The organism is Wolbachia endosymbiont (group B) of Villa cingulata (genome assembly GCF_964028285.1).
Classification (GTDB): domain Bacteria; phylum Pseudomonadota; class Alphaproteobacteria; order Rickettsiales; family Anaplasmataceae; genus Wolbachia.
The window spans coordinates 173,015-230,685 of sequence record NZ_OZ034766.1; the positions used below are offsets into that span (position 1 = coordinate 173,015).

The window sequence follows — 57,671 nt, forward strand, 5'->3', positions numbered from 1 at the left end:
CTCACTAGTGCAGACAATTTCAAGTCTTTCTGCTTTGATGATTCAAATGTGCTTCTCTAGCTTGCTTGCCGAAGGTGCAGATTGGAAAAATCTTATTGTATGCGTAATATTATTTGGCGTATCGATATTTGTACTTATGTTTTTTTATCCGAAAGGACTTTCAAAAAAAAATTTGGGGGAATACACAATAAAGAGCTCTATAAAAACAGTAATATGTTCTGTACTAACAGTGCTAAAATTAAGAGATATCTGGATAACCTCAATAGTGGGTGCTATTACTTTTGGAACATTTTTAGCGCTTAATATGCTGTGGGCACCAAGGTTACTAAGCAACTTAGAACTCAATACAATGGAGTTAGGTGTGGCAACTGCAATATTGTGGCTTGGTCTTGCAGTTGGTGCTCCAATTGCAGATCTAATCTCAAATCTATTTAAAAATAGAAGGCACGTAATCTCTGCTTTTGCCACATTGCAAAGTATTTCAGCTATTATTTTACTATGCGGCAATTTAACAGTTCATATTATATACTTTTGTATGTTAATGTTTGGTTTTTTTGCAGGAGGACATATGCTTAATTTTACTGTTGGTAGTGAGATTGTTGAGCAGAAGTATATTAGCACATCATCATCCATTATCAATGGATTTATGTTTGTTATGAGTGGAATTTTAGTGTCAATTTTAGCACTTTTTTCAGATCATCAAATGGCGCTTTTCACAATATTTGCAATGTTAACATTTGCTAGTATTTTTAATTATGCTACAAAAGAAACATACTATAAAAATAAAGTAGCTGAATCTTGAGTCGATTGTTATATTATATTAACATACTGTAATAAATTATGACAACAAAAGACACAACAGTAACTAAGGCAACAATAGCTGAATGTATAAACCAGGAAATTGGATTATCGAAAGAAGACTCTATTGCAATAATAGATGATATATTGGATGAGATAAAAACGAGCTTAGCAAAGGATGGAATAGTAAAAATATCTTCATTTGGAACATTTTTGGTTAAAAACAAGAAAGAAAGACCAGGAAATATACCAAAGACATCGGAAAGGGTAGTAATTCAAGCGAGAAAATCAATTTCTTTTAGACCTTCAAAAATGATGAAGAAATTAATAAACAACCGATGAATAAGGAAAAATTATTTTACACAATTGGAGAAGTAGCTGAAGAACTACATTTGGAGCAGCATGTTTTAAGATTCTGGGAAAGTCAATTCCATCAAATTAAACCCATAAAACGGAAGGGAAGAAGACTATATGATCATAAGTGTATAGAGGCAATAAAGAAAATAAAATATATGCTATATGACAAAGGATATACAATAAAAGGAGTACAAAAGGAATTTGGTAACGATGTAAGAATTGATCATTATTCAAGAAATTTGTTGCAAGAACTTACCGATTTAAGAGACTATTTGACTGATAAAATAAATGAAGAAAGTAATAAATAGACGAAAAACACTATAAAGTTTTGTGAAAGTTGATATATCTAGAGATAAGTGTATGTGTCGTATAGCATTGTTCTTTATATTATCAGCAATACTGATAAGCTGTGGCCTGCAAAAACCTGCACCTGTACTACTTAAAGGCGAAGAATTTTATGGGAAAAGAGACCTAGAGTACACAAGGGAGTATCATTTGATTAAAGAAAATGTTGATTCTTCGCTGCGAAAAGAAAGTAGAAAAGCCTTTGTAGATAAGGTATATAACAATAATGCACAAAGCATGTGTAAATTTGTAATACCGGTTAAAGGTGCAGTTACCTCTTCTGATAAAATATGTCAAGATGGCATAAAAATTACTGCTCAAAGTGGAACAAAGGTTATTGCTTCTGCACCTGGCAAAGTAATATACGTAGGCAAAGGCCTGAGGTGGTACGGAAATTTAATTATAGTGGAACATAAAGATAATTACATGACTATGTACTCCTATTTAAAAAACATACAAGTTGAAATTGGTGATAAAGTAAAACAAGGTCAAGTAATTGGATCTGCAGGTAAATCAAGCACACAAGATAAAGATCCGCAGATGTGTTTCACAATAAGGCATAATGGTCAAGCAGTCGATCCTTTAGTACATATAAACTGTGATTGAATTTATGAAATATGATTTTAAAAACGTTGAAAAATTCTACCAAAATAAGTGGGATTTTTCTGTAAGTAAAGATAGTAAAAAGAAGAAATGTTACGTGTTGGAAATGTTTCCATATCCATCTGGTAAGATTCATATGGGGCACCTGCGTAACTATGCAATAGGAGATGCTATAGCACGTTACAAGAGAGCTCGTGGATTTGAGATTTTGCACCCAATTGGCTGGGATGCGTTTGGATTACCAGCTGAAAATGCAGCAAGGGACAATAACATTAACCCTGCAGCATGGACAAAAGATAATATAGATAATATGCGCGCGCAGCTAAAATCTATAGGTCTTTCATACAATTGGGATCGTGAGCTCTCCACATGTGAGCCTGATTATTACAAACACGAACAGAAATTTTTTCTGGATTTTTTAAAGCATGGTCTTGCCTATCGAAAAGAGTCGTGGGTTAATTGGGATCCAGTGGACCAAACAGTGCTTGCAAATGAGCAAGTGGTTGATGGAAAAGGATGGCGATCAGGTGCAGTTGTTGAAAAACGTAAGTTATCTCAGTGGTTTTTAAAGATTACTGATTTTGCTGAAGATTTGCTTCATTGTTTGCAAAGTTTAAAAAATTGGCCAGAGAACGTGAAAACAATGCAAGAGCGTTGGATAGGAAAATCTGGAGGGGTAACTATAGAGTTTGAAATAGTTGGCTTGAATAAGAAATTAAAGGTTTTTACAGTTTGTCCTCATGCTTTATTTGGAGCTTCTTTTCTTGCAATAGCAGCAGAGCATCCTATTGTGCGAGATCTTAAGAACGAAGACATACAAGGCTTTATCGACAGTGTGAAGGCAAAGGGGGAGAATGATGAAAAAATCGGGATTTACACAAGATTAAATGTCAAACATCCATTTCTTGATAAAGAGTTGCCACTGTACATAGCGAATTTTGTGTTGATGGAGTATGGAGAAGGTGCGATTTTTGGTTGCCCTGCACATGATCAGCGTGATTTTGAATTTGCACAAAAGTATGGTTTACCGATTATTCCTGTAGTTTGTGAAGAGAGCACAGAGACCACAGAGATCTTAAAAGAACCGTACTTCGGTGATGGAGTGATGTTCAATTCTGAATTCTTAAACGGACTAATGATTAATGAGGCAAAGGAAGTAATCATTAAAAAGCTTGAAGAAAAAGGAATAAGCAAAAAAACAGTAAACTACCGTTTGCATGATTGGGGAATTTCAAGGCAACGTTATTGGGGATGTCCTATACCTGTTATATATTGTAAAGATTGTGGAATTGTTCCAGTTCCAGAAAAAGACCTCCCTGTTGTTCTACCAACGGATGTAGAATTTACAAGTGGTGGTAATCCCCTGGATAAGCACCCAACCTGGAAATTTGTTGATTGTCCAAAGTGCGGAAAGCAAGCAGAACGTGAAACTGATACATTTGACACTTTTTTTGAATCTTCTTGGTATTTTGCTGCATTTTGCAGTGAAAATAAATCGATTAATAAAGATACTTGTAATCGTTTTATGCCTGTTGATTATTACATAGGTGGAATAGAACATGCAATTCTACATTTGCTTTACTCAAGGTTTTTCTGCCGTGCTTTAACTAAATGTGGCTATTTTGACGTTAAAGAGCCTTTCTCTACTTTAATCACTCAAGGAATGGTCTGCCATATAACTTATAAAGATGAGAATGGCAAATGGCTCTTTCCCGAAGAAGCAAAAGAGTTGATTGCGAAGGGTGCTAAGATCCAAGTTGGAAAAGTCGAAAAGATGAGTAAGTCAAAGAAGAATACAGTTGACCCAAACTTTATCATAGAAAAATATGGTGCTGATACTGCTCGTTTGTTTGTATTATCCGATACCCCCCCAGAAAAAGATATGGAATGGTCTGATGATGGCGTGGAAGGTTGTTTTCGCTACATAAATAAATTGTGGCGTATGGTAGTGCAACTTAGGCCCGTAAACATACACTATGATAATGAAAACATTGTAGGTAAACTCCTAGAGTACAGAAAAAAAATCCATAAACTATTGCAAGGGCTTACAGATGACTTGGAAAACTGCAGATTAAACTGTGTGGTGGCAAAGTTTCGTGAAATGACAAATTTAATAGCTGAAATAGACGTAAAAACTGGAAAATCTCTTATTGATGAAGGTATATGCATACTAATCAGAGTAATTGAGCCATTCATGCCACACCTGGCTGAAAATTTATGGCAAAAAATAGGAGGCGAAGGCATGCTATATATGCAACCTTGGCCAAAAGCTGATGAATCACTACTAATTGATAATATGGTGACTGTAGCAGTGCAGATCAATGGAAAGTTACGTGCAACCATTGAAGTGGCAACTGATTTACCTCAAGAAAAATTGAAGAAAATAGCAACAGATTCTGTATCTAACAAAATCGATCAAAGCAAAATTCGCACTATATATGCTGTACCAAATAAGGTAGTAAACATAGTTATATAAAAATTTTGAGTAGCATGTCCCTAATTTCGTAGGTATACTTTTTTTGGTATGAGGTTATATCTTTTTTAATATAAAGGATATATACTTATGCATTATATATTTTTTTGTATGGGTAGTTATATGAAAATAAAAGGATTGTGTGTTTTAGCTGTGTTGCTCACTTCATCTCTAGCAGGTGCAGCTAGTAATAGTGCAAAAGAGCAGTACTACGCAGGTTTAAACTTTGGTGGTGGATGGGGTACTGGATTAAAAATAAAACCTGGCTTAGTTTTTGGTTATAATTATGATAAAAGCTCTAAGTTTGAACTTGAGATTCTCACCGACGTAAGTGATATGTTTGGTGCAGCAGACAAGAAAATGGGAGCTAGTTTATTAGCAAATTACCGTTATTATCCTGACGTTGACATTGATCCTGTGAAACTATATGTCAGTGGAGGTTTAGGAGGATATCTACAAGTAATGCCTTTTTCTCTTGGGTAAGGTCAGCTTTAAACCACCGATGAAAAAACCAGATGCAATCATAGAAGTAGGTATACGTTATAATTTTTAAGCTATGAAACTGACCTTACCCAGAAAAAGTAGACAGAAAGTTAAGACGTTTTTGAAGTAAAATAAAACGTTTTTTCAAAGAGGTGTGGTATGACAAAAAGAAAAGAATATACAGCAGAATTCAAAATTGAAGCTATAAGACTAGTAAAAGAAACAGGTCAATCATCAGCAAAAATAGCAAGAGATTTGGGTATTAGCGGTGATTCATTAAGCAGATGGGTAAAAACATACAATGATAGAATGTCTGGAGTAGATGCGTTTCCAGGAAAAGGGAAAGTAGCTCATTGTGACAAAGAAAAGTTTGATTTAAAGAAAGAGCTGGCAAGAGTAACGAGGGAAAGAGACATTTTAAAAAAAGCCCTGGGATATTTTGCAAACCAAAAAGAGTAAAATATTCTTTTATAAAAGAACATAAAAAATGCTATAAAATACGGGAATCATGCAGATTTTTGAACGTATCTGCTTGTGGTTATTATAAATGGATTACTAAGGAAAAAAACAACAAAAAATCAATAAGAGAAGAGCTCATACAAGATATTCAGAAGGTATATCGAGCATCACAATGCAGATACGGAGCTCCTAAAATTCACGCTGAATTAAAGGCTTTAGGTAAAAATTATAACATCAAAACAGTGCAAAATGTTATGCAGAAAAATGGCATTCAAGCTAAGCTTAGACGAAAGTTTAAAAGTAAAAAACCACAAATAGACAATAGAGTTATAACTCCTAACATATTAAATCAGAATTTCATCGCTGATCAACCTAACAAGATATGGGTAACTGATATTACGTACATAAAAACTAATGAAGGATGGTTATATTTGGCAGCAATAATAGATTTATATTCACGCATGGTGATTGGCTGGTCAATGAGTAATGCAGTAAATAGGCAATTAGTTATAGATGCGTTATTCATGGCTATTGGTAGGCGCAAATCTGCTAAAAATCTACTATTTCATAGCGATCAAGGATCGCAATACACCTCTAAAAATTATCAATTTTTACTAAGTACAAAAAATATTACTTCTAGTATGAGTCACAAAGGTTGTTGTTATGATAATGCTGTTTCAGAGAGCTTTTTTAGTTCACTTAAGAGAGAGTTACTCATTGATACTTCACAACACTCTGCACAACAAGCTAAAACCGCAATATTTGAATATATAGAAATTTTTTATAATAAACAGCGTAGACATTCTACTATTAACTATTGCATTCCTGAGCTTTTTGATTCATCATTCTCATAGTAAAAACGTCTTAACTTTCTGTCTACTTTTTCTGGGTAAGGTCACACACTTTGAATCCTTATACACAGTTGTATGCTCGGTGCTATATATGTGCTATTTGCAAAGGTATTCTGTTTATGCTAACATTAAGCTAAACCTTAAGCAATAAAATCAGAAGGATCAACTTCCCGCTGTAAGCAAGCAGCAACTACAGTGTTTATCATAAGAAATGCTATTGTCATCGGGCCAACTCCACCAGGCACTGGAGTAATAGCTTTGACTTTTTCTTTTACTCCCTCAAAGTCAACATCACCCACAAGCTTACTTTGATTTCCTATGTTAATGCTATTTATGCCAACATCAATCACTATTGCACCTTTTTTTATCCAATCTGGTTGAACAAAATTTGGTTTTCCAACTGCTGCAACTACTATATCCGCTTTAGAACAATAATCGTCTAAATTCCTACTTTGTGAATGCAAGATGGTAACGGTACAATTTTCCTGCAACAATAAGTGAAACATCGGCTTGCCCACAATATTTGATCTGCCAATGATTACTGCGTTTTTACCGGACAGATTATTTTCAACTGACTTAATTAAGTGCAAAGAACCTTTGGGAGTACAAGGTATCAGACAATTTTTTTCACCCTTAACTAATCTGCCAACATTCTCATCATGAAAGCCATCTACATCTTTTTTAACACTCACTGTATTAATTACTCTGCTTGCACTGATGTGCTTTGGTAAAGGTAACTGAACTAAAATTCCATGCACAGATGAATCTTCATTTAATGTATTAACTTTTTCAATCAATTCATCTTCTGAGATACTATCAGGCAAAACAATAGTTTCAGAACTTATGCCTATTGATTCTGCTTTTCTTTGTTTATTACGAACGTAGACCTGACTTGCTGGATTGCTACCCACAAGAATTACTTTAAGACAAGGAAAAACATTATACTCTTTCTTTAAAATATCAATTTTTTTTGATAGCTCCTCACAGAGATCATTTGCTATTTTTTTACCGTTAATAATAATTGACATTTCCTTGCCACTCCTTGAAGTCAGGTAATGCAATATCAAATAAATTCAATACTTTACCAACAGCATGATTTACAATATCATCCAAAGATTTTGGTTTAATATAAAAAGCAGGCATCGGCGGAGCAATAATTGCTCCCATCTCCGTTAGTTTTAACATATTTCGGAGATGTCCAAGATGTAGTGGAGATTCTCGCACCATAAGAACTAATTTTCTTCTTTCTTTTAGAGTTACATCTGCAGCCCTTGTTAATAGATTGGAAGTCACCCCCGATGCTATTTCAGACATTGTTTTCATAGAACATGGAGCAATAACCATACCTGAGGTTTTAAACGAGCCGCTTGCTATTTTTTCTCCTATTTTTTCCTCAGAATAGTAAAAATCTGCAAGCGATATAATATCTTCAAGTTTTTCTTTAATCTCATGAGCTATAGTTATTTTTCCAGCACTGCTGATCACTAAATGAGTTTCATGATTGGTATTTTTTAGTGCCTCTAGAATCCGTACACCGTAAATAGAACCAGATGCTCCACTTATTCCAATTACAATCCTACTATTCACCTTCGTAATTCATTCCCAATGCACGTTTGTAGGTATCAAGTAATATTTCCTGTTCCTCCCTGTCATCATCATCCATCTTTCTTAGCCTAATAATCTGTTTCATCACTTTTATATCCCAACCTTCATCTGCAGCTTTTGCATATACATCACGAATGTGATCTTGCACATCCCTCTTTTCTTGTTCAAGTTTTTCGATTCTCTCTATATAGCGCTTCAAATCTTCAGCCGTTATTTTTACTGTATCTTCCATAGAACCCAACTAATTAATTGCTACTACAGTATTAGTAGTTTTTACTTGTACTTCAATCATAGTAATAATATTTTTATCTTTTTTTAAAATCTTAAAGTAAAAACCGTACATGGAAAACTCTTCATTTTCTTCAGGAATGCGCTCTATCTCGTTTACAATCATACCTGCTAGAGTTGTAGCTTCTTCATCAGGAAGATCCCAATGTAACTGTCTATTAATATCCCTAATAGTAGATTTTCCTTCTATGTGATACATATTATCGGATATCTTTTTTATAAAATTCTCTGTGATCAAATCATGTTCATCTGAAATTTCTCCAACTATTTCTTCCAGTATATCCTCAAGAGTTACGATTCCCTGTAGTGCTCCATACTCATCAATAACAAATGCAAGGTGTTTCCTGTTTTTACGGAAGTTGTGAAGTTGTACACTGAGTGGCGTACTTTCTGGTATAAACCAAGGCTTTGACATAACTTTGGCAATCTCTATTTTATTATCCTTTTCACGCAAGGCATTTATTAGATTTTTCACGTGAACCACTCCAACAATATTATCTGGTTCTTTTTGCCATAAAGGTACTCTGCTATGGCTACTGGTTAAAATCTCTCTTATTAACTCTTCTTTGTTTCGATCTATATCAAGAGAAAATAAGTTTCTCCTGTGGGTCATAATTTGTGATATTTCTGTCTCAGCCAAATCAAGTATACTATTTAGCATATCTAAATCCTGTTGTAACATAGTGCCCTCACTGCGGTGAAGAGTAATCATATTACGCATTGCATCTGCTGCAGATATTACCTCCCTATTCTTATGAAGCCCACATAACTTCAGAATGATATTGACAATAAACTGAATGCCTAATGTCAATGGAGAAAGAACCTTGACAAAAAACAGCATAAAATAAGCAGAAAGTAATGTAAATTTTTCAGGATTTTGCATGGCGTAAGTTTTTGGTAAAACTTCACAAAATAGCAAAATACAAAACGTCATCATGAATGTTGAAAGAAATATGCCCTCACTCCCAAAAGAATTTATAAATATTACTGTAAATAAAGCAGAGCAAGTAATGTTAATAATTGTATTACAGAGTAATATTGTTCCTATTGTTAATTCTTTTTTACCTAACAAAAGCTCTATTATCTTGGCTTTTTTGTTACCTTCTAGCTTTAGTTTATTCACTCGGGATCGGCTAATTGAGGTTAACCCTATTTCTGCTCCTGAGAACAAAAACGATAAAATCAATAAGAAAAAAATTGCTGACAGTACTGAAATCAATAACCAATCCATTAAAGTATGATGTTATTGCGATATAGAAACAGAGTTGATTTTATATGTTGTAAGAAGCATTTGCAAGTCTATATATCTTTAATATAAAAAAATAAATCATGAAATATATCACACACTGCATTCACATGCATATTCTCAACAACAAGTGGAGGAGTTATTCTTATTACCCTATTATTTAAAATTTTAGTCATTATTAAGCCTTTGTCAAGAGATTGTTTAACAATTTTATCAGCCAAAGGTACTCTAAGCTCTATCCCTATCAATAAACCCTCCCCACGAACTTCTGAAACGATCTTCGGAAATTCTTCAGTCAAAGGCAACAACTTTTCTTTTAGGTATTTACTGACCTTCTTAACATGGTCAAAAAAGCCTTCCTTTAGCATTACATCGAGTACTGCATTACCAACAGTCATAGCAAGTGGATTACCTCCATAAGTTGACCCATGAGTTCCTGGAGTGATTGCTTCTGCTATATAATCTTTTACTAAACATGCAGCCAGAGGAAATCCATTACCCATAGCCTTCGCACAAGTGAGCATATCAGGTTCAACTCCTATATTTTGATAGTAAAATAGAGAGCCAATCCGTCCATATCCGCATTGCACTTCATCAAAGCATAAAATTATTCCTTGAGCTTTTGTTATCTCTCTTACTTTTTTAAGATACTCTACGTCCAATGGATGTACTCCGCCTTCACTTTGTATGGGCTCTAAAAATATGGCAGCTGTTTCGCTATTGATCTTCTTTTCTAATGCTTCAATGTTATTTCTTGGAACTTTATCAAAACCAGAAAGGAGTGGAGCAAAACCTTCGCGTGATTTTTCATTTCCCCCAGCTGAAATTGCAGCAATACTGCGGCCATGAAAACCTCCTTCAATTGTAATGATGTGACTGCGCTTTTCTTGTCCATTTAAGTAGAAATAGCGGCGAATAAATTTAATTGCAGCTTCTGTTGCTTCAAGTCCACTTGAGCAGAAAAAAACTTTATCGGCAAAGGTAAGTTCTGTTAAACGCTGAGCAAGCCTTTCCTGCTGAGGAATAGTAAAAATATTAGAGCAGTGCCATAATGAATCCAGTTGCTCCTTCAGTTTATCTGTAATGTATGGATGACAATGCCCTAGAGAGGTTGTAGAAATTCCTGCAGCAAAGTCTAAATATTTTTTACCATCCTTATCGAAGAGATATACTCCTTCTCCTCTAACTATAGAAGCTTCAGATCTATTATAAGCGTTAACAACATGATCCATTTTAAATATTATCTATACTGTGCATGAAAAAGCTTTCCCTTAATATTGCTTAAACTAAAAATTGGGCTAATATTATACAGTTCAACATAAAATTCAGAAATTTAATATGTAAAAAAGTAAAACTACACCAATTCACATTCAGCAAAAAAGAAAGCTATTTCTCTATGAGCATTCTCTAGACTATCAGAACCATGCACTCTATTTTCACTAATATCATTAGCAAAATCACCCCTAATTGTACCTTTATCTGCCTGTTTTGGATCTGTAGCACCCATGATTTGTCTGTATTTACTGACTGCATTTTCACCGATTAAAACTTGAACTATCACAGACCCAGAAGTCATAAATTCCACCAACTCTTCAAAAAAAGGCCTATCCTTATGAATTTCATAAAACAGCTCTGCTTGTTTTTTTGTCAGCAGCATCTTTCTCTGTGCTATAATTTTTAGTCCAGATTTTTCAATGTAAGAATTTATACTGCCTGTAATATTATTTTTTACTGCATCAGGTTTTAATATCGAAAGTGTTCTCTCAATTGCCATATCATTCCCTTATATTAAGATCGTATATTTACTTTATTGTGAATTTTTGTTCCATCAAAGAGATTTTTTATTTATAGTCAAGAATAAAACATCAAGGGGTAGTTTATGGTTTACTGTCGTAAGAAACTAGTGAATAATCTTAAATCATCAATTTTCTGCGGAACAAAAGGTTTTTTAACCTTTAATTTGGCATTTTTAAGTTATTTAGAGTATAGCTTACACAATAATACAAAATTAAAAGAAGGTGCCGCTTTTGCGATGAAAAGGAACGTTGTTCCATTTGGTGAAATGATTGCCATACCGCTGTTTTTTTGCTTTGTATTACCAGCTATGGTAGGCAACATAAGCCTTATCGAGTGCGCACTTATATGTGCTGCACTGATGGTTGCAACATGTTTTGTTGTAAGAACCTTTCACTTGCGTGAAAAGTTATTGAAAAAAATGACTAATAATGAAAATTATACCAAGAAACAAATAGAGCAGGAATTTAAGAAAGACATTATAAAATTTCCTATCTTTGATAAAAACAGACAGCATATTGAGTATAATTCTCCTAATCAAGGACAACTAATGAATGAAAGTCCTCCCTCTCTCTTTGTTAGGGTTTTACTTTTTCCCCTTACGATTTTTCTGAAGGCTCTACAAAGCTGCATAATGATATCTTTGGCTGCTGTTGAACTTTTTGAAGCAGTGCCAAGTTTTTGTGTTGATGTGGTTTTTGATAGAAACTTTGTATCTACACAGAGTAACGTGAAGAGATCTGGTCATCTATTGTATGCTAGTGTGAGAAATTTAGTGCCTGTAACTAAACTTGATGAGTGTGTAGCTGATTTTATAGGCAAACCTGAAGAAAGGTGCTGTCAGTGAAGAAGGCAGTAATCTTATTTAACCTTGGTGGACCTGATTCACTAAGTGCAGTACGTCCTTTCTTGTTTAATCTATTTTATGATAGAAGAATAGTCAATCTACCCAATCCTTTCCGCTTTCTTTTAGCAAAGTTTATCTCCAAAAGGCGAGAAAGTACTGCACAAGAAATATACGAGCACATTGGAGGTAAATCGCCAATCTTGGAGAATACGAAAGCACAAGCTGATGCTTTAGAACTAAAATTAAATGAAAATGGAAACCATGTATATAAGATATTCATCTGCATGCGTTATTGGCATCCATTTGCTGATGAAGTTGTTAAAAGCGTAAAGCAATTCGACCCTGACGAAGTCATTCTACTACCACTATATCCGCAATATTCAACCACCACAACTCTATCATCCATCGAGAATTGGCAAAAAAATGCCAAACTGGAATGTAACACAAAAACAATTCACCATTATTATGACAATGAAGACTTTATTGAAGCTCATGTTAATCTGACGTCTAAATATTATAAATTAGCTAGCAAAATCGGTAAGCCAAGAGTCCTATTCTCGGCTCATAGCTTACCTCTTAGTATCATTAAAAAAGGCGACCCTTACGCTTCACAGATAGAAAAAACAGTAAAATTAATAGTAAAAAAATTGAATATTGAAGATCTTGATTGGGAAATATGTTATCAGAGTAAGGTTGGCCCTGTAAAATGGTTGGAGCCTAGCACTGAAAGTGAGCTATCACGCGCAAAAGACGATAATATACCTGTAGTTTTATCACCTATATCTTTTGTTTCTGAGCATTCTGAAACACTGGTTGAACTTGATATAGAGTATAAAGCAATTATCAAAGACGGATATTACTTTCGCGTACCAACTCTCAGTACTGATCTCTTATTTATCAAGTGCTTGGCCGATTTATGTTTAGATCACTCTCAAAGTACTGATTTATAGCACTTTTCTTTTTAGATTTTTATAGTATAATATTAAAAAGTTATTATTTTATTATCTACTTATGCCAAAAGGTAAGCCAAATACATTTATAGAAAGTATACATGATGCTCACAATCATGATATTAGAAAGATGTATTGTATTGCAGTAGGTTTAACAGGCATATTGTGTAAAATTTCATTGCAATTCTGTTGCGAGTTTATTGATAACAACAGATCCAATATTTGTACTATATTAGATATTTCTAAGTTCATAAAACTACCAACATCAATAATATTTGCTCTTCATTTTGGTCTCAATTTAGCTGGATATAAATCTAAAAAACTTCAGAATGGTAAAGGGGGAAATGAACCTGAAAAACCAATACAGGTTGTGGGTAGCTTAGCCTTCTTGGCAAACTGTGTCATAGGAATATTGATGCAGACAAAAATCATTCATTTCTTAGCTAGAAACAACAAGGATGTAATAAGTTATATTAGCTTAACATCAGCAGTTCTATTTCTATTTTCAGAATGCATAAACTGTTATTATACATGGAAGAAGTATCTAGATAATAAGGATTCTGAAAAGTCTGCTAAATATGGCAAAGAAGTTATTTTTAGCACATTCGCTTTGTCATTGGGCTTGTTAAGCTTCATATTAAAAAGAATGGAACTTCCAACCATACCAATAGACTTGGGTGGTGGCATAATCTATAATTTCAACTTAACTGTTACGGTCAGTTTGATACTAAGCATAGCATATCTAGTATCAAACATCGATAAGTTTGTCAATCAACCTAATAATGGTACTGATCCTTCTACTGGACTTGATGACGCTCACCATATTCAGCATAATGGCAGCATTGTAGAAATTAATTATTAGAGATGAAAAGACTTAATTTCTACTGCCAATGCTAGCACTGCTAATTTGCTAACAATATTCCAAAGTGGCAAAGTTTTATTTTCTTGGCTGATGTCATAAAATTCACAGTCAGTGGAATTCAAGCTAGAATATACATCTTTCCTGCTATTACATCGGTATAAGTAACATGTTGGAGTATCTCCTATATAGTATATTAGCGGTTCTGCAGAACTACTTTTAAATATGTCAATAGTTGGTACACCTTCTTGTATAATAACACTATTGATTGCTATTCCTTCTTTTATCTTTTTCATTTTATGACGCTTTTTTTTATTGAGATTTAATATTTCCTTTCCACTTGTTGCTGTTATAATGCCCATTCCATATGTGCCATTGCTTGCTTTGATAAAAACGTAAGGTTGTGTTTTTATTTCATATTCCTCATATTTTTTTTGCACTAGAGATAATATTTGGTCAACTTTAGTCGCTACTGCTCCTAGTGATGAATCATCATTAAAGTCAACTCCATTACAGCTTTCTGTAAGCACAGAAATAAGCCATGGGTCCATTTTAAATTCGCCACAAAATTCAGACACTAATTTTTGATAGATTTCAAAATATTGAAATTTCTGCCTACTGTGCCAGCCATATAATGGACTTGGCACTATCTCTTGTTTTACGTTTTCTAGCGTGTCTGGAATGTGGCTCGTCATATCACGGTTCAGTATAATAACATCAGGCACAAATCCTGAAGTTGTCTTCAGCAAAGAGTTTTCTTTCACAACAGTTTCATACTGTTCTATTAAATTGTACGTTTCATTATGAAAGAGGCCAATTCTAGTTTCAAAACCTGCGAGTTGCAGTACCTTTTCTATGGCAAATACATTTTCTATATACATTTTATTTCGTGTGTAATTCTCCGGTATTATAAGGGCCTTTTTATATTGTTTTGTTTCGAAGTAGCTTTTTATCAATTTTGCTGCTATCGCTTTTGATACTTCACTTAGGTTATTAAACCCTGCAGGAAATAAATTGGCGTCTACTGGAGCAATTTTGTAGCCTGAATTCCTAAGATCTATGGAGCTATAAAATGGTAATGTAAAACCATTAAATTTTGTTTTGAACCAATTATTTATATCTTTTTCCAGATTTGGATGAATTATGTTTTGCATCTACACTTTAAATGTTATAAGAAAAGTACTATATTATAAGTTATAATCTTAATATAATATAACGAATTAAAATAACAAAAAAATGATTCATCATGACAGCAGTAAAATGTATGGTACTACTATACTGTCAATTAGAAGAGACAAAAATGTAGTAGTAATAGGTGATGGGCAAGTCTCGCTAGGCCATACCGTTATAAAATCTGGAGCAAAAAAAGTTAGGCGTCTTTCTGGTGATTCCGTAATTGCCGGTTTTGCTGGAGCAACAGCTGATGCATTTACTCTCTTCGAAAGGCTAGAATCTAAACTTGATAAGCACCCAGGACAGTTAATGAGGGCATGTGTTGAACTTGCAAAAGACTGGAGAATGGATAAATATCTAAGAAAATTAGAAGCTATGATGATCGTGGCAGACAAGTCCATTTCATTGGTCATTACAGGAACGGGTGATGTTCTTGAACCTGAAGATGGCATTGCAGCCATTGGCTCTGGAGGAAATTTTGCTTTATCTGCAGCAAAAGCTTTGATTGACGTTGAAGGAATATCAATAGAGGAGATTGCAAAAAAGGCTATGAAGATAGCTGCCGATATATGTGTTTATACAAACCATAATCTAATTATCGAAAAAATAGAGGAGTAATATGTCAAGAACTTTGTGTGCTAATTTTTCTAGTCAATCTGTAGTAGGTCAATTTGATAATAATGATGACTGTAATGAGAAAAATAGCCTCTATGAAAATGAAGGTACAGGAAGTAGCAGCATTCAAAGCTCACAAGCTTTATTAGATGATCTACCACCACAGAAGATAGTTAAAGAATTAGACAGATTTATAATCGGGCAGAATGATGCAAAGCGCGCTGTTGCTATTGCACTCAGAAATCGTTGGCGTCGAAATAAAGTCCCACTTCCACTACGTGAAGAGATTATACCTAAGAATATACTCATGATAGGCCATACGGGAGTTGGTAAAACTGAAATAGCTCGCCGTTTAGCAAAGCTTGCTGGTGCACCTTTTATAAAAGTTGAAGCAACGAAATTTACTGAAATAGGATATGTTGGACGTGATGTTGACTCGATAATACGTGATTTAGTTGACGCAGCAATAGTTTTAGTTAAGGAAAAAGCACGTAAAGCCTTAACTAAAAAAGCTTTAGGTTTGGCTGAAAAGATAATAGTCAACTCCATGGTTGGTGAAGATGCAACCGAGGAAAGCAAAAAAGTTTTCAGAGAAAGACTGAGAAATAAGGAATTTGAAGATGGAGAAGTTTCTATTAACGTCAGGGAGAGCAAGGGTATGTTACCCACTTTTGATATACCTGGCATGCCAGGTGGGCAAATTGGTGTGATGAACGTAACAGAAATCGTGGGCAAGATGTTTAATGGGAGCAAAAAAACAAAAACTATTACAGTTAAAGTGAAAGAAGCACGTGAAATATTGATTAATGAAGAAAGCGAAAGGTTAATGGATGAAGACAAGATAATCAAAGAAGCGATTGATCTTGTTAGCAATGAAGGCATAGTGTTTTTAGATGAAATAGATAAAATTGCAGCACGTACAGAAATAAAAGGTGAAGTCAACAGAGAAGGAGTGCAGCGCGATCTGTTACCATTACTTGAGGGAACAACTGTTTCAACTAAGTATGGCCCCGTAAAAACAGACTATATATTATTTATTGCATCTGGTGCTTTTCATTTATCTAAGCCATCTGGTCTTTTACCAGAATTACAGGGTAGATTGCCAATTAGAGTGGAACTTAAGGCGCTTACTCAAGAGGATCTAATAAAAATATTAAAGGAACCAGAATCTAGTTTGTTAAAACAGTATATAGCGTTAATGAAAACGGAAAATGTAATACTTGAGTTTACTGATGATGGTATAGAGACTATAGCTGAAATAGCATTTACAGTTAATAGAGAAGTGGAAAATATAGGTGCAAGAAGACTTCATACTGTCATGGAGAAGCTTTTGGATGAAATAAGTTTTATCGCTTCTGAAAAAAATAGTGAAAAATTTGTTATAGATAGCAAATATGTAAGAGATAAACTAGAGTCAATTTCAAAGCAGCTTGATTTATCTAAATTTATACTTTAGAGGAAGCCTACTTTAAGTAATATAGAGCATTCAAGAGGTTTTATTTTTTCTTACTTCGTAATTCTTTAAGCTATTTTTCAATAGTAGAATTCAAGCTTAAATCAATTATTGCAATATCAAAATCTATGCCTTTTGTTAACACATCAGTTAAAAGATCAGGTGGAGAAAGAACTGTTCTTTTATTACCAGCTCTCATTCCCACAACTCCAAGTTCTATAGCAAGTGGTATTTTTTTGTCACCAACCTTAAACTGCACTATTTGATCTTTGATTATATACTCACCATTATGTCTCTTTATGCTATATTGAACTGATATCTCATCGCCACATTTTACTCGTTTTCCAGTTTTGTTAATTAAGTCATTAAAAATCATCAGGTTATTTACTGAATCGGGATATTTATCTTTTACTTCAATCAATTTGATGTAATAAGAGTTAAAACTCATTTTGTTGTCATCAGCAGCAATAGTAACTACACGCTCTCCGCCTTCTTGCATACCTATTACCCCTAAACTCACTTCTTTTAAGTAATCCTGACCTATTTTCAAATTGACATCAGTCGGAAGTAGCGTTGCTAGGTTGTTGGAGACTTTGTACATTTGTAGCAGAACTTCTTGGCCACAGAAAACTTTACTGCCACTGCCTTCAGTAATTTCATAAAAGTTTATCATCTCTTCTTCTTTTTGCTGTGTTATTTCTTCTAAATATTCTGCTAACCCATGCTTTTCAATATAACGATCAAGAGCTGATTCAAGTATCGGCCTGACCAAATAACTTGCTATCATCTGTGTCAAACCACCATGTGTAGCATTTATTTCGTAAAGCTTTTCCCTTTTCTCTGGTTTATCTTTGTTTATATAAACAATCGTAATTATAAAAGCAGAAGCTAAAGCGAGAATCATTACTACAGAGATAAACATTTGTAATATAATTTTTCTAACCATCTTTTTTTACTTGATTCAATAAATCATATAAGTCATTAGTATTCCCTGAAAGCGTACTTAAATTATCTGAGGCCTGTTTAAAGAGACTATCTATATAGTTTTCCATTTCATTTTTGCCAAGCACGGACATTAAATTGTTTGTTTTATCTTGCTCATAATCTTCGATATCATCCTTGGATTGAAAAATAAGCCCTAGATTTATTCCATAGTTATATAATGCTTCCCGCTCCTTGTCTGTAGCGCCTCCTATTATAGCCCCTATTTCACATGAAGCTGCAAATAGTTTTGCAGTTTTCATCAAATGAATTTCTTTTATTTTGTCAAAATCTGCACCTATATCTAAAATCTGCCCTCCCACCATTCCCTTCATTCCTATTGCTTGAGAGAGCACTTTTATGATCTCACAATTTAACAAAGATAATACCTCAAAAGCCAGGGTAAGTAATGCATCTCCGGCCAGTACTGCTGTTGCTTCACCAAATTTTTTGTGGCAGCTTGGCTGGCCTCTGCGGGTGTCACTGTTATCCATACATGGCAGGTCATCGTGAATTAGGGAGTAAGCATGAATAAATTCAATTGCTGCTGCTGCTGTTATTGCTTTTTCAACCTTTATGTTGAATATCGACGAAGATGCTATAACTAAAAAAGAACGTATATGTTTTGCAGGAGCAAGAAGCACATAACGCATAGCTGATATAAGTCTATTCTCGCTATTTTCAGGTAAGAGCTTATTCACTTCTACAACAAGCAAATTTTTTGTTGTTTCGTCTAGCATTTTTAAATTTATTAACTATCGAGTGCTAAGAGATAGGAAGTTTTTAATAGTTTATATAATCATAAAAGCTATTGCAAACATCAAAATTTTTTATAACATCAGAGAATAGGTTATTTTTTAGTAAGAAATGAGCGAATTGGCAAAAAGCACTAGGGAAGATATAGAAGAAAAAGTAAAGAAGATTATACTAGAGCACATCAGTAAGGATGTAGAGGGATTTGGTAGTTCTTCAAAGCTTTCAGACCATGGCACAGATAGTTTAGATGCAGTTGAAATAATCATGGCAGCTGAAGAAGAATTTGGTATAGAGATTTCTGATGAAGATGCGCAAAAAATGGAAACTATGGAACAGATAGTTGAATATGTAGTAAACAAAGCAAACAATTGATGTTGAATGAGCAGAAGAGTAGTAGTTACCGGTGTTGGCTTAATTACTCCACTAGCAGCAGATGTTAATAACACCTGGTCAAAGCTGAAAGAAGGTAAATCTGGCATCAAAGCAATCAATACAGATAGGTTCGGCTCTTCTGATCTTGCTTGTCAGGTTGCAGGGCAGGTGCCTGTGCAATCCGATAACATTGAGCATTATTTTAATCCACCAGATTATATTTTTGAAAAAGACCTAAAAAGAACAGATCGTTTTATTCACTACGGAATTGCAGCAGCTGTTCAGGCAGTAGAAGATTCACTAATTTTGGAAAATAAAGATATTAATAAAGAGCGAATAGGTGTAGCTATTGGTTCTGGTATAGGTGGTCTTCCATCAATTCAGGAAAATGTAATTACCATGCAGGAGAAGGGACCTAGACGTGTTAGCCCATTTTTTGTTCCTGCAAGTCTAATAAATTTGATATCTGGTCATATTTCTATTAAATACGAATTTATAGGTCCAAATGACTCAGCGGTAACTGCATGTGCAACAGGTGCACATGCGATTATAAACTCAGCAAGAGCTATAAAACTCGGTGAAGCTGACATTATGATTGCAGGCGGAGCAGAAAGTGCGTTATGCAGAGTTGGAATTGCAGGTTTTGCATCGATGAAGGCGCTATCAACTAAATTCAATGATAAGCCTGAAGAGGCCTCAAGGCCATGGGACGAAGAACGCGATGGATTTGTCATGGGCGAAGGGGCAGGTATATTAGTTCTGGAAGAATATGAACATGCAAAAAAAAGGGAAGCAAAAATATATGCAGAACTCACTGGATATGGGTTAACAGGAGATGCGCACCACATCACAGCACCACATCCAGAAGGAAGAGGCGCACTTAAGGCAATGGAGCTCGCTTTAAGGAGTGCACAAGTAAGCCCAAGTCAAATTGGGTATATCAATGCACATGGCACTTCAACACCACTTGGAGACAAAATAGAAGTAATAGCAATGAAGCAGCTATTCGGTGACTATGCCTATAAAATACCTATTTCCTCAACTAAATCTTCTATAGGACATTTACTTGGTGCTGCAGGAAGTGTTGAAGCAATATTTAGTATCCTTGCATTAAACAATGGAATTGTTCCACCAACTTTAAACCTACACAAACCTTCAGAAGGGTGTGATTTAAATTTTGTACCACTTAAAGCTCAAGAGCATAAAATTCAATATGCGCTTTCTAATTCATTTGGTTTTGGTGGTACCAACGCGTCTCTCATCTTTGGAAAGGTGTAGTTAATTATGCTATTTTGAATCGACTACGAAAATGTTATTCGAGTAGCTGAAACTGGAATGGCTTTGTTGCATCACTCTTCGGATAGTAGGTAACGTGGAATAAATTCATGAAGCTATCTCAAATTTAGCCATGCCTATATCAGTAAATTTGTTAAGCAAATAACACTTGAGTAGCAGTTCTCTCTCACGATTAACCTCAGATTTGTTTCTAAAACTAAACCCAAATGTTTGCTTCAGTCGCGAGAAAAAACTTTCTATATAAGATCTCTTCCCATAATTTATCTCTTTTTTCCACCTCTTCATACCATCTTCATCATATGACTTTATGAGCTTGATTGTAGAATTTCTCTCATCCATATAATCCAACTTTGGATGCTCTACTGCATTATTTTGCGGAGGAATCCTTGTCTTTATGTCAAGCTCATCGCACAGTTTGTATAACTTCTTTCGATTATATGCCCTGTCTGCATATAGTGTGCTTATATTATATTTAACATCAATCCTTGCAATAAGATCACATGCTCCATAGTGGTCAGAATAAACTCCGCCACTGTATTTTGCTGCTATAACTTTTTTGCTACCTATCTCTAGCATTACATGCAGTTTTCTTGTTTGCTCATAGCGGCGATACTTTCTATCTGTACCATTTGCCTTGCTATGACCTGGAATATTATTGTAGATGCTTATTCCAGTACTATCTATGGCAATCTCAATATCTTCTGTATTATTTTTATCATGTCTTCGATCATTAATTTTGATGTTAAGTTTTTTAAGCCTTCTTGAGGCCTGGGAATAGCTAATAACTTGCAAGTTTTTCCTTACTTGCTCAAGGTACCCTGCTATAAATCCCGCTGTTTGTCTCAGACCTATTCTAAATAAACAAGTTATTATGTGAACCAGAATCACGACCTTATCGCTATAAATATAGTTGCCACCAGCCATTTTTGGACCTTTTTCGTACCAATTTTCTATGGCATCATTGACGTAATAAAAAATATTTCCCCTCTCTTGGAGAAATTTGTTATATTCATGGCAGTTACTGACTCTCATTTTTTGTGGCATATTTTTCTTTAGTAGGTTAAATGCTTGTCTTATAGTGAATTTTGTCAGTAACTGCCAGTTCTTTTTATTTGACCTATGCAACAAAGCCATTCCAGCGTCACGCGCTGGAATGACATCGTCTTGGATGGGAGCCAGTGCCAACGTTTATTATGTGCCATATTGCAATGTTCGTACAGTTGTGACTTAAGTCCATAAGGAAAGGTGTCATCCCAGTGCTTCGACACTGGGATCCAATTTTTCATATAATCTTATCACAAACGTTTATTTTAATTTAAGACCAATACCTAATTTAGAATCAAAATTCCTGGATTCCAGACTTGAATAACACCATTTACTATGTAATTTACTTTTTTGTATAATAAATATTACTAATCTATCAAAATATTAATTGATAAGTAGCATGAGTTATACTCTTATTAAGATATATAGTTAATATCTTAATAATTAATATGCCAAAATATGTTAATCGCATTGCTCAATCTATTGTATTAAAAGTCTATACTGATAAAAAACATCCTAGAGTTAGAGTGTTTTTAAAAACTGAAGATAGAGAAGATGGACAAGTTGAAGAAATACTTTCAAAGCAGGAAATTGCGGAGTTTTTAAATAAATTTGCCAACAGAGGAAAGCATAAAACTGCTATCAGTAAAAATGTAGAACAAGGTATAATTAAAGATATAGAAGGTATACATAGAGAAAATGATAGATATGTATATAAAGCACCAGATTTATCAGCTGAAAGGCAGTATAATAAATTATTTGAAAGTGAGCAAGGCATTCAATTTGATTTGAATAATTGCATGTCAGATAGTATATCTAAAATTGTACAATTAAGAGATAGATTTAAAGAAGTTTTAAGTTTTGATCCCAAAGAAGGGTTATGTCACTCATTAAATTACTTTATTACCTTTATAAGATTAGAGAATAGGAAAGATTTTGTTCAATTCCTCGAGTCTGGTAATATTATATCTGAACAAGATTTTATGGACTATATTGATGGAAGAAAAGAACAAACGATTGAGTTATTAATGATGCAGTTTTTATCGCAATTCTTACCTATTATTGATGTTCAGAGTATTAAAAGGCGAGAAGGAGCTCTATTTTATTTTGATGAGGAAATGCATGAGCAATGGTGTGATGGTTTATCTTCAACAAAAGTATGGATAGATACTAACCAAGAACAAATCAAACGTGTCTTAAATGATGTGGAGATAGGATGCTACTTAGAATTTTATTCTTTTTATCTTGCTTATAATGGAGCGGATTTCAAGGATGAGGGACATTCTATGTTGGTGTATAAAGCAGAGAGTGATAAATACATATTTTTTGACCCTAGTAAAGGAGCGGTTGGCTTTTGTCCTAATACAGGAGTTGCTAATTTTACATTAGAGGAAGTTTGTAGGGCAATAGAACTTGCTGTAAACCATTATTCATATAATATGTATGTTGAAAATTCTCCAGATTATTGCGAAATTTGTATTACGCTTAGAAATGCAACACTAATGTTAAAGGAAGCTGAAAAGCTTTATGAAACAAAAGAAAAAACAAATTCAAAAATAATTGATATATCAGTTGATAAAGGTATGAATAAATTGTTGCTCACACCTGCAAGTCTGTGAAAGGACATAACTTGATCTTTTTTTGGCTATTTACCAAGTATAGACATCAGCTCATCCCATTCTCTTTTACCAATGCCACTTTCTTCTCTCGTAACATTTTCTCCTTTTATTAATCTGCGAATTATCTCAAGACCAGTTTTTGAAATGCAGGCTGATTTTAAGGAGTATTCAATGAAAGCATTATAGGCCAGCGGAACCCATTTCTTCACTATGTCCAACATAACTTCTGCATAGACTCTAATTTCATATTGGGCGTGCTGATCAGCTCTAAGCCTTAAAAAGTGAAAAAGGTTATGTAAATCTATTTTCCAATAAAACTGAGTATAGTAATTAAGTGTTAGATTAGTTCGGGCAATTTCCCTTGCAAGGCCCTGTTCAATAAATTTCTCATAATGAGAATATACTAAATTAGAATCATTTATTAGAGAATCTATTATTTCTTTTGAAGTACTTGAGTCAAAAGCTTCACCGCTACCTTGTTTATTATTATCAGATTGTTTTGCAACTTGTTCTGGTATATAAAATTCATTATCAAGTATCGAATACCTTCCGGAATATTCATTCACATTTGCAGTTCTGTGTCTTATCCACTGTCTTGCAATAAAAATTGGAAGTTTCACGTGAAACTTAATTTCACACATTTCAAATGGAGTTGTATGATGATGCCTCATCAAATACTTTATAAGCGCTTCATCTTGATTTATCTGTTTTGTTCCTTTTCCATAAGAAACACGAGCAGCTTGAACTATGGCGCTATCAGAGCCCATATAATCAATCACTCGAACAAATCCATGATCTAACACCTTATGTTCTTCGTATAGAATGTCATCTATCTCTTTTACTGTAGTTCGCTTATTCATAACATGTCCTCAAGGAAATATCGGCTCCACACGAATTGAGTTTTTCGTCCATCGCTTCATAGCCTCTCCATAAATGATGTGAGTTATTTATTGTAGTTTCTCCTTTAGCTACCAAAGAAGCGAGAATTAAAGCTGCTGTTGACCTTAAGTCATTAGCATGCAGATTAGCTTCAGATAAGCTCTTTGTTCCACTTATAGTAGCCTTACTTTTTTCAATGCTAATGTTAGCACCTAATTTTCTTAACTCATTTGCATGTGCAAATCTACTTTCAAAAACGTTCTCTTCAATGATTGATATTCCATCTGCAATGCACATAGCAGACATTAGTTGTGGTTGCATATCACTGGGAAAGTTGGGATATGGATTTGTTGCAACGTGAGCAGATTTAATAGAGCCATTTTTTCTAGAAATAATAATACCATCATCATATAACTCAACTCTGGCTCCTATAGTCTTCAATTCATTTGCAATACATTCTATATCAGATAAACTTACTCCTTCTAACTTTAGCTCGCCGTCGGTAATGACAGCAGCCAAAGCATAAGTACCGGCCTCTATGCGATCTGGTATTATTTTATGCTCACACCCATTTAATGCTTCAACACCTTCTATTGTGATTTTTGTATTATTAACTTCAATATTGGCACCCATACTCTTCAGAAACTCTATTAAATCAAGAACTTCCGGCTCGATTGCAGTATTGTTTATTATTGTTACTCCCTCTGCAAGTGTTGCTGCCATTATTATATTTTCTGTTGCACCAACACTCACTTTTTCAAATGTTATTTCTTTGCCTTGCAATTTCCCCTTTGTTGTTGCAGTTATATTACAGCTATCAATTTCAATTTTAGCTCCCATTGCTTCAAGTGCCTTAATATGAATGTCAACAGGACGTTTTCCAATATTACATCCACCAGGAAATACTGTTGAAACTCTACCAAATCTGCTGAGCATTGGACCTAGCATTAAAAAAGATGCTCGCAGTCTGCTTGCAATTTCATGTGATATTAAATAGTTATTGATATTGCTACAGTCAATTTCCAAAGTGTGATTTGCTTTATAGTCTTTATTGCATATAAAATTTACTTCTGCACCAAGACTCTTAAGCAGCTCAGACATCAAATGCACGTCAATTAAATCAGGTACGTTATGCAAAGTTATTGAAGAATTACTAAACAAGCTTGCCGCCATTATTGGCAAGACGGCATTCTTTGAACCATTAATCTTGATTTTTCCAATCAAGGGCTTATGGTTACTTCTTACTAATATTTTATGCATTTAATCAAGCGATAGAACTTATCAAGTAAGTATAATAGGTTAGCGGTAAAAGGCAAAATTTTGCTTTTTCTTCTTCTGTCATTCGAGTAGCTGACACTGGGATCCGTTTCTTCATCATCATCAAAATGTTATATTTCAACATTACTTTTATGCTGACCAATTTAACTGGATTCCAGTGGGCTTTGTTGCATAGATCAAATAAAAAGAACTGGCAGTTACTGACAAAATTCACTATAAGACAAGCATTTAACCTACTAAAGAAAAATATGCCACAAAAAATGAGAGTCAGTAACTGCCATGAATATAACAAATTTCTCCAAGAGAGGGGAAATATTTTTTATTACGTCAATGATGCCATAGAAAATTGGTACGAAAAAGGTCCAAAAATGGCTGGTGGCAACTATATTTATAGCGATAAGGTCGTGATTCTGGTTCACATAATAACTTGTTTATTTAGAATAGGTCTGAGACAAACAGCGGGATTTATAGCAGGGTACCTTGAGCAAGTAAGGAAAAACTTGCAAGTTATTAGCTATTCCCAGGCCTCAAGAAGGCTTAAAAAACTTAACATCAAAATTAATGATCGAAGACATGATAAAAATAATACAGAAGATATTGAGATTGCCATAGATAGTACTGGAATAAGCATCTACAATAATATTCCAGGTCATAGCAAGGCAAATGGTACAGATAGAAAGTATCGCCGCTATGAGCAAACAAGAAAACTGCATGTAATGCTAGAGATAGGTAGCAAAAAAGTTATAGCAGCAAAATACAGTGGCGGAGTTTATTCTGACCACTATGGAGCATGTGATCTTATTGCAAGGATTGATGTTAAATATAATATAAGCACACTATATGCAGACAGGGCATATAATCGAAAGAAGTTATACAAACTGTGCGATGAGCTTGACATAAAGACAAGGATTCCTCCGCAAAATAATGCAGTAGAGCATCCAAAGTTGGATTATATGGATGAGAGAAATTCTACAATCAAGCTCATAAAGTCATATGATGAAGATGGTATGAAGAGGTGGAAAAAAGAGATAAATTATGGGAAGAGATCTTATATAGAAAGTTTTTTCTCGCGACTGAAGCAAACATTTGGGTTTAGTTTTAGAAACAAATCTGAGGTTAATCGTGAGAGAGAACTGCTACTCAAGTGTTATTTGCTTAACAAATTTACTGATATAGGCATGGCTAAATTTGAGATAGCTTCATGAATTTATTCCACGTTACCTACTATCCGAAGAGTGATGCAACAAAGCCCGCTGGAATCTAGACTTTAACTGATATGATTACAGAAAGAGAATTTATTAGGTAGTTATAGACAGTGAAAGTGGCCATTTTAGCCACTTTCAAGTGAAGAGAATCTCAACAAAAGTTTATGATATAATGTAAAAATAGTGCTTCTCTTAAGCACTATTTTTACTATCTGTCTCAAATCATCAACTACATTGTCCTGATGCATTACGTCTTTGCTTTCCAGAACATTTTGCAACACATGTACCATTGATCATTTCCTGATTACTAGAGCAACTTATGCAAGCTTCTGCTACACCTGGTGCTATCACGCTCACAATTTTAGGTGCACCAAAAAACACAGCAGTAAATGCACCGAGTGCAAAAAGTGCTGGCCATGGCATTCTGCCAAATATTGCAAGCAAGGCTGCACCAATTATCACTACTGTAATCATCGGTCCACCTATGCTGTGAGTATAGTCTACTATCTTACATATTACTGCTGATGTTTCATCAGCGCTTGCATCAAATGCAAAGGAAAGAATTAAAGCTACAAGTAGAAGAAAGTTTTTCATTGTGCCTCCGTATTTAACGCTGGATTATCTATCATTTTGATTAAATTTAAGTAAACGGTGAGGATTTTTTGCTTAAAAGTATGCTTTATTTCATTTAGAATACTTTTCTTAGTTTATTTATATTACAAGTGCTACAGAAATTTTATAGTATCGTTTATTGCCTTTATCGTGCTTTAATTGACACAATTTATAATGATGGAGTGGAGCATGCAGGGTATCTATCATTTTTAATCCTGTTATCAATATTTCCTTTTCTTATTGTTTTAATAGCCATGGCATCAACGTTCGCAAATTTCTTAGATCAATACAATGTCGGCTGGGCATTTATTATTGATAACATGCCACAGGATATTTTATCATCTTTGATGCCACGTATTAGGGAGATAATATCAGGCCCTCCGCAAAGCTTATTAACCTTGGCAATTGTAGGCGCTGTTTGGACTGCCTCATCGACAATTGAAGGATTTAGAACGATATTGAATAAGGCCTATAAAGTTCCGGTTTCATCGCCTTATATATGGAGAAGGGTGCTCAGTATATTACAATTTTTAGTAATTACGCTTGTTACAACTCTGACTATAGTATTTTTTACATTAGTGCCAATGTTGATTGATTTTTCTTACCAAGGGCTAAGTTATACTAGATATTTACTTATTGAGTTTGTGCTTTTTACTATAGTATCTTGGCTATATTTTACATTGCCAAACATAAAGCAAAACTTATCAGACGTATTTCCCGGATCTTGTGTGGCTGTTATTCTTTGGACGATCTCTGCTTCAGCTTTCAAGCAATATTTAAAAGCTTCCTTTGATCAACTGAATTTGATATATGGAAGTTTAGGTGGTGTGGTAGTATCGTTACTATTTTTTTATGTGCTAAGTTTGATTTTTATATATGGAGCAAAATTTAATTTTCAGCTAAAATATTTCAATGGATCTTGCTAAGGAGAAAGAAATGGGTAAGTTAGAAGGTAAAGTAGCTTTAATTAACGGGGCTTCAGGTGGAATAGGCTCTGCTGTTGCAAAAAGGTTTGTAAGAGAAGGTGCATGTGTGATTCTGATTTCAAGGTTTATCGATCACCTCAAGCCACTGTATAATGAAATTGAAGAGCTTAAAGAAGGCTATGTGAAACTAATTCAGCTTGATCTTTTAGACTTTGAAAACGTAGAAAAACTGGCAAATATGATAGAAAGCCCAAAATTATCAGAATCTGGCACACTTGATATACTGATTACATGCACTGAAATTTTATGTAAGTTGAGCCCTGTTCACGATTGTGAGCTTGAAGATCTACAGAAGGTAATGAATACAAATTTTACTGCCAGTTGGTACTTGCTAAAAAATTTGGGTCCGATACTAAAAAAGTCTAATGCTGGAAGAGCGATATTCATGACCTCAAAGATAACACTTTCTCCTTCCTCTTATCCATATTGGATGCCATATGCTGCAAGTAAAGTTGCACTAGAAGCAATGGTGAAGATATATGCATCTGAGACAAAACATACGAATTTGTGCATAAATGCCGTGTATTCGGAAGAGCCTATCGATAGTGAAATGTATAAGCAAGCATTTCCGGGAAAAGATATATCTGAATTGGTGCCACCTGATAAACTGACAGACAAATTTGTGGAACTTGCTTCTGAAGATTGTAGCATATCAGGACAAATCTTACCACTTAGCAAATCTCCCGAGTAAATTACCATAGTATCTGCAAAGATACCGTTAAGCCCACAACTGTATGAACATTGTGATTTGAGTCCACTAGGAAGGATGTCATCCCAGTGCCTCTATGGTGTCATTCCAGTGTTTGACACTGGAATCTAGTCTTTATTGTGCGGCCACTTATTTAAAGTTAAGTTTTCTGGATCCCAGACTGGGATGACACCTCTGGGCACTGCCGTCATAAAGGAACCAGTGTCAGCTACTTGAATGACATCATTTGCTGTGCAATTTACCTTCAAAAATGAATGTTCGTACAGTTATGCGTCAAGCCTAAAAGTAGTTAGCTAATAGGTTTAATAAAAATTCACATATACAGGAAAGATTGGTAACATTACTTGAATAGAGACCGTTATTGTAATTATGCCGAAACGCACAGATATAGAATCTATATTAGTAATAGGAGCAGGCCCAATAGTTATAGGTCAGGCATGCGAGTTTGATTATTCTGGAACGCAAAGCTGTAAAGTATTAAAAAGTGAAGGTTATAAAGTCATTTTAGTTAACTCCAACCCCGCAACTATAATGACAGATCCTGAATTCTCTGATGCAACTTATATTGAGCCGGTGCTACCTGAAATCATAGAGAAAATTATAATTAAGGAGAGACCAGATGCAATATTGCCAACAATGGGCGGGCAAACAGCACTTAATTGTGCAATAAAACTTGCAGATGATGGAGTGTTAGACAAATACAATGTAGAATTAATAGGGGTAAATAGAGAAGCAATAAAAAAAGCAGAGGATAGAGAGTTATTCCGTCAGTCCATGGATAGAATAGGACTGAAATACCCCAAAAGTATCATTATAAAAAATCAAGAACAAATAAAAAAGGCTTTGGATTACGTTGGATTACCAGCAATCATTCGTTCATCATTCACTCTTGGTGGCGCAGGTAGTGGCATAGCATATAATAAAGAGGAGTTTTTCAATATCGCAGAAAGTGCTCTCAAAATTTCGCCAATAAATGAAGTTCAGATAGATGAATCAATTATCGGCTGGAAAGAATATGAAATGGAAGTTATCCGTGATTGTAAAGATAACTGCATAATAGTCTGTTCGATAGAAAATATTGATCCAATGGGAGTGCACACCGGAGATAGTATCACGGTTGCTCCTGCTTTGACTCTGCGTGACGTAGAATACCAACAGATGAGAAATGCATCTATAGCAGTGCTAAGAGAAATTGATGTTAGTGCCGGTGGTGCAAATGTTCAGTTTGCAGTGAATCCTAAAGAAGATGAAAGCCTCGTTGTGATTGAAATGAATCCAAGGGTTTCTCGCTCTTCTGCACTTGCTTCAAAAGCAACAGGTTATCCTATTGCAAAAGTTGTAACTAAACTTGCTATCGGCTATTCACTCGATGAGATACGTAATGATTGCGCTCCAGTTATACCTGCTGCATTTGAACCAGTGATTGATTATATCGTCACTAAAATTCCTCGTTTTGAATTTGAGAAGTTTAAGGGGACGAATTGTGAACTATCAACTTCCATGAAATCAGTGGGGGAAGTGATGTCTATAGGCCGCACTTTTAATGAGTCACTGCAGAAAGCTTTTCGTTCACTTGAAACTGGTCTTACAGGACTTGATGAAGTATTTCCTGAGAACATTGATATTGATCACGTAAAATCTCAATTAGCAAAATTGCTACCAAACAGATTACTGATTGCTGCTGACGCAATGCGTCACGGAATTAGCATAGAAGAAATAAATTCGATTACAGGATATGACTTATGGTCTTTGCAGAATATACAGCAAATTATATTAGCTGAACAAAAAATCAAGGAAAACGGCCTTCCTGAGACTGCATATGAAATGTTAGAGCTGAAAAAAATGGGGTTTTCAGATGCAAGATTGGCAAAATTAAGCAATAAGAAAGTAGAACAGATTGAAGCAATGAGAAAAAAATTTGGTGTTAATCCAGTTTATAAACGTGTAGATACTTGTGCAGCTGAATTTGAATCGAGCACTGCTTATATGTATGGCTGCTATGAGGGTGATGTTGAAAATAAAACGGAATGTGAGGCGAATATTTCGGATCGAAAAAAAGTTGTCATTTTAGGAAGTGGTCCAAATCGCATTGGTCAAGGTATTGAGTTTGATTATGCATGCGTACATGCAGCTTCTGCCGCCAAAGAAATGGGGTATGAAACAATAATGATTAACTGTAATCCGGAAACCGTTTCAACTGATTATGATACCGCTGATCGTTTATATTTTGCCCCACTGATTGCAGAGGATGTGCTTGAAATACTAAGCAAAGAGCAAGAAAATGGCACACTGGTTGGTGTAATAGTTCAAATAGGTGGTCAAACACCTTTAAAGTTAGCCAAAGTGCTTAACGAGAGAGGTTTCAAAATTCTGGGAACTTCGTTTGATTCTATTGACCTTGCAGAAGATCGCATGAGATTTAAAAACCTTGCTTTGCAACTTAATTTAAAACAACCTGAAAGTTCTATCTGCCATTCAGTAAAAGAAGCGTTAACCAACGCAGAAAAGGTGGGGTTTCCACTAGTAGTTAGGCCATCATATGTCCTCGGCGGTCAGTCTATGTCGATTAGACACGATACTCAGAGCTTTAAAGAGTATGTCTTGAATCAAACCAAAATTTTTGAACACGGGTCACTGCTTCTTGATAAATTTTTAGTCAATGCAGTTGAGGTTGACGTTGATGCTGTATGTGATGGGAAAAAAGTTTTCATTGCAGCGGTCATGGAGCACATTGAAGAAGCTGGTATCCACTCTGGCGATTCAACATGCTCAATACCGACAAATACATTGAGTGACGAAGTAATAAAAGAGATCGAGCTCCAAACTGAAAGAATAGCTCTTGCACTAGAAGTGAAAGGTCTGATAAACATTCAGTTTGCTGTTCAAGAGAGTGATGTATACATACTTGAAGTGAATTTAAGGGCTAGCCGTACAGTTCCTTTTATTTCCAAGGTAATCAATATTCCTATTGCAAAGCTTGCCACTCAGGTTATTTTGGGTAAAAAATTGAATCAGGAAAACAAGCCTTTCAATCATTTTGCAGTTAAAGCTGCTGTTTTTCCATTTACGCGTTTTTCGGGAATTGACACTTTACTTGGTCCTGAAATGAAATCAACAGGAGAAGTGATGGGAATTGACTTATCTTTCGGAGCTGCACTTGCAAAAGTGCACATGGCTGCAGGATACAAGTTACCAACAGAAGGAACAGCTCTGGTTTCAGTAAAAGATGATGATAAAGAGTATATATTGCCTGTTGTACGAATGTTGAAAGAACTGAGTTTTGAAATATATGCCACCAAAGGCACAGCTTTGCATCTGAACAATAACGGCATTGCTGCAAAAGCTGTAAATAAAGTGAGAGAAGGCAGACCCCACATAGTTGATATGCTCAAAGATGGAAAAATAAATCTAGTAATCAATACTTCAAAAGGTGTGAAATCAGTCTCAGATAGCAAAGATATCAGGAGAACTGCTATTTTGCAAAATATAGCTTATAGCACCACAGCTTCTGGGAGTAAAGCGTTAGCGCTTGCAATTCAATATGTAAAGAATAGCAAATTGGAAGTGAAATCATTACAGCAGATACAAAATGTTTAAATATCAAGACTATAATAAATTATTACTTATTTCAAAATGAGGATCGTGTAAGCTAAGGCGAGAGAAATTTAATTAAAGGATTTTTGTGTCAGTATCAATATATAACTGCCTTGAGCGTTTGTTGAAAGGCTTTGTACTAATTTTCTTGATTCAAACAATATGCTAGACTTTAACTTAAAAATCTTTGTAAGTGATCACGACTGAAAGGTGTTTTCATGCATTTTTTACCTGAGTGCAATAAGTGTAATTCATTGAGTTTCCAAAATTGATAATGAAGAAAAGCATTACTCGTCTAATAAAAGCAATTCAATACTCCTGTGAAGGAATAAAATCAGCTTTTGTATCAGAAGTTGCGTTCAGACAGGAGTTACTGCTTTTTATAATATGTGTTTCAACTTTGTTTGTTTTAGATGTAAGTAATTTAGAACGTGCAGTAATGGTAAGTAGCCTATTTTTGGTGTTAATTGTAGAAATTATTAACACTGCTTTTGAAACAACAATTGAGGGTATTTCCAGTGAACAACATACACTTTCAAAAAAAGTGAAAGATCTAGGTAGTGCAGCAGTTTTTCTCTCATTAATTAACTTCTTGATAACATGGATGATAATATTGATATGAATGTTGTTAAGATATATTTTCAAATTCACCGATTAAGACTTGCATGTCTTGTGGTAAATCAGAAACAAATTCTATATATTCTTTACTTTTTGGATGATATAAGCCTAGCGTGTGAGCATGTAGTGCCTGTCTATTGAAATTACGGATAAAGTCAGAGTTTTTAGCATGTTTTTCACTTTTACTACTATTTTTTCCGTAAACTTGATCACCAACTACAGAATGTCCTATGTGGCTCATTTGTACTCGAATTTGGTGTGTTCTGCCTGTCTCTAAAGTACATTTAACCAGGCTTGCTTGCCCTATAATTTTCTTCACTGAATAATGAGTGATTGCTAATTTACCTGCTGTTTTTGTGACACACATCATTTCTTTATTACTGCGTTTTGGAGCAATATGGGTTTTTACTGTTCCTTGCAGATTAGGTAATGCTCCCCAAATTACTGCTAAGTATTCCCGTTTTATTTTACGATTTGATAGCAGTTCAGACAAGAAGCTGTGGGATTGTTCATTTTTTGCAATTACCATGAGTCCACTAGTATCTTTATCAAGCCTGTGAACAATTCCTGGTCTTGTATTTGTATATGGAATTTTGCCAAGGTGAGCGATCACTGCATTCAGGAGTGTATCATTGTTTGTTCCAGCACCTGGGTGTACTGTTAATCTACTTTGTTTACTCAGCACTATAATGTCCCCATCTTCGTAGATGATATCAAGCTTTATATTATAGTTAGGTTCAATTGATGTGGATATGTCAGGTTGAACGAGATGTACTATATACTCTTCACCTGGTTTTACTATGTGGTCATTATTAATTATCGGCGTGCCAAGTAATGTTACCCGCTCATCTTGTATCAATCTTTGTGCTTTACTGCGTGATATGTTACACTTTTTAGCTATGTAAGTATCTAGCCTTAATTTTTTTTTCGTCACTATTAACATTTAAGGTTATATCTATGGTCACTACCCTGCGCAAGCTACTTTGAATGCTGCATGAACATCTGGATTCACAAAATCAACTTTTGTACTAGGTTGAATTTGAAGGCCGTCTTGTTTTTTAATATGGCAAATTGTTTGAGAGCCATCTTTCCAGTAAATTATTATTTTATTATCAAAATCCCGTAGCGTTAACTCCCTCTTTTCTTCTTTTTTATCTTTTTCTTCTAGCTTAATAGACTCTAATAAATAATATAGAAAGTCACTTGCTTTACCGTTAACTTTTTTTCTCCATTCATCCATTTTTTCTTGTTCAGATAATTCTTTTTCCAATTTTGCATTTTCTTGCTCCAGCTCTTTCATCCTTTTTTTTGATTTTAATAATCTATGTTTTTCTATTGCTTTTTTCTCTTCATCTTTCTGTTTGTCAAGAGGAGTAGCAGTAATACTGCTTTCACTGCTATTAGGTCCATTTGATTGAGTTTGTTTATTTTTTCTTTCTTCTAGAGATTTCTTTAATTCTTCATATGCTTTTTTCAACTCATCTACTTCTTCTCTAAATTTTTTCAACATGCCAAGGAGTTGATTGATATCACCTTCCGTCTGATTATTAACATTTTCATGTCCATTTTGACCAGACTGTGTTGTATCAAAATAGGGTACACCAAATCTTCCTAACTTTAAGCTTTCTGCCTTGTCTTCCACTATCTTGATAGCATTTTGTAGATTGGAAAAAGTACTTTCGATATCTAGTGTATTTGCTCTTTCTGCCAGCCCTTTAGCTTCACTTAAAATGGGCGAGATTTCCTTGTGCAACTCATCCAAATCTTCTTTGATGTCTTCTCTGACTCCTCGTAGATGAGCAAGCGTTTTTTGAATTTCATCATTTGCAGGTTTTAGAATACTATTATCAAGTAGATCTGTAACTTCACCTAAGTGCTTATCAAGTAATTTTATCAATCGAGATATAGAATCATTTTCTTTCTCATCTTTTGTCTTTTCTTCCATTACCGATACAACCCCACCTCTTCTGAATGGAAAGAGAATATCCAAATTGTTAAACTTTTTAACAATATTATGATTATTGTTTATCTCATTTTTTTTTAGCTTGCTGAATGTTATACATATCCCAACAATAGCAATGATACTAGCCAGTGCAACTATGGCCCATTCCAAATCCTGAACATTGGCAAAGCTAAATCTATTTTGTATTAACGCACCAACTATGATTGCAGCACTAACTACATATGGTATGGCAAGAAAAATGGCCTTATTCTTATTCTCTTGTCTTTGATCATCTAATATTTTTTTTTGATTTTCAGAGATTGGCAAAATTATTGAAAAGCTTGCTTTTTTGTGACTTATAAAACTTAAATTTGGTTTTATCTCTATTTTCAGAGCATTTTCAGCGATTTCACTTATCTCGTTGTCTTTGCCACCTCTAATTTTATCATTTATTAATTCCTCTATCGGCTTTTTTCCTTCTTTTATCTTCTGCTTATGCATATATCTCATAGCAGAAGAGGCTACAAAAGTTGTTAAAAGAATAACAGAAACCAAAGTGTAAATTGGCATGAATGTTGGGTTAAAAATATCTGTAATAAAGCTAAAATTATTACTAGTTATTATTATTGCAGCTACATAAGCCAAAGAAAATTGAAGCCAAGTATTTACAGCTGCTATAGGTAGAGTGTTACTTACAGAATATTTCTTTGTTGCACGCCATAACCTAGGAAAAAAACCAATAGCATCATCTATTTTGGCAAAATTATGATCTACTTTAACATTGAAAGGATTTGTTGTATCTAAAGGCATAAATTTCCTTGCATCCTAATTAAGTAATTATATATAAATGATACTTTAAAAACAAGTTTTTGGCTTATGCCAAGGACGATTAGAACGGACTTTGCTAACCTTTATGCCACTATTTGCTAGCCAAACAGAGTGTGTGCCATATGCCTCTAAGTCAGAGTATTTGATGATTTTAGTATTGCAAGCTGGATAGTTAAACTTGCTTAACTGAATTACTAGATCGACATTGTTACAATTTTCTAAAATATCTTCTCTTTTTTGAGCTAGCAACACTGACTTATTATTTCCTTTATTATATATGCAGTCATAATCATTACATTTTAGCCTTTTGTTTGAATTACTGAATTTAGTATGATTCACAATTTGATTCTGCCCGTTTTGCTTTGCCCACGTTTTGACAACAAAATTTCTGTTTTTTCTAGTAAGGGAATATAGTAAATTGTCATCTTCTTTTACAGCAAGATTATCAGCACTGACTAGAATGTCAGGAGTTGTATACATAGCGCTAGAGAAAATACCTAGCACAATAAAGAAAATTCCAAAGAAACGCCAATTCCTTTCCCACAAGCATAACCATAATAGCCCAAGCGTTATTATAATAATTAATGAGGCAGGAAAAGTGCGAATAGGAATAACCAAATACTGAAGACTGGCAATTGCGTTTGTTATATATAAAACGCTGTCAATTGGGCGTTCCATGAGAGGCGTTATAATCCACTGAGTACCTAAAGGAATCAATAAAACATAGATTATTCCAAGTGGAATAATAATGAGTGTAACTATTGGTATAGCAATCAAATTTGTGATAATGCCACTGATTGAAAAATAGTTAAAATTGTATATTGTGTACGGAACAGTTGCTAAACTTGCTATTATTGAGCTGATCATTATCGACACAAAATATTTTATTATTTTTATTTTGAATAACTTATTAGCATTGATCTGATAGCTGGCAACTAGTGCCAAAACAGCAGAAAATGACATTTGAAAACCTGGCTTTAAGATTGCTTCTGGCTCCACTATGAGTATCACTGAAGCAGCAAACGCAATTGCTATTAATCCTCGATATTTCCTTTCTATGATTATTGCAACAAGTACCAAGATCACCATGATGTAGGCACGCTGAGCAGAAATTTGCATACCGGTAATCAACAAATAAAAGGTAGTTGGCAAGATAGTAAAGAATGCAGATATTTTTTTAGTGTTATATTTAAGAGTCAAAGTTTCAGATATTGCAAATAAATTACGGAATACTATAAAAAATAGACCAGCAACAAACGATAAATGTAAACCAGATATAGCGAATAAATGTGCTATACCTGAATCTCGTGTCGCATTCATAGTTTTTTGATCTATCCCGTCTTTTTTGCCAATTAATAATGCAGAGATTATGTCCGCGTGTGGCTTTTTGGTATTTTGCTGTAGGTTTTCATAGATATATTGACGGAAAGATTCTATATACTCTTGAAATTTTCTTGCTTCAGCCTTTTTGTACAGGACTATTTTGCTTGTTGCAAAGCCTGTTGCACTTATTTTCTGATAATATGCTATTCTTGCAAAATCATATGCATATTCCGAAGGCGCAATTTTGGAGGAAAGAGTTTTGCTGATAATTTTACTTGATCCCCTATTTTAATGCCTTCTTCCGCTTTGGTTCTAACTGATATTCTGATGTTATCCAGCTTGAACTTCGTGTTTTTTATTTCATAAAGCAAAAATTGCTCATACGAGCCCTTGTTATTAATATCCTTCACTGTAGCAACAATATCTTTCACATACCTTTCCTTATCAAGAATGTGAGTATTAACTGAATCTGTTCTGAATTTGCTGGCTGTAAATCCTATGAGCACTGCAATTAAAGAAATGCATAATATTGCGTATTTCCTGTATAATATTGCAATCAGAATTAGTATAGGTGAAAGCACAGCTTGGTTCAAAATTTAATGAGAAATAGGTTAAAATTCCTGCACACTGAAAAACAGGGAACCACAATATCAAGTTATATTTTTCATTGCACAGATTGTTATGTATATAATTTACTATCATGTTAAGAAAGGTTAATAGATATATAAATATATGTAATAGTGTGATTTTATTCTTTTATTTATTATTATTACGCATATAATAATAAATAAGCAACGACGCGGGATGGAGCAGCTCGGTAGCTCGTCAGGCTCATAACCTGAAGGTCGTAGGTTCAAATCCTACTCCCGCAACCATCTTTCAATTGTACAAACATCGCGATTTCTCTTATTATAATAGCAATGGTATTTCTGACCCAAAGCTTGTTTTTGACCTGTAGGCTCAATCGCAACATTCAGTAAAAAACTTAAGGTATTTATTGGTGAATTACATTAAATTATAGTGGCTGCATGTCTTTTTTATTTTTTCTACATTTAGCCAAATCACGCTTGTTAGTACATTATCAATTTAAATTATTAAAACTCGCTATTCGGGACTTCTTTTGCCTTTTTTCTATTTGGTTGGATGATTTTATAAATTAATTAAAATATTCATAGTATTGATTTCTTATCACAACAATGCTATTATTAAGCTAATATTACTTTTAGTGAGGTATGAGCAATGGTTGATGTAGCTTTTATTGGCATAAATACAGTTATTGATAACGGATACAGAAGAAAAATAAAACTCGTTATGTCAGGATTATTTTTAGCTGTGTCAGCAGCAACTGCCGTCTGGTTTATCTTTCCTGAATCACAAAATCTACTTGCTCCATTCTTGCTTCCAGCTATATTCCTTCTCTTGACTCTGTCTATGGGATATTGTACGTTTCTTTTTGGTTGTGAGAAAAAGTCTGTAGAGAAAATGTTCTCGGTATCTGCTGAGTCAGTTAAGAGAGTGCATTGCCAAGACAGAATCGGATTTTTGCTAGCAGAAACAAGAGATATTACAAAAAATAAGTTTTGTAAAGTACTTTTGTTTTGAGGATCGTAGCAAAGCGCACAAACTTGCTTTATATGTAAGAGAAATTGATAGCGTTGCATCCTCGATAAAAGACGAGGATCTGTTAAATCACTTTGATCAATTTTTTACCATAACTGAAGTAAGCAATAAGAATAGTAGAAATGAGCTAATTAATCGCGCAAGAATATATAGAACAATAAGTGAAAAACCTAAAAATGAAATACAAAGTTTTTTAGCTAATCAAAAAGAGAGTCTTTCGTATGAAATAACGTCACCTAAAATTGATAATTTTTTACCACAGGTTAATGCAGTAACTGTTTAGGTTAGCAAAAGTTCAATACGTATAGCTAAGTCTTTGCAATATCAATAATTTCATTGTGTACATGATTATCACTTTTTTTTTCAATTCCAGTAATAACATTACATCTATTAGATTCTTTTATAGCTATTTCTTGAAATCCTTTTCGAATTTTATGATAGAAATCAATGCTCATTTCTTCATACTTATTTTTATCCTTTGCTCTGCTGAGTCCAACTTGAACATCAATATCTAAAATAAATGTGATATCTGGATATTTAATTTCCACTAATTTGTGTAAGTCTCTTATTAGACTCAAGTCAACACCTAGTCCATACCCTTGATACGCAATAGTTGAATCGATAAATCGATCACAAATAACTGTCTTTCCCTCTTTAAGAGCTGGCAATATTAATTTTTTCATATGTTCGTGCCTCATCGAGATAAGCAGCAAGAGTTCAGAAATAGGATCAATATTATCCTTAAGTAGTAATCCTCTTATTTTTTCTGCAAAATCAGTACCACCTGGTTCTCTAGTCAATACGACATTATTTTCACCGTGAATTTGCTTGAAATAATTTGCAAGTAACTCAGACTGTGTTGTTTTACCAGAACCATCTATTCCTTCGAAGGTTATGAACATAAATTTTATAATTACAATGCTAAATGCAAACAGTGTACATAGAAACCATTTGACATTTAAGCAATAAGATCATAAATTATGGTATACAATTCTCTATGAGCTATGGTTACGCTAGACACTCCTAAGATAGATTTAGACTTTACTGCAAAGAATTTCAATCTCCTGGGAGTGGATAACAAATATTATACATTAAGTGACTGCTATGGGGAAAATGGTCTCATTGTAATGTTTATATGCAATCACTGTCCTTACGTTCAATCAATTATTAGCAATCTAGTAAGCGATGTTAATTTGTTGAAAAAAGATTATCAGGTAAACACCGTTGCAATCATGCCAAATGATGTAAATGAGTACCCAGAAGACTCCTTTGAAAACATGATTAATTTTGCCAAGGAAAATAAGTTTACATTTCCATATTTGATTGACAATAACCAAGAAGTAGCTAAAGAGTATGGTGCTGTTTGTACCCCTGATTTTTTTGGCTTTAATTCCAAACTAGCCCTCTGCTATCGAGGGCGTTTTAACAACACAAAAAAAGAGAAAGTTCAAAATTACGAAGTAGGAAGTAGTGATTTATTTCAAGCCATGAAATTTATTGCAGAAACTAGCAATCCTCCAGTTGACCAAAAATCAAGCATTGGTTGTTCAATAAAATGGTCTAATTCTACAGGTTAAATATTATGCACAGCGGCTCTCAGCATTTGTTTGATATTATAATTTTACTCTCTGCTGCTGTGTTTATAGTCATAGCGTTTTGGAAAATGAATATTAGCCCAGTACTTGGTTACTTTGTTGCAGGTGCATTGATTGGTTCTCATGGATTTAATCTGATACATTCAGTTGAAGTAATGGATAACTTTGCAGAGTTTGGCGTAGTTTTCCTATTGTTCATTATAGGTCTTGAATTGACATTTGAACGCCTTATCGCTATGCGTAGGCATGTGTTTGGGTTTGGTTCCCTTCAAGTTATAGTTACCATGATAGCAATATGGTGCATTGCTCTTGCCTTTGGAGTAAATACAAACATGGCAGCAGTTATTGGTGGTGGACTTGCACTATCCTCAACAGCAATAGTGTTGCAGGTTCTGCAAGAAAAGGGTTCTCAAGCAAGCCAAGTTGGTAGATTGTCAATAGCAGTGCTACTAATGCAGGACTTTGCAGTGGTACCTCTAATAGTACTAGTGCCCCTGCTTACTGGCAATTCTGAACACAGCTTAATAAGCTCGTTGGCAGGCTCATTAGTGCAAGCAGCTATTGCATTGGTGTTGATATTTGTAACTGGTAGGTTATTACTGAGGCCATTGTTTTCGGTTATTGCCAAAATGGAGAGTAATGAAATCTTTATATCAACAACACTTCTGATAATATTAGGATCAGCATTTATTACTGAACAATTTCATTTATCAATGGCATTAGGCGCATTTGTTGCTGGGTTACTAGTTGCAGAAACAGAACACAGGAATTCGGTAGAACATGCAGTATTGCCATTTAAAGACTTATTTCTTGGTTTATTCTTTATGACTGTTGGCATGTCTATTGATATTGACCTTTTACTCAATAAGTTACCACTCGTTACTTTATTATCAATTATCCTTATCGTTTTAAAGACGTCCATTATATATACATTGTGTAGATTTTTTGGATTTAGAAGTGCACCTGCAATACAAGCTGGATTACTGCTTGCACAAGGCGGTGAATTTGCATTTATTTTATTCCGTTTAGCAGATGAATTAGATGTACTATCAAGTGAAATCGCTCAAGTGCTTATGATGGTAACTACAGTAACTATGGCTTTTACACCTCTTTTATCGGGAATTGGAGACTGGATAGCAAATTCATTTAGCACTGAAAAAATAATACTAGACGATGAAGCAATCGAAACAGACACACAAGATCTTTATAACCACGTAATAGTTGCTGGGTTTGGTAGAGTGGGATATATGGTAACGAAAATGCTTACTGCGGAGCATTTAAGTTATGTTGTTGTAGATATTCAATCAAAAATAGTGAAAGAAGGAAAAAATGACAGTTTCCCTATATATCTTGGAGATGCTACAAGATATGAAATTTTAAAATCAGTAGGAATAGAAAGAGCTCAAGCTCTTGTGGTTTCAATAAAGAACGAAGTCACTATAAAGAAAATAGTTTCTCTAGTTGCAACAAACTTCCCGCATGTAAATATTATAATACGTTTACCAGATTTGAATAATGTGGAGGTTTATAAAGATCTAGGGGCTAGTAAAGTTATTCCCGAAACGTCTGAAATTGGATTGCAGCTAGGTGGAGCAGCATTAAGTTTAAGTGGTATTAGCGAGAGCGGAGTTACATCTTTAAAAGGTAAATTTAGAAAAGGCAACTACAGTATGTTAAAAGACCTTGGTAGTGATAAAGATGAATAATCCTCTATCACTTTAATTAGTGACCAGAAAAACACATTTAATTAAGCAACTATACTCTCTAGAAAGGTGAAATTGACCTTATTGTAACTATGAACAAAATAATAATAAAAAAATTTGGTGGTACTTCGCTAACTGACTTAAATCGAGTTGCAAATCTAATAAAAAACGATATTGAAAAAGGTTATAATGTAATTGCTGTTGTATCTGCTGCTGCAGGATTCACTGACCAAATGGCTTTTCAAGCCAGGCAAATTTCAAATTTAAATTGTAGACAAGAGTTATCAGAGTATGATGTCCTGCTTTCAGCAGGAGAACAAGTCTCTTGCGGGTTATTAGCTATCACTCTTCTGTCTGTTGGAGTTAATGCTAAATCATGGCTCGCCTGGCAGTTACCAATTCTAACGGATAATTTTTATTCTGAGTCTAAAATAAAAAAGATAAAAATTGACCATGTAAAAAGATCTTTTGCTGAGGGTTATACTGCTGCAATCATTGCTGGTTTTCAGGGTATATACGATGATAGAATCACTACTTTTGGTAGAGGAGGATCTGACATCTCAGCAATTGCCTTTGCTGTAGTCTTTGGTATTAGGACTTGTGAAATTTTTACTGATATTGACGGAATATATACAGCAGACCCAAAAATTGTTCCAAGGGCACGCAAGCTTAAATCTATCTCTTACAATGAAATATTGGAGATGTCGTCATCTGGTGCTAAAATATTGCATAATCGTTCAGTACAACTTGCAATGAAGCATAATATTAAGGTGCAAGTGTTATCCACTTTTGAGGAAGTAGAAGGCACTACAGTACTACACGAAAAAGATGTACTGGAAAGATACTTAATTACTGGAATAACTTATAGCACTCACGAAGCTCTTGTAACTTTTACTAACTTTGCAAATACTCTGGATACTTTAAGAGATATAGCAGGAGCAAACGTTAAAGTTGACATGATACATGGGTCAAGCTTTTTGATTTCTAAATTTGATGTTGATTTAATGACAAAGTTATTGAACAAAAATGAAAATTATGTCGTAAACAATAATATAGCTAAAATTTCAATAATTGGTATTGGTGTTATGTCTAACACTGAAGTGATGTACCGCACACTCAAGGTTTTAAGCGAAAAAAAGATAGAAATACTTGCTGTCACAATGTCCGAAATCAAGATCAGTATAGTTGTTCAAAAAAAACACGCTGAGGCTTTAATTAGAGATTTACATACCGAATATGAGCTTGATGTATGACAGCACGCTTGAAATTTATTTACTTGATAATTCAAAAAACTTGAAAGAGCAAAGATAGTTATTGAAATTATCTTGATTTACATCGGTTATCCAAGTTTGACATTGAATGCTTAACACCTCCTCAATTAACACCTTTCTGTAATCTTTATCCAGATGAGACATTATATCGTCAAGCAGAAGAAGAGGTGTTTTATTGTAATGAATACACCTTGCTTTTACACTAGATAAGATGATAGAAAGCAGTAATAGCTTTTGCTCTCCAGTAGAACAAAGATTTATTGGCATGTCCCCTTTTTGGCAAAAAACCCGAAAATTATCATTATGTACAGAAAAGGTTACTCTACCAGTTAATGAGTCTTTTTCTCTGTTTTCCTTTAGACGATTCTGAAAATATTCTGCAGTATCGTTCAAAGTTAGCTGACTGCTAAATTTCAAACTTGCCTTTGGAAAAAACTCACAAGAATGGTTATCAATTGTGCCCTGTAGTATTTTTAAAACAGACAAACGCATACGTAAAATATCAACTGCATTGGTAGCCATGACATTTTCAAGGCTAGAGAGCCAATTTTCGTCTAAAATATTCTCTCTAAGCAGTTTACTTCGCTCATGTTTAGCTTTCCTGTATTTCATATAGCAATAAGTGTAATTTTCTTCAAACAGTGAGACGATACGGTCTAAAAATTTTAATCTGTCACTCGGAGAATTAAGAAGAATATAGTCCATTTGTGGAATGAGCCATATTACATTGGATATTCTATACAGAGATGAATAACTTGATTGTGTTTTTCCATCAATTTGTATTAGTTTATTATTAAGATTCTTTCCTATACCAATTGAGTTAAAGTATGTTCCATTAAAAAAGTCATAATGCACTGCCCAATCTTCATTACTGAGTCTATTTTGCATCTCACTAATTTTTACTTTTTTCATGCCATTACTTTTAGCAAGCAATGAGATTGCTTCAAGTATATTAGTTTTACCAATACCATTTTGACCAGTTATTACAACCGATCTATCGTCTAAATCCAGTTCGAAATTTGAATGACTACGGAAATTATGTAATTTCAATTTTTTTATATAGCAATGGGTAGCCATTCTTTAATTTATATTCTGCTTACTTCCTCTAAAACCTCATCAATATGTCCACTCACTTTTACATTTTTCCAAATCTTCACTACTTTACCTTTTTTATCTATTAAAAAAGTAGTACGCTCTACTCCCATATACTTTTTGCCAAACATACTTTTCTCTACCCAAACACCATACTTTTCCAACATTTCAGCATTTTCATCAGAAACTAAAGAAAATGGCAGAGAATATTTTGCTTTGAAGTTAGCGTGGCACTTAACGCTATCTTTTGATACACCAATTATCACTGTGTCAAGAGAAGAGAAATTTTCTATATTGTCTCTAAAGCCTTTTGCCTCCATTGTGCAGCCCGGAGTATCGTCTTTAGGATAAAAATAAAGAACTACATTTTTTTTATCAAAAAATTCACTCAGTGATAAAATCTCACCAGAATCTGTTGGCAAGCTAAAATCAGGTGCATTATTTCCTATTGTTAATTCCATACTTTGCTCCATTATTAACACTTTTATGGTACTATATTATATTGTAATAGGAAGGGAGGATAAATGAAAGTAGCTTTTCAGATGGATGAAAGTATAAATTTTGAAGCTGATACTACATTTTCATTAATAAAAGAAGCGCAAAGAAGAAGGTACGAAATTTTTGTTTATGTACCTAATAATTTAGCACTCAAGTTAAATCAGCCAATTGCCCTTGCTCAGAAAGTCAGCGTTGATGATTGTAGCTTCATTTCAAAAGAGGATGTAGTAATCAACCTAAATGAAATGGATATCATATTTATCAGACAGAATCCACCATTTGATATGCGGTACATTACAACAACCTATATCTTAGAAAAGACTACTGCGTTAGTAATAAATAATCCAACAGAAATAAGAAACTGCCCTGAAAAATTAATTACTTCACTATTTCCAGAGCTAATTCTTCCAACTTTGATCACTGAAAATATATCGATGATTAGAAATTTTTGTCACGACTATCAAGATATCATCTTGAAACCACTATATAGCTATGGAGGAAATGACGTAATAAGAATACAAGACCAAAATAGCATTCAAGTGGTAGTCGATCTCATGATTGCAAAATATGAATGTCCTGTAATTGCACAAGCATTTTGTAAAAAGATAAATACAGATAAAAGAATACTGCTACTGGATGGAAAGCCAATAGGAGTAATGAAGCGAGTTCCAAAGTCTAGCGGAGAAATCAGAACAAATTTGAGACTCGGAGCAAGTTTTGAGCCTGCCCAAATGAATGATAGAGACAACGAAATATGTAATAAAATTGGTCCTGAGCTAAAGAAAAGAGGGCTAATATTCGTTGGCATTGATATTATAGATGACTTCCTTCTTGAAATTAACACAACTTCGCCTACGGGAGTAGTTTATATCAATAAGTTGTATAGTAAATCACTAGAAAAAGAACTATGGGATACATTTGAAGAAAAAGCAATTCGTCAACTAAGTTCTTGAGCTATTGCCTTAATAAATTCAGTAACTCCATTCCTTATTCTTGTTTTCTTAGTATTATTAGCCATATCAAGCAATTTTTGACAATTTTGCAATAAATCAACTAGCAACTCTCCTAGATTCTTTTTCGCGTTACTATTTTGCTCAACCATTACAGCTGCTCCCGAATCTTCAATATGTTTTGCATTATAAAATTGATGGTTATCTTTTGAGTGAGGATAAGGAATATATACAGCAGGACGCTCAGCAAGAGTAATCTCTGCTATTGAAGTTGCCCCCGCTCTGCTAATTACCAAATGAGTATTGGCCAGTTTATTTTCCATATCATCGAGAAACTCACTTAACTCACAATCAATTCCTTCACTTTTGTATAGACTCTTGACCTTGTTTATATTTTTCTTCGTACATTGCTGCGTTACTCTAATCCTCTCTTTTACTTCAACAGGTAGATCACAAATTACGCTGCTCACTACATCATCAAAAAAATTTGCACCCTGACTGCCTGCTATTATTAACACGTTTAAAACTGTTTCAGCTCTAGAATAGCCTTGTGCTTCTATATCGACAAAATTTCCTGTAAAAACGCATTTACTACCTTCTGCATACTTAGTCTCTGGAAAGCTAGTTGCAATTAATTTTGCACTCTTGAAAAAGAATCTATTTACTCTCCCTAAAACTATATTTTGTTCATGTAAAATTATAGGTATAGAAAAAATCTTTGCTGCAAAAAGAGTTGGAAAAGAAGCGTAGCTACCAAAACCAATGATTAGCTTTGGTTTTAATTTTCTTGTTTGATACAGTGCTAATACACAACTATACATTAACAAAAAGAGAAACTTCAATTTGTTGCCACTTGGCTTGCACAATGGTAAAATATAACTTTCTATATTGATGGTTTTTTGATCAGTGAATAATATACAATTGTGCCCTTGTACCTTTAGTGCTTTTGCTAAGGTTATAGCTGGAAAAACATGCCCACCTGTACCGCCTGTTGCTAGAATAATATCCATCTGTAAATAGCAATTTGATAATAGATTATTAATCATTTTTTAATAATCTGCATGTAAAATTTTATTAAGCTTTATGATAGTTGAGTTAAAAATGCCTGAAAGCAGCAACAGTAAAAACGTGAAAAACAAGCCTCAAGAGCAAAGAGAAGGCGGAAGCGGAGGTTTTATAGGATTGTTAAAAAGCATAACAAAAGCTCTTTTTAACTCAGTTGTTGATCTACCTCAGCAAGAACAACTCAATAAAAATATTGATAGACAAAAAGGTTTAGACAGTAAAAGAAAAAGCCCAGAGGATCTTAATCAGGAAAAAAAGCTTGAAGTGAAAGAAGCAGCTGAAGGGTTAAAAGAAAAGTTAGAAAAATCTGATATTGGTAATCAATCTATTAGAATTGAATCGCCTAATCAGGATAATTGTAGCTCTAAAACAATGAATCGTTAGCTTAACTATTTAACGATTCATCATCTGCAGCAAGTACTGATTCGTGTATAATTTCCGAAATAGTTGGATGAGGAAAAATCGTAGATTTTATGTCGCAGTCTGTTCCCTCTAGTTGCTTTGTAAGAGCGAAATTGCTAATTAACTCTGTTACTTCCGCTCCTATCATGTGAGCTCCAAGAAGTTCGCCTGTTTTTTTGTCTATAATTGTTTTCACTAAACCTTCAGTTTCACTTAGTGCAATAGATTTACCATTAAAGTTGGAGTGAAATTTTCCTACTTTTATATCGTATCCACTTTTTATTGCCTGTTCCTCAGTAAGGCCAACGCTTGCTACTTGCGGATGAGAGTAAGTGCAATTTGGTATGCACTCTTTTTTTAACTTATGAGCATTTTTACCAGCAATTTTCTCAACACAGATTACAGCTTCATGACTTGCTTTATGCGCTAAACATGGGGGACCAGCTACATCACCTATTGCATACACACTTGATTCACTTGTTTCATACCACTCATTCGTTTCAATGAAACCAGAAGGACTCAACTTAATTTTTGTATTTTCTAAACCTATATTTTCAGTGTTTGCTTGAACGCCAACTGCAACAATTACTCTATCGAATTCTTTATTATCACCACTACTTAGCTGCACTTGAACAGAGTCTTTATTTTTAGTGAAAGTTTTTACACTATTGCTCGTATATATTTTTATTCCTTGTTTTGTAAATATCTCTTGTACTAAATTTGAAATGTCTTTATCTTCCAGCGGCAAAATAATGTCTTTTACTTCTATAATTGTTACATCAACCCCCAAAGTACTATAAAAACTTGCAAATTCTATTCCTATCGCACCAGAACCTATGATTAGTAGCGATTTTGGTAACTTATTTGGAGTCATAGCGTGCTGCGCATTCCATATTAAATCTCCATCCGCCTCTATTCCAGGTAGATTTCGCGCTCTAACACCTGTTGCTAAAATGATATGATTGGAAGAAATTTCCTCCTCCTTTTTGTCATTAAGAATTTTTACAGTACGATTACCTGCAAGTTTACCAAAGCCTTGATGAACTTTGATGTTATTTTTTTTCATCAAATATGCAACACCGCTTGACAATTTATCAACAACGTTTCTTGAGTATTTCACTATTGATTGTATATCAAAACTTGCATCCTTTACTTTTATGCCAAATTCTTCTGATCTTGTTATTAACCTATAAATTTCAGATGCTCTAAGTAGCGATTTTGTTGGTATACACCCCCAATTTAAGCATATACCACCCAAATTTTCTTCCTTTTCAACAATTGCAGTTTTAAATCCGAACTGCGCCGCTCTAATTGCTGCTATATAACCACCAGGACCGCTACCTATAACTGTAATATCATACTCATTCATCAGCTTTCTTCGTATTCAAAAAAATTATATATAACAGATGGAACCCGTATGATCAATGCTCAGGTATATAGAAGCGGCTTGACAAACCTTCCCACTTTTCTTACCATGTCAATAAGAGTATTTATCCTTGTTTTTAATCTCCGCAGATTTAACAACAAAATTCAGTAAAAAAACTCAGATATTTATTGGCAAATTACATAAAAATTATAGCAGCTTTTTAAATTTTTTCTATTCAGCCAAAACACGCTTGAAATAAGCGTTAGCACATTATTACAACGCCAATTTACATTATTAAAACTCGCTATATAGGGATTCTTTTGCCTTTTTTTACTTAGTAAATTTATTAATATTTATAGCTAAAGCTTCAGGCCAGCACTTGATGCTGGAATGGCTTTGTTGCATAGGTCAAATAAAAAGAACTGGCAGTTACTGACAAAATTCACTATAAGACAAGCATTTAACCTACTAAAGAAAAATATGCCACAAAAAATGAGAGTCAGTAACTGCCATGAATATAACAAATTTCTCCAAGAGAGGGGAAATATTTTTTATTACGTCAATGATGCCATAGAAAATTGGTACGAAAAAGGTCCAAAAATGGCTGGTGGCAACTATATTTATAGCGATAAGGTCGTGATTCTGGTTCACATAATAACTTGTTTATTTAGAATAGGTCTGAGACAAACAGCGGGATTTATAGCAGGGTACCTTGAGCAAGTAAGGAAAAACTTGCAAGTTATTAGCTATTCCCAGGCCTCAAGAAGGCTTAAAAAACTTAACATCAAAATTAATGATCGAAGACATGATAAAAATAATACAGAAGATATTGAGATTGCCATAGATAGTACTGGAATAAGCATCTACAATAATATTCCAGGTCATAGCAAGGCAAATGGTACAGATAGAAAGTATCGCCGCTATGAGCAAACAAGAAAACTGCATGTAATGCTAGAGATAGGTAGCAAAAAAGTTATAGCAGCAAAATACAGTGGCGGAGTTTATTCTGACCACTATGGAGCATGTGATCTTATTGCAAGGATTGATGTTAAATATAATATAAGCACACTATATGCAGACAGGGCATATAATCGAAAGAAGTTATACAAACTGTGCGATGAGCTTGACATAAAGACAAGGATTCCTCCGCAAAATAATGCAGTAGAGCATCCAAAGTTGGATTATATGGATGAGAGAAATTCTACAATCAAGCTCATAAAGTCATATGATGAAGATGGTATGAAGAGGTGGAAAAAAGAGATAAATTATGGGAAGAGATCTTATATAGAAAGTTTTTTCTCGCGACTGAAGCAAACATTTGGGTTTAGTTTTAGAAACAAATCTGAGGTTAATCGTGAGAGAGAACTGCTACTCAAGTGTTATTTGCTTAACAAATTTACTGATATAGGCATGGCTAAATTTGAGATAGCTTCATGAATTTATTCCACGTTACCTACTATCCGAAGAGTGATGCAACAAAGCCATCCCAGTGTCAAGCACTGGGATGACAGGAATAGGTGCTGGGATGAAAGGAGTGGATATTGGAATAGTAGCTGAAATGACATATAGCAATACAAAGGGTGTAATTTATACATATTTCAAATTATTCAAATTTCCTCTAAAAATTAGGTAAAGAGTGCTAGAATAAATAATAACACTCAAAGCTATTAAAGTTACTAAATAAACAATACGAGCTAGCCCTCTATCGAAAAACAACCCTGCTGATAAGTAATGAGAGAGATAAAGAACTATTGACATAACCAATGTTGCAGTGAGAATTTTTACAATATTTAGTAATAATGCTTGGCTAATCTTATACATCTTATTTATTGTTAAATAATTAATCAATAAAATAGAATTTATCCAAGTGGAAATGGAAGTAGCAATAGCAATTCCTATATGTTGGTATTTGTTCATTAATAGGAGATTTAGTATTACATTAATTACAAGGCACGTTAATGAGAACATAGTTGGTATTTTTAGCTTTCCCCTAGCAAAGAATGTGGGTAGCAATACTTTATTTATAATAAATGCGGGTAAAGAAAGAGAAAATGCTACTAATGTAGGAACAGTTTGCTGTACTGCATAATAATCAAATCGGCCGTAAGAAAAAAGCGTAAGTAAAATTATGTCAGGAATAATGATAAAAGCAGCAGTTATTGGCATAATTAATATTAACCCTATATTAAGGGCCTTGTTCTGTATTTTGACTATATTCTCAGTATCATTTATTCGTTTTGAAATCAGAGGAAGAAGTACTGTACCAATTGCAGTGCCAATTACTCCTTGCGGTAGTTGATTTAGTCTATCGGCATAATATATATAAGAAACTGCATTTGGTATAAAACTTGCCATGATTGTGTCAATCCATACACTTATTTGTATTACACAATTGTTGATAATTGCAGGTATTACACGCTTGAAAAACAACTTCACTTCGTTACTTAATTCTAAACTAAAAGAAAAGAAAGCCTTTAATTTGTATGCACTAAACAGTATCAGTAATAACTGCAAAACTCCTCCAATTAGGACAGCTATAGAAAGGTTGTGTGCTGGAGTTTCAATGTAAGGTACGAACAAGCTGATGATTAAACAGAGGTTCAAAACGATTGGTGAAATAGCTGTTGAAGCAAAATGCTGTTTTACTTGCAGCATTCCACCAATAAGTGATGCGATTGACACGAAGATTATGTAGGGCATCATAATTTTCGACAAAGTTACAGTAAAGGTAAATTTATTTTGGTCAAATCCAGGAGTGAAGATTTTGATCATGTAAGGGAAGAAGGTTTGTGTGATAAGGCAAAAAATTACTAGAATAATAAACGTAATGGATATTACACTACTTGTGAAATTAAATGCCTTTTTATTATCATATGACTCTGCAGAGTATAATGGTATGAATGAGGTAGTAAATGCCCCCTCTGCAAAAAACGATCGAAATAAATTAGCAAAGCGAAACGAGGAAAAGAATATATCTGCAAGAGAGGTTGCACCAATAACCGTAGCAATCAATACATCTCTTATTAGCCCTGAGATTCTTGAAATAGCTGTAAAAAAACTAAATGTGAAAATACTTTTAAACATATCACGGTGTCAATACGATTGAGTATAATGATAAAAGCATGAATGAAAATATTTAAAACCCTCTGCAAAAGGAGGTAGCTTAAATAATCAATTGACTATTTGTGCTCGTATGTTAAAAATTTTATATCTTGGCGGGCGTAGCTCAGTTGGTAGAGCGTCAGTTTGTGGTACTGAATGTCGCCAGTTCAATCCTGGTCGCTCGCCCCACTCAAAATTTCCACTTTACATAAATATAAACATTAGATATTTTTGCACGGCCGTTAGCATTCCTTGTTGCTCTAGTATTTAGATGGCGGAGGGAAAGTTTGCAATTTAGAGTAAAAATGATGCCTATTAATTAGTGAGAGGGATTGTATGTATATTTGTTTGTTAGCTTATAGTATAGTGTCAGCACTAGGAGTATTAGCTTGGTGGTTGAGTTTTGACACTTCATCACCTTTAGCCATAGGTGCAATTGCTGGTTGTATAGCTCCAGCATTGATTGCGGTTTTGCACGTAGGATGTTTGCTATATAAGTTTTGCAAAAGAGATCCTATTGAGGAAGATCATGGAAAAATAGCAATTTTTTTGGGTATGGCTATACCTATAAGTACTATGATTGGGGCAGTGATTAATTCAAGTGTGTGACCTTACCCAGAAAAAGTAGACAGAAAGTTAAGACGTTTTTGCTATGAGAATGATGAATCAAAAAGCTCAGGAATGCAATAGTTAATAGTAGAATGTCTACGCTGTTTATTATAAAAAATTTCTATATATTCAAATATTGCGGTTTTAGCTTGTTGTGCAGAGTGTTGTGAAGTATCAATGAGTAACTCTCTCTTAAGTGAACTAAAAAAGCTCTCTGAAACAGCATTATCATAACAACAACCTTTGTGACTCATACTAGAAGTAATATTTTTTGTACTTAGTAAAAATTGATAATTTTTAGAGGTGTATTGCGATCCTTGATCGCTATGAAATAGTAGATTTTTAGCAGATTTGCGCCTACCAATAGCCATGAATAACGCATCTATAACTAATTGCCTATTTACTGCATTACTCATTGACCAGCCAATCACCATGCGTGAATATAAATCTATTATTGCTGCCAAATATAACCATCCTTCATTAGTTTTTATGTACGTAATATCAGTTACCCATATCTTGTTAGGTTGATCAGCGATGAAATTCTGATTTAATATGTTAGGAGTTATAACTCTATTGTCTATTTGTGGTTTTTTACTTTTAAACTTTCGTCTAAGCTTAGCTTGAATGCCATTTTTCTGCATAACATTTTGCACTGTTTTGATGTTATAATTTTTACCTAAAGCCTTTAATTCAGCGTGAATTTTAGGAGCTCCGTATCTGCATTGTGATGCTCGATATACCTTCTGAATATCTTGTATGAGCTCTTCTCTTATTGATTTTTTGTTGTTTTTTTCCTTAGTAATCCATTTATAATAACCACAAGCAGATACGTTCAAAAATCTGCATGATTCCCGTATTTTATAGCATTTTTTATGTTCTTTTATAAAAGAATATTTTACTCTTTTTGGTTTGCAAAATATCCCAGGGCTTTTTTTAAAATGTCTCTTTCCCTCGTTACTCTTGCCAGCTCTTTCTTTAAATCAAACTTTTCTTTGTCACAATGAGCTACTTTCCCTTTTCCTGGAAACGCATCTACTCCAGACATTCTATCATTGTATGTTTTTACCCATCTGCTTAATGAATCACCGCTAATACCCAAATCTCTTGCTATTTTTGCTGATGATTGACCTGTTTCTTTTACTAGTCTTATAGCTTCAATTTTGAATTCTGCTGTATATTCTTTTCTTTTTGTCATACCACACCTCTTTGAAAAAACGTTTTATTTTACTTCAAAAACGTCTTAACTTTCTGTCTACTTTTTCTGGGTAAGGTCAATGGATTAAAAGGTGAATATAGCAAGAATAAAACAATGTGTATTGATTGTGCTGATCCAATCAGTACAAAAGTAAAATCTGATATGTTAGTGTTCGTAACGAAGTTTGATAACCCAGGAGAAAAAATATGCGATCTATCGACTTCACTTGAATTTGTACTTGAGTCTCAAGATGGTAAAGATGGTGTAACCTATAAAGATGGCAAATTATTACTTACTATCCCTAAGGAACTAAAAAATTATAAAGGGGAAAGTAGAAACTTGTTTGATGTTATTAAAGAATATTTTCAAAAATTCTGCGAAAAATTAGGATTTAAATTCGAGATAAAAACACAAAAAATAGAGCATGATTTGGACGATTCGCTGAAAGTAAATAGTCATCTTGAAAGCCTAAGACCACCTATTTGTAGTAATAATTATGCTCTTGGTCATTAAGTACTTTAAACCATAAGCTCAAGTTAGAGAGAATGGCACAAATGTTATTAAACAATAAAAGTTATAGTTGTATCTGGTTACTTAAGTTAGCTATAGAATGCCTTCTGTGTATATTAAAAGGGTATTTATTTTGTTATTTAAGTTTCCTCTTTTGGAACATAGAAACATCCTAGGAATAATCCTACTGAATTCTATGATATTATTTTTTGTAACATTGTTATATACTTCATAAGAAAGCTTATATCTCTCACCGCCATCTTTAAAGAAGACATCATTATCTTTAATTGTTTCAACCAAAATTTCCTTTCCTTTATTTTTTTTGCACTTTCAACTTTTTTACTGCATCTTGTGTTCTGCTTTGATCTAGATCAAAATCAATGTTGGTACAAATAACAAAATCTTTCAGTTCACCATTGATAAAGTCTTGATTGTATTTAATCTTTAAGTAGGAAATGAAATACTTTGCCAAATTAAATTCACCATCTTTATTTTTTGTGAGTAAATCGCTTATTCCAATTTTATTATCCTCCTTATTTTGCTTGTGTTTTGCTTGCAAAAAACGATATATTTTTTTTGATTTTGAATTATTACATATAAAAACCAAATCATCAAATTTTTCAGCATTATTCTACTCTGTAGCCAAACGAAAAGAGTAGCTTTTATCTAGTCCACGCTTTAAAAATAACATTAACAATTTTAGCTGGTAAATGTTGCCATGAAGAGTATTATTTAATCCAGAAGCAAGGTATGTTCTTGATTCATCCTCTTCGATTTTTGTTCCTTCAGGCTCTTCTTTTTTCATGAAGGAAATTCGTAACCGTTCACGGATTGTGAGAATGAATAAAGAACTAAGCAGTGACAGCTAGTAGATTCTGTAGCTTTTGAAAGGGGTTTTGGCCATTTAGACGTGATGTCAAAAATATTGACAACATTCTTTCCACGAATCTTTCCCCACGTTTTGACCAGGTGAAAAAGCTGTTTTTACGATAAATTACGTACCGTCTAATTTGCCGTTCTGCAAGGTTGTTGGTTGTTTCTATCACTTCAGGTTTTCTTAAAAACTTCCACATCATATCCTCAGACCGTAACATCTTAGCGGCCATTCTTGAAGCTTGAGTGCTATTTACAACCCTCGTCATTTTACGCAAAAAATGTTTTACCCTTTTCCGAATTTTTCGCATCAGTCGATAAAATCTCAAATTATCTATCGAATTGTGTTTTTTTGCCTTGTCTACTACAAACACCTTATTGCTGAGCGATTTTAGTGCTTGGCCAATTTTGCTCACTTCAACATTTTTACTATGGGCAAATCTCTCAAAATCTCTTGCCAAATGTGCCCAACATATCTGTCTATTTTCACGATTGAAGTAATTGTATACAGCGTATCTATTGCTCACAACTATACCATCATATTCTGGCAGTAAACTCTTCAACACCTTCTTACCACGAGACTCGCTTACCTTCAGAAGTGTCAACGCTTTGTTCGTTATTACCCAACTCCAGCCTCTCTTTCCTTGATTTCTGTGTCCTGTTTCGTCTATATGCAAATATTCGCTTCCTTGTAACTCTTCCTTCATTTTCTCATATTCAGATGCACACTTCTTCGATGCCCTGCGTTCAGTATTTGAGACTAAACCAAGGCTTATATTTAGATTAAAAATACTGCCTAAAATTTGCTGTACCTCTCTTTTTGAGTTAATAAAAAAGCCGCTAAGGCTGCTTATAATTGTTTTAGCATTAGATCCTAGAAGATCTCTTGCAACACCTTCGGGTAAATTTGCTGTAATTCTTTTATTACATACTCTACAATGTCCTCTTTGCAATCTGTACTCAGTTACAGTTGGCTTAATTTCTGGCAATTCTGCCTTCTGATGAATAATTTCATCTTCTAAAGTAACCTTACCTCCACACATACAAATCGTATCAATTGTGCAGCTCACTACCTCGTCTGCAGCCATTAATTCACGCTTATGCCCCTTATGTCCTGGCTGACCTCCTGGTTTTTTATCACTTTTCTTTTTTGCTTTCTTACGATATATATCTCGTGATGGTGGCAGCGATGAATTTTGCGAATTTAAGCCCAATTTGTCTTCTAATTCAACTATTTTTGCTTTCAAGCTGTCATTTTCTCTGATCAGCGCTTTTATTTCTTCCTTGAGATTAGCGTTTTCTGCTACAATCTTTTCTTGCAGCACTTTTGTCATTTACCCATTCCATATTTAGCTTCCTATTTCTTTACACTTTTATATTTACTTTGTAAATCACCTTATCTCTGTGAACGATTACGGAAATTCTTGGCTTTTTAGAAGAACTAATTTCTGGCTTGTTTTCTCCAGTATTTGCCCTTTTTAGAAGTGAAGCTCTGCCTAATTCTTGAATAATACCTTCGTTATTAAGACTTTTAGCAATATCTAGTGGCATTTTACCTTTACTATTCTTGATTTGTATTGCTCCATTTTTGACAAGCAGCTTAACTACTTTAGGTTCCTGTTTGCGAACAGCCGCATGTAACGGTGTATTTAACTCATAATTAGCGTCCTGAAAATTAATGTTCGCTCCTTTCTTCAAAAGATCTTCAATGTCGTTTGATTTTTATTTTTCTGAGGTGCTACTCTTAACAATTTTTATCAACTCCTCATTAAGATTGGCTTGACTCATATTATATATTGTACATAATATATCAAGCTAGGAGGAAAGTATGGTTATTGTTGAAGCTATCAAAGGGCAAAGTAAACAAGCGAGCAAAAAGCTAGAAGAGAAATTAAGTCCTGGACAAGAGTGGTCAGAAACAGACAAACTATTGGATGAAGAGTACGAGTTAATTAAAAAATATTTATGGGTTCCATCTGAATTAAATGGAGGTAGATCTCTAGTTGATGGTCAATGTTCATTTGAGGAGCTGGTGTGTATATGGCTTGCTCATACAACAAATTTGAACGAGAATCAAAAAAAGTTAAATAAAGAATTACTAAAAACTCTTAAGGGTATAGGTTCTTATCTTCATGAGTACGATACTAAAAAACTTGAAAATTTTTTAAAAAATAACAAGGACGATCAAGATTTAAAAGTTGTTCTTAACCTTAAAAGGGGAGAGTCAGGATTAACGTTATTGCATGCTGCTTCAAGACTCAATGATGATCAGAGCGGTCCTACTTTAGTCAATTTACTTCTACAAGCAGGGGCTGATCCTAATATAGAAAGCAATGAAGGGAAAACACCTTTACATTATGCTGCTGATAGTAACTATAGGTATCTCACTATAAATCTACTCTTGGAGGGAAAAGCTGATCCTAACATACGGGACAATAAACGAAAAACCCCATTACAAACTGCTATTGATAATAATAACTGCCACATTTTAGAATGCTTCTTAACTGACAATCAGAAAAAGTTGAGTAAAGAGCTGTATGATATGCTTTTAGGTATACTCTCGCCTGAAGATTATAAAA

At 34.1% G+C, this 57,671-nt stretch carries 59 protein-coding genes, 2 tRNA genes and 1 pseudogene (2 of these 62 running past the window's edge); 33 read left to right on the forward strand and 29 right to left on the reverse strand.

Annotated elements, in window-relative coordinates; all coding sequences use genetic code 11:
- The 8 genes and pseudogenes from ABWU52_RS00955 to ABWU52_RS00990 form a co-directional block, all read left to right on the forward strand.
- Positions 1-802, forward strand: the 3' portion of a protein-coding gene (locus ABWU52_RS00955; RefSeq protein WP_353277093.1) for an MFS transporter. It extends 395 nt beyond the left edge of the window; only the last 802 of its 1,197 coding nucleotides appear in the window; its start codon lies beyond the left edge, outside the window; the stop codon is at positions 800-802.
- A gap of 38 nt (positions 803-840) precedes the next feature.
- Positions 841-1,140, forward strand: coding sequence for an integration host factor subunit alpha (locus ABWU52_RS00960; RefSeq protein ID WP_211907504.1), 300 nt, complete (start codon positions 841-843; stop codon positions 1,138-1,140).
- Positions 1,137-1,463, forward strand: coding sequence for a MerR family transcriptional regulator (locus ABWU52_RS00965; RefSeq protein WP_010402982.1), 327 nt, complete (start codon positions 1,137-1,139; stop codon positions 1,461-1,463). Before ABWU52_RS00960 ends, ABWU52_RS00965 begins: the two co-directional genes overlap by 4 nt.
- Before the next feature lie 52 nt (positions 1,464-1,515).
- The gene (locus ABWU52_RS00970) at positions 1,516-2,106 is read left to right on the forward strand and encodes a murein hydrolase activator EnvC family protein (protein ID WP_007302156.1); all 591 of its coding nucleotides are present in this window, start codon (positions 1,516-1,518) and stop codon (positions 2,104-2,106) included.
- 4 nt (positions 2,107-2,110) lie between these two features.
- Positions 2,111-4,579: a leucine--tRNA ligase gene (gene leuS / locus ABWU52_RS00975; protein WP_353277095.1), complete on the forward strand. Its 2,469-nt coding sequence runs from the start codon at positions 2,111-2,113 to the stop codon at positions 4,577-4,579.
- A gap of 120 nt (positions 4,580-4,699) precedes the next feature.
- Positions 4,700-5,056 (forward strand): annotated as a pseudogene (locus ABWU52_RS00980) (hypothetical protein); the annotation flags it as partial.
- 162 nt (positions 5,057-5,218) lie between these two features.
- Positions 5,219-5,518, forward strand: coding sequence for a transposase (locus tag ABWU52_RS00985; RefSeq protein WP_064085359.1), 300 nt, complete (start codon positions 5,219-5,221; stop codon positions 5,516-5,518).
- On the forward strand, positions 5,494-6,372 hold the full coding sequence (locus ABWU52_RS00990) for an IS3 family transposase (RefSeq protein WP_353277659.1): 879 nt from the start codon (positions 5,494-5,496) through the stop codon (positions 6,370-6,372). Before ABWU52_RS00985 ends, ABWU52_RS00990 begins: the two co-directional genes overlap by 25 nt.
- Positions 6,373-6,509: 137 nt before the next feature.
- On the opposite strand, the gene folD is transcribed toward ABWU52_RS00990, so the two are convergent.
- The 6 genes from folD to ndk form a co-directional block, all read right to left on the reverse strand.
- Positions 6,510-7,397: a bifunctional methylenetetrahydrofolate dehydrogenase/methenyltetrahydrofolate cyclohydrolase FolD gene (gene folD / locus ABWU52_RS00995; RefSeq protein ID WP_353277097.1), complete on the reverse strand. Its 888-nt coding sequence runs from the start codon at positions 7,395-7,397 to the stop codon at positions 6,510-6,512.
- A complete protein-coding gene (locus ABWU52_RS01000) occupies positions 7,381-7,956 on the reverse strand; it encodes a UbiX family flavin prenyltransferase (protein ID WP_010406412.1) in 576 nt (191 codons plus the stop codon). Before ABWU52_RS01000 ends, folD begins: the two co-directional genes overlap by 17 nt.
- Positions 7,949-8,206 (reverse strand): DUF2312 domain-containing protein, encoded by a 258-nt coding sequence (locus tag ABWU52_RS01005; protein ID WP_353277099.1) that lies wholly within the window; start codon positions 8,204-8,206, stop codon positions 7,949-7,951. The genes ABWU52_RS01000 and ABWU52_RS01005 overlap by 8 nt, the downstream gene beginning before the upstream one ends.
- 9 nt (positions 8,207-8,215) lie before the next feature.
- The gene (locus tag ABWU52_RS01010; protein WP_353277101.1) at positions 8,216-9,493 is read right to left on the reverse strand and encodes an HlyC/CorC family transporter; all 1,278 of its coding nucleotides are present in this window, start codon (positions 9,491-9,493) and stop codon (positions 8,216-8,218) included.
- 68 nt (positions 9,494-9,561) lie between these two features.
- The gene (locus ABWU52_RS01015) at positions 9,562-10,740 is read right to left on the reverse strand and encodes an aspartate aminotransferase family protein (RefSeq protein ID WP_015587994.1); all 1,179 of its coding nucleotides are present in this window, start codon (positions 10,738-10,740) and stop codon (positions 9,562-9,564) included.
- Positions 10,741-10,862: 122 nt separating this feature from the next.
- Positions 10,863-11,282 carry a nucleoside-diphosphate kinase gene (gene ndk / locus ABWU52_RS01020; protein WP_015587995.1) on the reverse strand — a complete coding sequence of 140 codons (420 nt, stop codon included), beginning with the start codon at positions 11,280-11,282 and terminating at the stop codon, positions 10,863-10,865.
- 105 nt (positions 11,283-11,387) lie between these two features.
- Between ndk and ABWU52_RS01025 the strand changes: the two genes are divergently transcribed.
- The 3 genes from ABWU52_RS01025 (at position 11,388) to ABWU52_RS01035 (ending at position 13,961) form a co-directional block, all read left to right on the forward strand.
- Complete coding sequence (locus tag ABWU52_RS01025; RefSeq protein ID WP_353277103.1) at positions 11,388-12,149, forward strand: hypothetical protein; 762 nt, start codon at positions 11,388-11,390, stop codon at positions 12,147-12,149.
- The gene (hemH, locus tag ABWU52_RS01030) at positions 12,146-13,099 is read left to right on the forward strand and encodes a ferrochelatase (protein ID WP_353277105.1); all 954 of its coding nucleotides are present in this window, start codon (positions 12,146-12,148) and stop codon (positions 13,097-13,099) included. Before ABWU52_RS01025 ends, hemH begins: the two co-directional genes overlap by 4 nt.
- 61 nt (positions 13,100-13,160) lie before the next feature.
- Positions 13,161-13,961 carry a hypothetical protein gene (locus ABWU52_RS01035; RefSeq protein ID WP_006014617.1) on the forward strand — a complete coding sequence of 267 codons (801 nt, stop codon included), beginning with the start codon at positions 13,161-13,163 and terminating at the stop codon, positions 13,959-13,961.
- Here the strand turns inward: ABWU52_RS01035 and gshA are convergent.
- Positions 13,958-15,112, reverse strand: coding sequence for a glutamate--cysteine ligase (gene gshA / locus ABWU52_RS01040; RefSeq protein WP_019236751.1), 1,155 nt, complete (start codon positions 15,110-15,112; stop codon positions 13,958-13,960). The two genes, ABWU52_RS01035 and gshA, sit on opposite strands and share 4 nt — an antisense overlap.
- An 82-nt stretch (positions 15,113-15,194) precedes the next feature.
- Between gshA and hslV the strand changes: the two genes are divergently transcribed.
- Together hslV and hslU are read left to right on the forward strand one after the other, a co-directional pair.
- Complete coding sequence (gene hslV / locus ABWU52_RS01045) at positions 15,195-15,749, forward strand: ATP-dependent protease subunit HslV (protein WP_010406442.1); 555 nt, start codon at positions 15,195-15,197, stop codon at positions 15,747-15,749.
- A 1-nt stretch (position 15,750) separates the two neighbouring features.
- A complete protein-coding gene (gene hslU / locus ABWU52_RS01050) occupies positions 15,751-17,202 on the forward strand; it encodes an ATP-dependent protease ATPase subunit HslU (protein ID WP_353277107.1) in 1,452 nt (483 codons plus the stop codon).
- Positions 17,203-17,272: 70 nt separating this feature from the next.
- Here hslU and ABWU52_RS01055 read toward each other — a convergent pair whose 3' ends face one another.
- Together ABWU52_RS01055 and ABWU52_RS01060 are read right to left on the reverse strand one after the other, a co-directional pair.
- Positions 17,273-18,145: an FKBP-type peptidyl-prolyl cis-trans isomerase gene (locus ABWU52_RS01055; protein WP_353277109.1), complete on the reverse strand. Its 873-nt coding sequence runs from the start codon at positions 18,143-18,145 to the stop codon at positions 17,273-17,275.
- Positions 18,138-18,920: a polyprenyl synthetase family protein gene (locus tag ABWU52_RS01060; protein WP_010406449.1), complete on the reverse strand. Its 783-nt coding sequence runs from the start codon at positions 18,918-18,920 to the stop codon at positions 18,138-18,140. Before ABWU52_RS01060 ends, ABWU52_RS01055 begins: the two co-directional genes overlap by 8 nt.
- A 127-nt stretch (positions 18,921-19,047) precedes the next feature.
- On the opposite strand from ABWU52_RS01060, the gene acpP reads away from it, so the two are divergent.
- On the forward strand, positions 19,048-19,308 hold the full coding sequence (gene acpP, locus ABWU52_RS01065) for an acyl carrier protein (protein WP_353277111.1): 261 nt from the start codon (positions 19,048-19,050) through the stop codon (positions 19,306-19,308).
- A gap of 6 nt (positions 19,309-19,314) precedes the next feature.
- Entirely contained in the window at positions 19,315-20,586 is a 1,272-nt protein-coding gene (gene fabF, locus ABWU52_RS01070) for a beta-ketoacyl-ACP synthase II (RefSeq protein ID WP_353277113.1), read from the forward strand.
- Between the two features lie 105 nt (positions 20,587-20,691).
- Here the strand turns inward: fabF and ABWU52_RS01075 are convergent, their stop codons facing one another.
- Positions 20,692-21,789, reverse strand: a complete 1,098-nt coding sequence (locus tag ABWU52_RS01075) for an IS5 family transposase (RefSeq protein ID WP_353277114.1) — start codon at positions 21,787-21,789, stop codon at positions 20,692-20,694.
- Between the two features lie 308 nt (positions 21,790-22,097).
- Between ABWU52_RS01075 and ABWU52_RS01080 the strand changes: the two genes are divergently transcribed.
- A complete protein-coding gene (locus tag ABWU52_RS01080) occupies positions 22,098-23,267 on the forward strand; it encodes a hypothetical protein (RefSeq protein ID WP_353277116.1) in 1,170 nt (389 codons plus the stop codon).
- Positions 23,268-23,293: 26 nt separating this feature from the next.
- On the opposite strand, the gene thyX is transcribed toward ABWU52_RS01080, so the two are convergent.
- Positions 23,294-24,127 (reverse strand): FAD-dependent thymidylate synthase, encoded by an 834-nt coding sequence (thyX, locus tag ABWU52_RS01085; RefSeq protein WP_353277118.1) that lies wholly within the window; start codon positions 24,125-24,127, stop codon positions 23,294-23,296.
- On the reverse strand, positions 24,120-25,406 hold the full coding sequence (murA, locus tag ABWU52_RS01090; protein WP_353277120.1) for a UDP-N-acetylglucosamine 1-carboxyvinyltransferase: 1,287 nt from the start codon (positions 25,404-25,406) through the stop codon (positions 24,120-24,122). Before murA ends, thyX begins: the two co-directional genes overlap by 8 nt.
- Before the next feature lie 185 nt (positions 25,407-25,591).
- Between murA and ABWU52_RS01095 the strand changes: the two genes are divergently transcribed.
- Complete coding sequence (locus tag ABWU52_RS01095; protein WP_353276237.1) at positions 25,592-26,629, forward strand: IS5 family transposase; 1,038 nt, start codon at positions 25,592-25,594, stop codon at positions 26,627-26,629.
- A gap of 225 nt (positions 26,630-26,854) precedes the next feature.
- On the opposite strand, the gene ABWU52_RS01100 is transcribed toward ABWU52_RS01095, so the two are convergent.
- Positions 26,855-27,223 (reverse strand): TrbC/VirB2 family protein, encoded by a 369-nt coding sequence (locus ABWU52_RS01100; protein WP_353277122.1) that lies wholly within the window; start codon positions 27,221-27,223, stop codon positions 26,855-26,857.
- A gap of 128 nt (positions 27,224-27,351) precedes the next feature.
- Between ABWU52_RS01100 and ABWU52_RS01105 the strand changes: the two genes are divergently transcribed.
- From ABWU52_RS01105 to ABWU52_RS01120, 4 genes are all read left to right on the forward strand, one after another.
- Complete coding sequence (locus ABWU52_RS01105) at positions 27,352-28,167, forward strand: YihY/virulence factor BrkB family protein (RefSeq protein ID WP_007302309.1); 816 nt, start codon at positions 27,352-27,354, stop codon at positions 28,165-28,167.
- On the forward strand, positions 28,154-28,918 hold the full coding sequence (locus ABWU52_RS01110) for an SDR family oxidoreductase (RefSeq protein WP_353277123.1): 765 nt from the start codon (positions 28,154-28,156) through the stop codon (positions 28,916-28,918). The genes ABWU52_RS01105 and ABWU52_RS01110 overlap by 14 nt, the downstream gene beginning before the upstream one ends.
- Before the next feature lie 387 nt (positions 28,919-29,305).
- Positions 29,306-32,533: a carbamoyl-phosphate synthase large subunit gene (carB, locus tag ABWU52_RS01115; protein WP_353277125.1), complete on the forward strand. Its 3,228-nt coding sequence runs from the start codon at positions 29,306-29,308 to the stop codon at positions 32,531-32,533.
- Positions 32,534-32,804: 271 nt separating this feature from the next.
- Complete coding sequence (locus ABWU52_RS01120) at positions 32,805-33,152, forward strand: diacylglycerol kinase (protein WP_353277126.1); 348 nt, start codon at positions 32,805-32,807, stop codon at positions 33,150-33,152.
- A gap of 6 nt (positions 33,153-33,158) precedes the next feature.
- On the opposite strand, the gene ABWU52_RS01125 is transcribed toward ABWU52_RS01120, so the two are convergent.
- The 4 genes from ABWU52_RS01125 to ABWU52_RS01140 form a co-directional block, all read right to left on the reverse strand.
- Positions 33,159-34,031 carry an RluA family pseudouridine synthase gene (locus ABWU52_RS01125; RefSeq protein WP_353277672.1) on the reverse strand — a complete coding sequence of 291 codons (873 nt, stop codon included), beginning with the start codon at positions 34,029-34,031 and terminating at the stop codon, positions 33,159-33,161.
- Positions 34,032-34,112: 81 nt separating this feature from the next.
- On the reverse strand, positions 34,113-35,900 hold the full coding sequence (locus ABWU52_RS01130) for a hypothetical protein (protein ID WP_353277128.1): 1,788 nt from the start codon (positions 35,898-35,900) through the stop codon (positions 34,113-34,115).
- Between the two features lie 45 nt (positions 35,901-35,945).
- Complete coding sequence (locus tag ABWU52_RS01135) at positions 35,946-37,238, reverse strand: ComEC/Rec2 family competence protein (protein ID WP_353277129.1); 1,293 nt, start codon at positions 37,236-37,238, stop codon at positions 35,946-35,948.
- A gap of 206 nt (positions 37,239-37,444) precedes the next feature.
- Positions 37,445-37,822, reverse strand: a complete 378-nt coding sequence (locus ABWU52_RS01140; protein WP_353277130.1) for a DUF4131 domain-containing protein — start codon at positions 37,820-37,822, stop codon at positions 37,445-37,447.
- 217 nt (positions 37,823-38,039) lie between these two features.
- Here ABWU52_RS01140 and ABWU52_RS01145 point away from each other — a divergent pair.
- A tRNA-Met gene (locus ABWU52_RS01145) sits at positions 38,040-38,116 on the forward strand.
- Between the two features lie 364 nt (positions 38,117-38,480).
- Complete coding sequence (locus tag ABWU52_RS01150; RefSeq protein WP_353277132.1) at positions 38,481-38,843, forward strand: hypothetical protein; 363 nt, start codon at positions 38,481-38,483, stop codon at positions 38,841-38,843.
- A 326-nt stretch (positions 38,844-39,169) separates the two neighbouring features.
- Here ABWU52_RS01150 and tmk read toward each other — a convergent pair whose 3' ends face one another.
- A complete protein-coding gene (gene tmk / locus ABWU52_RS01155; RefSeq protein ID WP_010403811.1) occupies positions 39,170-39,763 on the reverse strand; it encodes a dTMP kinase in 594 nt (197 codons plus the stop codon).
- Positions 39,764-39,865: 102 nt separating this feature from the next.
- Between tmk and ABWU52_RS01160 the strand changes: the two genes are divergently transcribed.
- The 3 genes from ABWU52_RS01160 to ABWU52_RS01170 all read left to right on the forward strand — a co-directional run bounded on the left by ABWU52_RS01160 (position 39,866) and on the right by ABWU52_RS01170 (position 43,412).
- Positions 39,866-40,438 (forward strand): thioredoxin family protein, encoded by a 573-nt coding sequence (locus ABWU52_RS01160; protein WP_139686726.1) that lies wholly within the window; start codon positions 39,866-39,868, stop codon positions 40,436-40,438.
- 5 nt (positions 40,439-40,443) lie between these two features.
- Positions 40,444-42,162, forward strand: coding sequence for a monovalent cation:proton antiporter-2 (CPA2) family protein (locus ABWU52_RS01165; protein ID WP_064085907.1), 1,719 nt, complete (start codon positions 40,444-40,446; stop codon positions 42,160-42,162).
- Between the two features lie 89 nt (positions 42,163-42,251).
- On the forward strand, positions 42,252-43,412 hold the full coding sequence (locus tag ABWU52_RS01170; RefSeq protein ID WP_211907664.1) for an aspartate kinase: 1,161 nt from the start codon (positions 42,252-42,254) through the stop codon (positions 43,410-43,412).
- Positions 43,413-43,427: 15 nt separating this feature from the next.
- Here the strand turns inward: ABWU52_RS01170 and recF are convergent, their stop codons facing one another.
- Positions 43,428-44,507, reverse strand: coding sequence for a DNA replication/repair protein RecF (recF, locus tag ABWU52_RS01175; protein ID WP_353277135.1), 1,080 nt, complete (start codon positions 44,505-44,507; stop codon positions 43,428-43,430).
- A gap of 8 nt (positions 44,508-44,515) precedes the next feature.
- Positions 44,516-44,983, reverse strand: a complete 468-nt coding sequence (gene bcp, locus ABWU52_RS01180) for a thioredoxin-dependent thiol peroxidase (RefSeq protein WP_353277137.1) — start codon at positions 44,981-44,983, stop codon at positions 44,516-44,518.
- A 63-nt stretch (positions 44,984-45,046) separates the two neighbouring features.
- Between bcp and gshB the strand changes: the two genes are divergently transcribed.
- Entirely contained in the window at positions 45,047-45,973 is a 927-nt protein-coding gene (gene gshB, locus ABWU52_RS01185) for a glutathione synthase (protein ID WP_353277139.1), read from the forward strand.
- Here the strand turns inward: gshB and ABWU52_RS01190 are convergent.
- Positions 45,958-46,980 (reverse strand): UDP-N-acetylglucosamine--N-acetylmuramyl-(pentapeptide) pyrophosphoryl-undecaprenol N-acetylglucosamine transferase, encoded by a 1,023-nt coding sequence (locus ABWU52_RS01190; RefSeq protein WP_353277674.1) that lies wholly within the window; start codon positions 46,978-46,980, stop codon positions 45,958-45,960. The genes gshB and ABWU52_RS01190 overlap by 16 nt on opposite strands.
- A 73-nt stretch (positions 46,981-47,053) precedes the next feature.
- Here ABWU52_RS01190 and ABWU52_RS01195 point away from each other — a divergent pair, with 73 nt between their 5' ends.
- Positions 47,054-47,419, forward strand: a complete 366-nt coding sequence (locus ABWU52_RS01195) for a hypothetical protein (RefSeq protein ID WP_353277141.1) — start codon at positions 47,054-47,056, stop codon at positions 47,417-47,419.
- A gap of 1 nt (position 47,420) precedes the next feature.
- Here the strand turns inward: ABWU52_RS01195 and lpdA are convergent, their stop codons facing one another.
- The gene (gene lpdA, locus ABWU52_RS01200; protein WP_353277143.1) at positions 47,421-48,806 is read right to left on the reverse strand and encodes a dihydrolipoyl dehydrogenase; all 1,386 of its coding nucleotides are present in this window, start codon (positions 48,804-48,806) and stop codon (positions 47,421-47,423) included.
- 396 nt (positions 48,807-49,202) lie between these two features.
- Here lpdA and ABWU52_RS01205 point away from each other — a divergent pair, with 396 nt between their 5' ends.
- Entirely contained in the window at positions 49,203-50,240 is a 1,038-nt protein-coding gene (locus tag ABWU52_RS01205; RefSeq protein WP_353276237.1) for an IS5 family transposase, read from the forward strand.
- A 150-nt stretch (positions 50,241-50,390) separates the two neighbouring features.
- Here ABWU52_RS01205 and murJ read toward each other — a convergent pair whose 3' ends face one another.
- A complete protein-coding gene (gene murJ / locus ABWU52_RS01210) occupies positions 50,391-51,887 on the reverse strand; it encodes a murein biosynthesis integral membrane protein MurJ (protein WP_353277144.1) in 1,497 nt (498 codons plus the stop codon).
- A gap of 131 nt (positions 51,888-52,018) precedes the next feature.
- Between murJ and ABWU52_RS01215 the strand changes: the two genes are divergently transcribed.
- Both ABWU52_RS01215 and ABWU52_RS01220 read left to right on the forward strand, forming a co-directional pair.
- Positions 52,019-52,094: transfer RNA gene (locus tag ABWU52_RS01215), tRNA-His, on the forward strand.
- Positions 52,095-52,241: 147 nt separating this feature from the next.
- Positions 52,242-52,514: a hypothetical protein gene (locus tag ABWU52_RS01220; RefSeq protein ID WP_353277146.1), complete on the forward strand. Its 273-nt coding sequence runs from the start codon at positions 52,242-52,244 to the stop codon at positions 52,512-52,514.
- Positions 52,515-52,555: 41 nt separating this feature from the next.
- Here the strand turns inward: ABWU52_RS01220 and ABWU52_RS01225 are convergent, their stop codons facing one another.
- Together ABWU52_RS01225 and ABWU52_RS01230 are read right to left on the reverse strand one after the other, a co-directional pair.
- Complete coding sequence (locus ABWU52_RS01225; RefSeq protein WP_353277659.1) at positions 52,556-53,434, reverse strand: IS3 family transposase; 879 nt, start codon at positions 53,432-53,434, stop codon at positions 52,556-52,558.
- Complete coding sequence (locus ABWU52_RS01230) at positions 53,410-53,709, reverse strand: transposase (RefSeq protein ID WP_064085359.1); 300 nt, start codon at positions 53,707-53,709, stop codon at positions 53,410-53,412. The genes ABWU52_RS01225 and ABWU52_RS01230 overlap by 25 nt, the downstream gene beginning before the upstream one ends.
- Positions 53,710-53,823: 114 nt before the next feature.
- Between ABWU52_RS01230 and ABWU52_RS01235 the strand changes: the two genes are divergently transcribed.
- Positions 53,824-54,222 carry a hypothetical protein gene (locus ABWU52_RS01235; RefSeq protein WP_410541981.1) on the forward strand — a complete coding sequence of 133 codons (399 nt, stop codon included), beginning with the start codon at positions 53,824-53,826 and terminating at the stop codon, positions 54,220-54,222.
- Between the two features lie 310 nt (positions 54,223-54,532).
- Here ABWU52_RS01235 and ABWU52_RS01240 read toward each other — a convergent pair whose 3' ends face one another.
- From ABWU52_RS01240 to ABWU52_RS01255, 4 genes are all read right to left on the reverse strand, one after another.
- Positions 54,533-54,778: a hypothetical protein gene (locus ABWU52_RS01240; protein WP_146038228.1), complete on the reverse strand. Its 246-nt coding sequence runs from the start codon at positions 54,776-54,778 to the stop codon at positions 54,533-54,535.
- A gap of 72 nt (positions 54,779-54,850) precedes the next feature.
- Positions 54,851-55,024: a hypothetical protein gene (locus ABWU52_RS01245; RefSeq protein ID WP_007549098.1), complete on the reverse strand. Its 174-nt coding sequence runs from the start codon at positions 55,022-55,024 to the stop codon at positions 54,851-54,853.
- A 46-nt stretch (positions 55,025-55,070) separates the two neighbouring features.
- Positions 55,071-56,426 carry an IS66 family transposase gene (gene tnpC / locus ABWU52_RS01250; protein ID WP_353277148.1) on the reverse strand — a complete coding sequence of 452 codons (1,356 nt, stop codon included), beginning with the start codon at positions 56,424-56,426 and terminating at the stop codon, positions 55,071-55,073.
- Between the two features lie 31 nt (positions 56,427-56,457).
- Positions 56,458-56,790, reverse strand: coding sequence for an ankyrin repeat domain-containing protein (locus ABWU52_RS01255; protein ID WP_353277150.1), 333 nt, complete (start codon positions 56,788-56,790; stop codon positions 56,458-56,460).
- A gap of 130 nt (positions 56,791-56,920) precedes the next feature.
- Here ABWU52_RS01255 and ABWU52_RS01260 point away from each other — a divergent pair, with 130 nt between their 5' ends.
- A protein-coding gene (locus ABWU52_RS01260) for an ankyrin repeat domain-containing protein (RefSeq protein ID WP_353277152.1) crosses the window boundary here: on the forward strand, positions 56,921-57,671 show its 5' portion. 2,030 nt of this gene lie beyond the right edge of the window; the window shows 751 of its 2,781 coding nt (coding positions 1-751); it begins with the start codon at positions 56,921-56,923; its stop codon lies off the right edge, out of view.

Coding starts and splice junctions, on each gene's coding strand:
- ABWU52_RS00960 (WP_211907504.1), top strand. CDS start 841: ATGACAACAAAAGACACAACAGTAACTAAGGCAACAATAGCTGAATGT.
- ABWU52_RS00965 (WP_010402982.1), top strand. CDS start 1,137: ATGAATAAGGAAAAATTATTTTACACAATTGGAGAAGTAGCTGAAGAA.
- ABWU52_RS00970 (WP_007302156.1), top strand. CDS start 1,516: ATGTGTCGTATAGCATTGTTCTTTATATTATCAGCAATACTGATAAGC.
- leuS (WP_353277095.1), top strand. CDS start 2,111: ATGAAATATGATTTTAAAAACGTTGAAAAATTCTACCAAAATAAGTGG.
- ABWU52_RS00985 (WP_064085359.1), top strand. CDS start 5,219: ATGACAAAAAGAAAAGAATATACAGCAGAATTCAAAATTGAAGCTATA.
- folD (WP_353277097.1), bottom strand. CDS start 7,397: ATGTCAATTATTATTAACGGTAAAAAAATAGCAAATGATCTCTGTGAG.
- ABWU52_RS01005 (WP_353277099.1), bottom strand. CDS start 8,206: ATGGAAGATACAGTAAAAATAACGGCTGAAGATTTGAAGCGCTATATA.
- ABWU52_RS01010 (WP_353277101.1), bottom strand. CDS start 9,493: ATGGATTGGTTATTGATTTCAGTACTGTCAGCAATTTTTTTCTTATTG.
- ABWU52_RS01015 (WP_015587994.1), bottom strand. CDS start 10,740: ATGGATCATGTTGTTAACGCTTATAATAGATCTGAAGCTTCTATAGTT.
- ndk (WP_015587995.1), bottom strand. CDS start 11,282: ATGGCAATTGAGAGAACACTTTCGATATTAAAACCTGATGCAGTAAAA.
- ABWU52_RS01025 (WP_353277103.1), top strand. CDS start 11,388: ATGGTTTACTGTCGTAAGAAACTAGTGAATAATCTTAAATCATCAATT.
- ABWU52_RS01035 (WP_006014617.1), top strand. CDS start 13,161: ATGCCAAAAGGTAAGCCAAATACATTTATAGAAAGTATACATGATGCT.
- gshA (WP_019236751.1), bottom strand. CDS start 15,112: ATGCAAAACATAATTCATCCAAATCTGGAAAAAGATATAAATAATTGG.
- hslV (WP_010406442.1), top strand. CDS start 15,195: ATGATTCATCATGACAGCAGTAAAATGTATGGTACTACTATACTGTCA.
- hslU (WP_353277107.1), top strand. CDS start 15,751: ATGTCAAGAACTTTGTGTGCTAATTTTTCTAGTCAATCTGTAGTAGGT.
- ABWU52_RS01055 (WP_353277109.1), bottom strand. CDS start 18,145: ATGGTTAGAAAAATTATATTACAAATGTTTATCTCTGTAGTAATGATT.
- ABWU52_RS01060 (WP_010406449.1), bottom strand. CDS start 18,920: ATGCTAGACGAAACAACAAAAAATTTGCTTGTTGTAGAAGTGAATAAG.
- acpP (WP_353277111.1), top strand. CDS start 19,048: ATGAGCGAATTGGCAAAAAGCACTAGGGAAGATATAGAAGAAAAAGTA.
- fabF (WP_353277113.1), top strand. CDS start 19,315: ATGAGCAGAAGAGTAGTAGTTACCGGTGTTGGCTTAATTACTCCACTA.
- ABWU52_RS01080 (WP_353277116.1), top strand. CDS start 22,098: ATGCCAAAATATGTTAATCGCATTGCTCAATCTATTGTATTAAAAGTC.
- thyX (WP_353277118.1), bottom strand. CDS start 24,127: ATGAATAAGCGAACTACAGTAAAAGAGATAGATGACATTCTATACGAA.
- murA (WP_353277120.1), bottom strand. CDS start 25,406: ATGCATAAAATATTAGTAAGAAGTAACCATAAGCCCTTGATTGGAAAA.
- ABWU52_RS01100 (WP_353277122.1), bottom strand. CDS start 27,223: ATGAAAAACTTTCTTCTACTTGTAGCTTTAATTCTTTCCTTTGCATTT.
- ABWU52_RS01110 (WP_353277123.1), top strand. CDS start 28,154: ATGGATCTTGCTAAGGAGAAAGAAATGGGTAAGTTAGAAGGTAAAGTA.
- carB (WP_353277125.1), top strand. CDS start 29,306: ATGCCGAAACGCACAGATATAGAATCTATATTAGTAATAGGAGCAGGC.
- ABWU52_RS01120 (WP_353277126.1), top strand. CDS start 32,805: ATGAAGAAAAGCATTACTCGTCTAATAAAAGCAATTCAATACTCCTGT.
- ABWU52_RS01130 (WP_353277128.1), bottom strand. CDS start 35,900: ATGCCTTTAGATACAACAAATCCTTTCAATGTTAAAGTAGATCATAAT.
- ABWU52_RS01135 (WP_353277129.1), bottom strand. CDS start 37,238: ATGAATGCGACACGAGATTCAGGTATAGCACATTTATTCGCTATATCT.
- ABWU52_RS01150 (WP_353277132.1), top strand. CDS start 38,481: ATGGTTGATGTAGCTTTTATTGGCATAAATACAGTTATTGATAACGGA.
- tmk (WP_010403811.1), bottom strand. CDS start 39,763: ATGTTCATAACCTTCGAAGGAATAGATGGTTCTGGTAAAACAACACAG.
- ABWU52_RS01160 (WP_139686726.1), top strand. CDS start 39,866: ATGGTTACGCTAGACACTCCTAAGATAGATTTAGACTTTACTGCAAAG.
- ABWU52_RS01165 (WP_064085907.1), top strand. CDS start 40,444: ATGCACAGCGGCTCTCAGCATTTGTTTGATATTATAATTTTACTCTCT.
- ABWU52_RS01170 (WP_211907664.1), top strand. CDS start 42,252: ATGAACAAAATAATAATAAAAAAATTTGGTGGTACTTCGCTAACTGAC.
- recF (WP_353277135.1), bottom strand. CDS start 44,507: ATGGCTACCCATTGCTATATAAAAAAATTGAAATTACATAATTTCCGT.
- bcp (WP_353277137.1), bottom strand. CDS start 44,983: ATGGAATTAACAATAGGAAATAATGCACCTGATTTTAGCTTGCCAACA.
- gshB (WP_353277139.1), top strand. CDS start 45,047: ATGAAAGTAGCTTTTCAGATGGATGAAAGTATAAATTTTGAAGCTGAT.
- ABWU52_RS01190 (WP_353277674.1), bottom strand. CDS start 46,980: ATGGATATTATTCTAGCAACAGGCGGTACAGGTGGGCATGTTTTTCCA.
- ABWU52_RS01195 (WP_353277141.1), top strand. CDS start 47,054: ATGATAGTTGAGTTAAAAATGCCTGAAAGCAGCAACAGTAAAAACGTG.
- lpdA (WP_353277143.1), bottom strand. CDS start 48,806: ATGAATGAGTATGATATTACAGTTATAGGTAGCGGTCCTGGTGGTTAT.
- murJ (WP_353277144.1), bottom strand. CDS start 51,887: ATGTTTAAAAGTATTTTCACATTTAGTTTTTTTACAGCTATTTCAAGA.
- ABWU52_RS01220 (WP_353277146.1), top strand. CDS start 52,242: ATGTATATTTGTTTGTTAGCTTATAGTATAGTGTCAGCACTAGGAGTA.
- ABWU52_RS01230 (WP_064085359.1), bottom strand. CDS start 53,709: ATGACAAAAAGAAAAGAATATACAGCAGAATTCAAAATTGAAGCTATA.
- ABWU52_RS01235 (WP_410541981.1), top strand. CDS start 53,824: ATGTGTATTGATTGTGCTGATCCAATCAGTACAAAAGTAAAATCTGAT.
- ABWU52_RS01245 (WP_007549098.1), bottom strand. CDS start 55,024: ATGAAAAAAGAAGAGCCTGAAGGAACAAAAATCGAAGAGGATGAATCA.
- tnpC (WP_353277148.1), bottom strand. CDS start 56,426: ATGACAAAAGTGCTGCAAGAAAAGATTGTAGCAGAAAACGCTAATCTC.